Below are 55,688 nucleotides of genomic sequence, written 5' to 3'. Positions count from 1 at the left end.
CGACCACGAGATGACCCTGCCGACGCCGCACTACCGTCCCGAACGGGAATGGCAGGGCCAGCGGTTTGTTTACAACAAGGCAGAAGGCGCCGAATGGATGCCGTTCCGCCTGCCGGGCTACATCTGCCGCGACACGACGATTGCCGAGAACACCAAGGGCGTCGCAGGCGTGCAGGTGGTGCGCCGCGGAGAAGGCGCGCCGCAGTGGGCCGCGCATGACACCGATATCCATTTCACATTTGTCATGAACGGCACGGTCACGCTGGAGGGCGAGGGCCGCGAGCCTTATCAATTGGAACAGGGTGATGCCTTCGTCATTCCGCCGGGCATGAAAACCCGCCTCAGCGCGCCGTCGGATGATGTGGAACTGCTGGAGGTGACGCTTCCGGGTGTGTTCAACACCAGCTTGGCAGAGCCAACGGTCTGACCGCAGATCCTGGGTGGATCATCAGGCAATAGCGGTATTGGCCGGAGGATGTGATATTGTGGTTCAGCTTGGTCGAGGGGGCTTTCGCTCCTTCGGCAAATTCAGCTATCGTCTCAAATTCTGACCAGTTGATCAAAAAAATCAGGGAATCGCCATGAGCCTCAAAGATGCTGCCACCGCCGTTCGTGAAAACGCACACGCGCCTTATTCCAACTTCAAGGTCGGTGCGGCGATCCGGGCAGCATCCGGGACGGTCTATGTTGGCTGCAATGTGGAAAACGTTGCCTACCCAGAAGGCACCTGCGCAGAAGCCGGTGCCATCGCCGCAATGGTTGCCGCAGGCGAGACAAAGCTTGAGGCGGCATATGTGATTGCCGATTGCCCGGCGCCAATCCCGCCCTGCGGCGGCTGCCGTCAGAAGCTGGCGGAGTTTGGCGCGCCCGAGGTGAAGGTGACGCTTGCCACCACAGATGGGCTGGAGCGCGAAACCACGATTGGCGATCTGCTGCCCGGTGCCTTTGGCGCGGACCATATGGAACGGAGCTGAGCCATGGACGCACGCGCGATCATCGCCAGCCTGCGCCGGGGAGAGACACCCGGCGATGAAGACCTGCGCTGGTTTGCCGAAGGATTGGCCAATGGGGCTGTCTCGGATGCGCAGGCGGGTGCGTTTGCCATGGCGGTTTGTCTGCAGGGGCTTGGCGTCGATGCGCGGCGGGCCTTGACGCTGGCAATGCGTGATAGCGGTGACGTGCTGCGCTGGGATCTGGATGGGCCGGTGCTGGACAAACACTCTACCGGTGGGGTCGGCGATTGCGTGTCGCTGCTGCTGGCACCCGCGCTGGCGGAATGCGGTGCCTATGTGCCGATGATCTCCGGTCGGGGTCTGGGCCATACCGGCGGGACGCTCGACAAGATGGAAGCCATTCAGGGTGTCAGCACCCAAGTGTCCGAACAGGGGCTGCGCAGCATGATGCAAAGCGTAGGCTGCGCCATCGTCGGGGCGACCGCAGAGATCGCCCCGGCGGACAAGCGGCTATATGCGATCCGTGATGTCACCGCCACGGTGGATAGTCTGGACCTGATCACCGCCTCAATCCTGTCAAAGAAACTGGCGGCCAGCACCGATGCGCTGGTTCTGGACGTGAAAATCGGCTCCGGTGCCTTTATGAAAACGCTGGAGGAGGCCGAGGCGCTGGCCCGCAGTCTCACTGAGACGGCGAATGCGGCCGGTTGCAGGACCTCGGCGCTGATCACTGATATGAACCAGCCTTTGGCGCCCGCGCTGGGCAACGCGTTGGAGGTGGCGGAGGTGATGCGGGTGCTGACCGGTATCTGCGGTCAGACGGGCGCCTTGGCGGAGCTGACGGCGGAGCTGGGAGGTGTCTTGTTGGCACATGGCGGATTGGCGGCGCAGAGCGATGCCGGGGCGGATATGATCCGCAAAGCCATTGCCAGCGGGGCGGTTGCCGAACGTTTTGCCCGAATGGTCGCCGCGATGGGCGGCCCGACCGATTTCGCGGACCACTGGCAGACAATTCTGCCGACGGCTCCGGTGGTACGCCCCATCACCGCAGATCGGGCGGGCCATGTTCACGCCATCAATGGCGAGGCGCTCGGCCTTGCGGTCGTGCGGCTGGGCGGCGGGCGGATGATCGAAAGCGACGTGGTCGACCCCTCCGTCGGACTGGCGGAGCTGGCGCCGCTTGGACGCACGCTTTCAGTCGGCGACCTGATTGGTGTGATCCATGCCGCTGATGAAGACGCCGCTGATGCAGCCGAGGCCAGCCTGCGCGCAGCCTATCAGCTGTCTGATAGCGCGCCTGAGCGGCTGCCGCTGATCTACAAGAGGGTTTCCTAATGGCGCGTGCGTTTCTGGTGGTGATGGATTCCGTCGGTATCGGTGGTGCGCCAGATGCTGGTCAGTATTTCAATGGCGATCTGCCGGACATTGGCGCCAATACGCTGGCCCATATCGCCCAGGCCTGCGCTGCGGGCCGCGCAGAGGAGGGGCGCAGCGGTCCGCTGCAGGTGCCAAATCTGGACCGCCTCGGATTGGGGGCTGCCGTGGAGCAGGCCTCGGCGGTGCCTTGCCCTGATCTGGGTGGGGCGGAGATTATCGGGCGCTGGGGTGTCGCCCGCGAGATCAGCCGGGGCAAGGATACCCCCTCTGGTCATTGGGAACTGGCGGGCCTGCCGGTGCCTTGGGATTGGTGCTATTTCCCGGATCAGACACCCGCGTTTCCGGATGATCTGGTGGCCCATGTCTGCGCGGCGGCTGGAACCGAGGCTCTACTTGGCAATTGCCATGCCTCGGGTACTGCGATCATTGCCGAACATGGCGCCGCGCATATGCAGTCGGGGCAGCCAATCTGTTATACCTCTGCCGATAGTGTCTTCCAGATTGCCGCCCATGAGGAGAGCTTTGGTCTTGGCCGGTTGTTGGCGCTCTGCGAGGCGGTGGCCCCCTTTCTGCACGCGATGAAGGTGGGGCGGGTGATTGCGCGGCCCTTTGTCGGGACGCCCGAGACCGGATTTCAGCGCACCACAAACCGGCGTGACTACGCCATCATGCCGCCTGAGCCGATCCTGACCAATTGGGTGCAGGATGCCGGTCGACCAGTGCACGCCATCGGCAAAATTGGTGATATTTTCTCTATGCAGGGGATTGATACGCTGAAGAAAGGCGATGACGCGAGGCTGATGCGGCATTTGCAGGCGGCTGTGGCTGAGGCCGAGGACGGCAGCCTGACCTTTGCCAATTTTGTCGAGTTTGACAGCCTCTACGGGCATCGTCGCGATATCTCGGGCTATGCGCGGGCGCTGGAATGGTTTGACCAAGAGATCGGCAAGCTGCTGCCGCATCTGCGGGATGGCGATCTGCTGATCCTGACGGCCGATCATGGCAACGATCCGAGCTGGCCTGGCACCGATCACACCCGTGAACAGGTGCCGGTGCTGATGGCCGGCGCGGGGGCCGGACCGCTGGGCAATCTGGCATTCGCGGACGTGGCAGCGACCGTGTCGGACCATCTGAAAATCCCTGCTCAGGGGCCGGGCCGGTCGGTGCTGACCTGATTGAAGCGGGCGGATGAGATGGCGTCCTCGGCAGCGTCTGCGCGCTGAACGGCGCCCGAATTTGCAGCGGTTGGAGACGATCGCCGACAAATCCGCCTTGCCTGTCCCACAGTGCAGGCACTAAGAGAGATTGAATTTTCCTGAAAGGAGCGCCCAATGTCCGATCATCTGACCGTTGTCGACCACCCGCTGGTGCAGCACAAGCTCACCTTGATGCGCGACAAGGGCACCTCTACCGCCGGGTTCCGCCGCCTGCTGCGCGAGATTACCCAGCTGTTGGCCTATGAGATCACCCGCGAGATGCCGCTGACCACCACCACCATCGACACTCCGATGGAGGAAATGGAGGCACCCATCCTTGCGGGTAAGAAACTGGCGCTGGTGTCGATCCTGCGGGCGGGCAACGGGATGCTGGACGGCGTGCTGGAACTGATCCCCTCGGCACGGGTCGGCTTTGTCGGTCTCTACCGGGATGAGGAAACCCTGCAGCCAGTGCAATATTACTTCAAGGCACCCGAGGGGCTGAAGGACCGGTTGGTCATTGCGGTTGATCCGATGCTGGCAACCGGCAACAGTTCGGCCGCGGCCATCGACCTGCTGAAAGAGGCCGGAGCAAATGACATCCGTTTCCTCTGCCTGCTGGCCTCGCCCGAGGGGGTGGAGCTGATGAAGGAGAAGCATCCGGATGTGCCGATCGTGACGGCCTCGTTGGACCGGCAGCTGAACGAGAAGGGGTATATCCTGCCCGGGCTCGGCGATGCGGGTGATCGGATGTTCGGCACCAAATAAGCCTGCGGCCAGCGTGCAGCTCTTGGGGCGGCATGGACACCAGGCACGGCCACGAAGCCAAGGGCGTCTGGCAACAGGCGCCTTTTCCATGTCCGTCGGCTGACACACCCGGGCGCGGGGAGGGTAACGGCAGCGATGTCTCTGGGCTCTTTCGTGAAATCGGGGAAACCCTGCTTTACTCAGATTCGCTTTTCGGGCATCCTGCGGCCATATGTTGTGGGGCTCTCGGATGACGCTTACTAGAATTATTGCAAGTGCTTTGATCGCGGCGGCCTGCTTCGGCACAGCAGAGGCGCAGTCGATCCGCCCCACGGAACCGCCGGCAGAATTTCCGCCCGCCTCCTTTGCAGGCAAGCAATATGTCGACAGTCGCGGCTGTGTTTTCATTCGGGCGGGGATCGACGGCAATGTCACCTGGGTGCCGAGGGTAACCCGCAGCCGCAAACAGCTCTGCGGCTTCCAGCCCACTGAGCTTGCTGCGGCCCCCAATTCGCCGAGAGCCACTTCAGCTCCGGCGCCGGAGCTGATCACCCTGCCGGAGGGGCAGCGAGCGAATAATCTGGAAGGCGCCGCAACTGCAACTACAGAGCCGGTTGCAGCAGCGCGCGCGCCGCAGACCGTCACCACCACCAAGCCGCAGCGCAGTGCCGTGCGACAGGCAAAGCCGCTTCGGGTTGGCACATCAACGGCGAAGCTGCCGCGCCGGCAGCCACTGGATGATGCCTATCGTCCGCCTGTCAGCACCGTGACAGCGGCCAGTTCGGCGCCGGGCTTTGGCCGCTGTCCCGGCGCGTCTGCCCTGAGCCAGCAATATATCAACCAGACGGGCAATGTGCGATGCGGGCCGCAGGGGGGCAGCAGCCGCCTGTCCTCGGTGCTGGATCCCAACACCCGCGTTGTTCCCAAGCATGTCTATCAGGAGCGCAGCCTGAGCCGAGGGCTGGTAGTGCCGCAGGGGTATCGCCGCGCCTGGGAGGATGACCGTCTTAATCCGCGCCGGGCGGAGATGTCGCTGGGCGGCGTACTCGCGGCGGCCAACGATGGCGTGCCTGCGGGATATGTGCGGGTGATCCATCAGGATCGCTACAATCCGAACCGCGGGCCGCAAACCGGCGCGATCTGGACGCGCACCGTCCCCCGCGAAGGCATTCGCCGTCCGGTCGATCGACCGGTTGTGAAGCTTTCGCAGAGACAGCTTGCAGGAGATGCGAGCACGTCCGTGGGCACCGATGAGGAGACCCTGGTCACCCGTCTGTCGACCCGGTCGGCGCCTTCCGGCGATGCGACATCAGCGCGCGCGGCCTCGGCTTCGATGGCCAAACCTCAGTCATCTCCGGCGACGCGGTATGTGCGCGCGGCGACCCTCGCCGATGTAAGTCAGGCCGACGCCGTGGCTCAACGGTTGCGCCAAAAGGGGTTGCCGGTGCGTCTGGGTCGGGTCAACCGCAATGGTCAGAGCCTGCAGGTCGTTCTGGCAGGGCCTTTTGTCGGGGAGGCGGCGCAAGCGGCCCTGTCGACAGTGCGCGCGGCCGGGTTCTCTGGCGCGCGGCTGAGCAAGTAATCACGACGGTGGGTCCGGTCAGCCACGTTGTTTGGCCAATCTGCGTTCACGCAACGGAGCGGGGGCGGCTTGGCGCGGCGCTATGATTGCGCCAACCGCTTTTAGAACGTCAGAGATATTTGACTTTTTCGTCTCATCATTAACCCAACACGGCCCCGGCCGAACTCCTCCTTCACAACATGGTCGCAGTATCGGCAAATGGCTCGCGGACGTTCTGTATTGTCCTAACAATTGCGCCGCGCCATTGTGCCAATATGCGTCAGCCCACAAAGCAGCAGTTAGATAGACGTGACCGCCGCAACGCCGATCTTCGAGTTCGGGGAAGCTCCCTTGCAAGGATTGCCTGCGAATTGGGAGTGACGGACTCTGCGGTACTTTGGTAGGCAAAAGAATGAGTAGATCGCAAAGATTGAGCAGGCGTTGGCCGACGCTTCGCAAACTACGCCAGAGCAGCTTACCCCTGATCTTTGCGAAGAGAACTAGAGCGGCCATCCATGGGCGACGCAGCGAAAGCGGGCAGTGAGCCCTGAGCCGCGAATGCTGCAGAGCGTACAAATGTCCGATCTGCAGTTCCTGTGAAGAATTGGCAAACTGCTAGAAAGTGGTCGTCTATTCGATGCCAAGAGCAAACGGCGCGCCGTCTGGATCACACAGGATGGGGTTACGGGCTTGAAAAGTTCCCTTCACATCCACAGGCGCCGGACGCGCCCCTTCGGCTTCAGCAACACGGCAGGCATCGGCGACTGAAGCAACCTTGATGCACGGGACCCAAGCTGCATTTGAACCGATTGGCCAGGTCGCGGCATGTTGGAGTGCAACAAGATCGCCCTCAGGCCCGAGGAGTGCAAGACAATCCGTGTCCTGCTCGGGAGAGACCTTCCATCCAAAAAGCTCTGCATAGAACGCCAGTGGGAAGTCAGTCCCGTTGCCGACGTACACGTCAGGGCCGAACTGCCGGTGCGGAACAGGGAAGCTGTGCCGGGACAGCGAAATCCCGACCAGAGCACCGAGCGGATCGCGGACGAGTGCATTGCGACCGACACCCGGCACCTCGAATGCCTCCCGAACGATCTTGCCTCCGAGCGTGGCGACGCGTCTGACCGCCGCGTCCACGTCGGGAACCTCGATGTAGGCGATCCAGCCATTTTCCTGCTCGGCAGGCGTCTCGGCCAACCCCGCACCCGCTTCGTCCCCGGAGAGGGCGAGGATGAAATCCTTCTCGCCGCCTCCCCAGGCAAAATCCGTCGCCCGCTCGACTTCATACGTCCATTTGGCCACGTGCTGGTAAAATGCCATCGAACACGCCCTGTCCGATGTGAAAAGATCGTGCCATACGATTTGACCTACTTTCGACTGCGTCATCGTCTTACCTCCTGACATCTTTGATTTTCTTGACGCCGCGCACCATTTTTCCGAACGCCTTGTCGCGCGACCTGCGTTCCACAAGGCTCGCGGAGTTGAACGCGTCCTACGCCATCAGCTTACGCCATCTGCCAAGCCGACGGGCATCGAGAACGCCATCATCAACAGCCGTCAGAATCGCGCATCCCGGCTCGGTCTCGTGCTGACAGTCGTTGAATCGACACCGCGCGGCCAACTCCTGAATATCGGCAAAGAGATCATTGATTCCGTCCGCCGCATCGGTGAGCTGCAATTCCCGCATGCCCGGCGTGTCCAGGATCAGACAGCCATTGCGCATCGCATGAAGCTCACGCCGCGTCGTCGTATGCCGCCCCTTCGCGTCGTCCTCGCGAATGGTCTGGGTCTCGATGGATTGGCTGTCGAGCAACGCATTGGCCAGCGTCGATTTCCCAACACCGGATGAGCCAAGGAACGCTGCCGTCTTGCCGGGCTTGCACCAGGTCGCAAGGTCTGTCTTCGGGGCAGAACCGCGCGCGTCAAGTGCGACGACGTCGATTATGTCCGACACCGCGCGGGCCGCGTCAATGTAGTCTTGAGGATCCGCCAAGAGGTCGGTTTTCGTGAGGACGATGACGGGCGTGATCCGCGCCTCGAACGCCAGGGAGGCATAGCGTTCAAGCCGGGCCAATTTGAAGTCCTGATTGCAGGACGTGACGATAAAGGCCGTATCAATGTTCGCCGCGATCAGTTGTTTCTGCCGGTCGGTGCCGGGCGCGCGCCGCTTGATAAGGCTGGCACGCTCAAGAGCCCTACTGGACCGCGGGTGCGACTGGTCCAGCAACAGCCAGTCGCCGACAGTCACATCGGCTCTGGGCGGAAGGATGGTATCGATGCCGTCACCAAGGGCGTGCAGCCCGCTGCGATGCACTTCGACAACGCGAACAGGAGGTGTCGCGGCCATGTCTTCCACGCTAACTTGCTGGGTGAAAAACGGTTGCCATCCTAGTGCCTGAAGGGGGCTGAGTTTGGCCTGTGATCCGGTGTCGCGCGCGCGACGCGGAAGGAAGTCTGAGTAATCCCTCGTCATAGGGTGTTCACTTTCATGTCTCTGGCCCAAGTCAATTTTGGGCGTCGATGGAAGGAAACGAGTGAGCACATCAAACCGACCCGTCAGCTACAAAGTGACGGCGATGTTTGCGATTTTGTATGTGCTCCGGGAGGCGCGCTGCCTCCCTTCCTTACCAGGACATGAAATCTCCATTACAGATGACGTGCAGATAGTGGGGAAACATGCACAACACAACCGTTGATGGCTGATTTGGAACTCGTATTCAGGTATCTGTAGCAGCCATTCAGCAGGAAAAAGGGTATGTCAGCTCCGTCGCATTCTGCCGACCCTGGAAACGTTCGCAGTGAAGTTCCGATCGGGATTCCGAATGCTTGACGTTTGCGTCAGTATTGCGTGAAGCAGCCCGGTGACAGGTTGCAGAAATCTCAACGCATCGTGTCAGAGATGCGAGGTGTTCCACACCGGTGCTGGTGGATCAGCCGCAGATGCTTTGTAGCTGCACCCAGTCGCGGTCATTCAGTACCGGCTGCAAGTCACGGCCCGCCATCGGATCGGCCTCGATCAGGCCGAGCACTGTTTCCCCGGTAATGTCCTGAGCGTAGGCATAGGGGCTGGAGGGAACGGCAGCACGGGCAAATTCAGCGAGTGTCGTGGCCTCGTCCGGCGTGGGGCGCGGCGCGCTAATGACGGTTTCCGCATAACGGTCGAGGGTTGCACGGGTCAGTTCACCGGTTGTGAGCATCCTGAAGGTGGCGCGAATGCCGCCCGCGGCCAGAAGCTCGGCCAGGGGGTCTTTTTCCACCGCACGGGCGCGCTCCACCAGTACCGCGCCAGCTGCTACCGCCGGATCTTCGTGATCCTCCACCAGCTCGCGGTTCAGAAGCACGATGCCACCTGGCAGATAGAGGCTGCTGGCCACGCCGCTGCGCAGGATCACCAACTGACGCACATCCAGCCGCTCTGCGAGACGTTCCAGAATGGGCGCGGTCTCCAATGTGCTGCAGGCCTGACCTGACACCCGTTCGATCCGGCCAAGCAGCGCCTGTCCCAGCGCCTTGCGTTTGATGTCCGGCACCACATTCACTGTATGCGAGAGCAGCGCATCGGGCAGCCAGAACACCGCCAGACCGGTCACGACAGCCAGCGCCGACAGCAGCGTCACCGAGCGAAGGCGACCGGGGCGGGCACGAGCGCGGGTGAGGGCGGATTGCAAACGGTCGATTGCGTCCAGCATCGCGGTTTCATCTTCCGCGATCTCCAGCGTTTCGCCCTGATCGCCGTAAGGGTGGAACAACGCGGGGAAACTGCCGGGGTTCTGTCGCTCTAATGCCGCCAGTGACCAATGGGCCAGTGGCCGGTCATTCATATCCGCAATGGTCAGGGTCGCGTCGCCAACCGAGACGATCACATCGCGCCGCTGCGCGTCAGGGGCAGCCCGCCACAGCGCAGCAGCTTCCAGCCGTTGATATTCCCGCAATGCCGTCATGAATGGGGCGCGTCCTCACCGTCGATTGTTCACAGATCAAATAGCACGCAGCCCCCAGCGTCAGCAATTGACTTTGCGGCAGTTCGCGCCTGCTTTGGTCAGGAAACCGGGTCAGAGAGCCTTGGCCTGCTGGCGCAGTTCGAATTTCTGGATCTTTCCGGTCGATGTCTTGGGAAGTTCTTGGAAAATCACCTGTTTTGGCGCTTTGAAACCGGCCAGCGTTTCGCGCGCAAAGCGGATCAGTTCGGCAGGATCAACCTCCGCGCCGGGCTTCAACTCGACAAAAGCACAAGGCACTTCGCCCCATTTTTCGTCAGGTTTGGCAACCACCGCGGCTAGGTTCACATCGGGGTGCCCCATCAGCACGCCCTCAACCTCCACCGAGGAGATATTCTCGCCGCCGGAGATGATGATATCCTTGGCGCGGTCGGCGATCTGGATATAGCCATCGGGATGCTGCACGGCGATATCGCCGGAATGGAAATACCCCCCCTGAAAGGCCTCGGCGGTGGCTTCGGGGTTCTTCAGATATCCCTTCATGACCGAATTGCCGCGCATCACGATCTCACCCTGATCCTGACCGTTCATCGGAATCTGCTGCATATCGTCGGACATGACCGTAATGTGATCCATCATCGGGAAGGCCACGCCCTGACGCGCCTTGATCGCGGCCCGGCCCTGCTGGTCCAGCGTGTCCCAGCTGCCGCCTTTCCACAGGCATTCGGTGACGTGGCCATATGTTTCCGTCAGCCCGTAGACCTGCGTGACATGAAAGCCGATAGCCTCGATCTTTTGCAGGGTGGCCGGGGCGGGCGGGGCGCCGGCGGTGAAGACCTCGACCGTGTGATCAAAGCTGCGCCGGTCCTCTTCGGGTGCGTTCACCAGCATATTGAGCACAATTGGCGCACCGCCGAAATGGGTCACCCCTTCGTCGGCAATCGCATCGTAGATCGCGGGCGCGGTGATATCGCGACAGCACACCAGGGTGCCACCTAGAACCGGCATCATCCAGGTGTGGTTCCAGCCGTTGCAGTGAAACAGTGGTACAATAGCAAGGTATTTCGGCTGCATCACCATGCGCCAGGAAATCACCGTGCCCATGGTCATCAGATAGGCGCCACGGTGATGGTAGACGACGCCTTTCGGGCGGCCCGTGGTGCCGGAGGTGTAGTTGAGCGCAAGGCTTTCCCATTCGTCCTGCGGCATGATCCAGTCGAAATCATGGGAGGCAGCGGCCAGAACATGCTCGTAGACCGGGTGCCGACCGGACGCCGGATAGGCTGCCTGATCATCCGGGACCTCAATGATCAGCGGTCCCGGGCCGTCGCAGGCTGCTTTGGCCTCTTCGGCGAGTGGCAGGAACTGGCTGTCGACCAGCACGACCTTGGCCTCTCCGTGGTCGAAAATATAGGCGACCGTGCTGACGTCGAGACGTGTGTTGATCGTGTTGAGAACGGCACCGCAGGCAGGCACGCCAAAATGCGCTTCGGCCTGGGCCGGCAGGTTGGGGATCAAGGTCGCCACCACGTCGCCGGGGCGGACGCCCATCCCCGCAAGCGCCGAGGCCAGCCGCGTGCAGCGATCATAATAGGCCGCATAGGTCTTGCGATGGCTGCCGTAGATGACGGCAGGGACATCGGCAAACACATGCGCGGCCCGGCGCAGATGTGACAGCGGCGTCAGCGGCACATAGTTGGCGGCGGTTTTCTCCAGTCCCGACTCGTCCGACATCCAACCCATTTCGACCCCTCCAAGATGATTCATGCGACGTGGTTGCAAGATATTGCGCAAAGTTGCCCCCAATGAAAGGCGTAAGACATTTTTGTCTGACAGGGCCGAGGTTTCCATTGGTCTTCAAACCGCTTAGCCTGCCTGTCATGATCCTGTCGCCTGGCCGTTCCTATATCTTCGTGCATATCCCCAAGACCGGGGGCACCGCGCTGTCCCTCGCGCTGGAGGCGCGGGCCATGGCAGATGATCTTATGCTCGGCGACACGCCCAAGGCCAGCAAGCGGCGGCGACGCCTCAGAGACGCTAAAACCCGGGGCCGATTGTGGAAACACTCAACTCTTGCCGATATCGACGGTCTGGTGCCCGAGGCGCAGCTGCGCGGTCTCTTTGCCTTTACGCTGGTACGGAACCCGTTTGATCGGGTGCTGAGCCTCTATCACTGGCTGCGCGAGCAGAGCTTTGATCACCCTTCGGTCGCCCTGGCCAAAGCGTTGGCATTTCCCGATTTTGCCAGCGATCCCCGGATGCTTGCAGCTTTTCGTGCCCATCCGGCGCGGTCATATATGCGGCGCGCGGATGGGGGCGAACAATGCGACTGCTATATCCGCCTGGAACATTTCGCATGCGATGCAGCCCCGCTCTTTGATCACCTGGGTTTTGAGCTGCAGCTGCCACGGGCCAATGTCTCAGACCGTCCCAGAGGCTGGCAGGACGCCTACACCGACGCGGCCCGCGCGGCGGTGGCTGAGGCCTGCGAGGCGGATCTTGCCCAGTTTGAATACTCTTTTAACGATTCACCGATAGACCAGTAGTCGAGAGATGGAATCACATGGGACGACGCTGGGTCCGAAGTCTTCGCCAAAATGGCGCATCTTCGATCCGCGACCATGATCATCTCTCCCGTAGGCGCGCCAGTGGCCGCCTATCGGACGGGTAACGTGACGGGTCATGCAGAACGTATGGCTGCCTTGGTGAAAGGGAAAACCGATGCTGGATTGGCTGCTGAAACGCAAGCTCTCTCCGATGGCCGAGGCTCTGGCAACAGAGTACCCGTTGGTCGCAGCCGGGCAGGGCGGGATCCTGTCGGGCACCCATGTGGCCTCACATCTTGGCTGGCGCCCGATTGAGGCTCTGGCCGTAGGCGATATGGTCCTGACCTTCGACCATGGGATGCAGCCCATAGTCGATATCCACCGCGAAACAATCCTGCTTTCCAGCGGTGGACCCAATCCGCTGACATGCCCGGTTCATATTCCGCAGGATGCGCTGAACAATCGCGCGCCGCTCTGGGTGATGCCGAACCAGGGGATCCTGATCGAGAGCGATCTTGCCTGTGATGGGCAGGGCGATCCGTTTGTTGTCGTACCCGCCTGCGCGTTGGAAGGGTACCGCGGCATTGGCCGGGTCGAGCCTGACACACGGGTCGAGATCGTGGTGCCACGGTTTGCACAGGATGAGGTCATCTATCTGGAGGCGGGTCTGCTGAGCTTTAGCGTGTCACCGCGTGACATTCTGTCGTTCGACACCAGCGCCTATGCCGAGCTTTATCGGGTTCTGGAGCCCGACGCTGCCCGCGAACTGGTGATCGACATGATCACCGAGGAAAGCGTCTGGGCCAATACATTGCCGATGGGTCCTGGTGGGCATGGTGCTGCGGAATACGCAGCGATGGTCTAGCCCGCGCTGTAATCCAACAAGTGAAAACAGAGACAGGACCGTCACCATATCGGAGGCGGTTTTTATTTTTCATAACCACTTAGGCGGCTTTCCTGATGTGAAAAAAGCGGCACCCGGAGGCGCCGCTTTCAGAGCTGTCAGACGTCATCTGACCTCAATCAGGCGGCCTTTTCGGCCTCCGGGCTGAACCGGCCATAGAAAGTCTGGCCTTTCTCAGCCATCTCGCGCAGCAGCGGCGGACAGGTGAAACGTTCGCCATATTTCGCGGTCAGCTGGTCGCAGCGCTCGGCAGCATATGGCGTGCCGATGATGTCCAGCCAGCTCAGCGGGCCACCGGACCAGGGCGCAAAGCCCCAGGCCAGGATCGCGCCAACATCCCCTTCGCGAATGTCCATCAGAACACCTTCTTCCAGCGCGCGCACGGCTTCCAGGACCTGTGCAAACATCAGGCGTTCCTGGACCTCGATCAGGTCCGGCTGTTCATCGGCCAGCGGGTATTTCTCCTGCATGCCCTTCCAGTAACCCTGCCGCTTGCCCTTGTCGTCATAGTCGAAGAAACCAGCGTTGGACTTGCGCCCCAGACGGCCCTGTTCTTCCATCCAGAAGATCAGATCATCCGCAGCACTTTCGGGATAAGCATCGCCCATTGCCGCCTTGGTGGCGCGAGCGATCTTGGCACCGAGGTCAATGGAGGTCTCATCGGTCAGTTGGATCGGACCGACCGGGAAGCCCAACTGGCGTGCGGCATTGTCGATCAACGCAGGGGCAACGCCCTCGGTGATCATCCGCGCGCCTTCGTTCACGTAGGGGATGATGCAACGGTTGCAGTAGAAGAACCGGGCATCATTGACCACGATCGGAGTCTTGCGGATCTGGCGCACGTAGTCCAGCGCCTTGGCCACTGCGCGGTCGCCGGTTTTCTCACCCTTGATGATCTCCACCAGGAACATTTTTTCCACGGGCGAGAAGAAGTGAATGCCGATGAACTGCTCCGGGCGCACCGAGGCTTCGGCCAGACCGGTGATCGGCAGAGTCGAGGTATTGGAGGCAAAGATGCAATCGTCGGGGATGATCGCCTCGACCTTCTTGGTCATCTCCGCCTTGACGCCGGGATCCTCAAAGACCGCTTCGATGATCAGATCGCAGCCCTTGAGATGGTCCAGATCAGGGGTTGCGGTGATGCGTGACAGCATCGCCTCTTTCTTGTCGGCCGTGACTTTGCCGCGCTTGATGCCCTTGTCGAGATAGCTTTCGGTATAGGCCTTGCCCTTGTCGGCGGCGGCTTGATCACGGTCGATCAGAACAACCTCCATCCCGGCCTGAGCGGAGACCAGCGCGATACCGGCCCCCATCATGCCAGCGCCCAGAACGCCGATTTTCTTGACCGACTGATCCTCGATGCCCGCCGGGCGCACAGCGCCTTTTTCCAGCGCTTCCTTGTTGAGGAAGAGCGAGCGGATCATCGCCTCGGACGAAGGGTTCATCAGCACATGGGTGAACCAGCGCGCCTCAATCTTCAGCGCGGTGTCAAAGGGCACGAGCGCGCCTTCATAGACCGCGCTCAGCAGCGCTTTGGCCGCCGGGAAGGCGCCAAATGTTTTGCCATGCACCATGGCTGCTGCACCAAGGAAGGTCATGAAGCCCGCAGGATGATAGGGCGCGCCACCGGGCATCTTGTAACCCTTGGCATCCCAGGGTTTGACGATATCGGCGTCTTTTGCCTCCAGAACCCAGGCGCGTGCGGCGGCCAGCGGATCCTCGACCACTTCGTCGATGATGCCTGCGGCCTTGGCTTTTTTGGGATCGACCAGCTTGCCTTCCAGCAGGAAGGGCGCAGCGTTCATGGCACCCATCTTGCGTACCAGACGGGTGGTGCCGCCTGCACCGGGGAAGATGCCGACCATGATCTCAGGCAGGCCGATTTTGGCCTTGGGGTTGTCAGCGGCAAAGATGCGATGCGTCGACAGCGGCAGTTCCAGACCAATGCCAACAGCTGTGCCGGGCAGGGCTGCTGCCACGGGTTTGCCACCCTTGTTGGTTTTCGGATCCATGCCGGCCCGTTCGATCTTGCGCAGACCGTGGTGCATTTTCATGATGCCTTCGAACAGACCACGGGCGGGTTCGTCACCGGCATCTTCTTTCATCTTGGCCAGCACATTGAGATCCATGCCGCCGGCAAAGTCTTTCTTGCCCGAGGTGATGACGATGCCCTTGACGGCCTCATCTGCCAGCGCGTCGTCAACCAGCCCGTCGAGGTCTAGCATCGCCTGACCGTTCAGAACGTTCATGCTTTTGCCGGGGCAGTCCCAGGTGATGATGGCGACGCCGTCGGCGTCTTTTTTCATTGTGAAATCAGACATATCTTAGTCTCCTGTCGCCTGGGTTACACGCGTTCGATGATGGTGGCCGCGCCCATGCCGGACCCGATGCAGAGTGTCGCAAGACCGGTTTCGCGGTCGCTGCGCTCCAGCTCATCCAGCAGTGCGCCGAGGATCATGGCGCCGGTCGCACCAAGTGGGTGGCCCATGGCAATCGAGCCGCCATTGACGTTCACCTTGTCATGGTCGACGCCAAAGGCCTGCTCGAACCGCATGACGACGCTGGCAAAGGCCTCGTTGACCTCAAAGAGGTCGATGTCACCAATCTCCATGCCATTGTCGCGCAGGATCTTCTCGGTGACGGGCACGGGGCCGGTCAGCATGATGGTGGGGTCGGTGCCGATCTTGGCTGTGGCCTTGATACGGGCGCGCGGTTTCAGGCCCATCGCCTCGCCGAACTCCTTGTTGCCAATCAGTACGGCAGCGGCGCCATCCACGATACCGGAAGAGTTGCCCGCGTGGTGGATGTGATTGATCCGCTCCAGATGCGGGTATTTCAGCATCGCGATCTTGTCGAAGCCGGGCATTTGCTCACCCATCATCTGGAACGAGGGGTTCAGACCGCCGAGCGACTGCATGTCGGTGCCGGGTCGCATGTATTCATCGTGATCGAGAATGGTCAGCCCGTTGATATCGCGCACCGGGACAACGCTGCGCGCAAAACGCTTGTCGTCCCAGGCCGCCTTCGCCCGGCGCTGGGATTCCACCGCCATGGCATCGGCATCCTCACGCGAGAAACCATATTCGGTGGCGATGATATCTGCCGAGATCCCCTGCGGCACAAAGTAGTTCTCGATGGCAATCGCCGGATCAACAGCAATGGCACCGCCGTCCATGCCCATGGGGACACGGCTCATGGATTCCACACCGCCGGCGATGTAGGCATGACCAGCACGTCCCCGCACCTGGTTGGCGGCCATGTTGACGGCTTCCAGACCCGAGGCGCAGAAGCGGTTGATCGACACGCCGGGGATCGATTCATCCAGATCAGAGGCCAGAACAGCGGTCCGCGCCAAGCAGGCGCCCTGTTCGCCAACCTGGGTCACATTGCCCCAGATCACGTCCTCGACTGCGTGGCCTTCAAGATTGTTGCGCTCTTTCAGAGCGTTGAGCGCCACCGCAGAGAGACGCGCGGCCGTTACTTCATGCAAGGATCCATCCTTGCGGCCTTTGCCACGCGGGGTGCGCACGGCGTCGTAAATATAGGCTTCGGTCATATCAGTCTCCTCAGGCTCGGTCCGACGGGTTGCCGGGCATTAGGTCGTAGGGGGCTTTCCAGCCCGGTTGTGCGCTCAGCCGCGAGAGCCAAGCGTCAATATGGGGCCATTCGGCTCGATCAAAGCCGAAGGGTTCGGGGTAATAGAGATAGGAGCAGCAGGTCAGATCGGCATTGGTCAGCCCATCGCCGACAATCCAGCTTCGCCCCTCAAGATGTTTGTCCAGGATCGCGTAGGCGCCTTGCAGACGGCCCTGAAGGAAGGCGATGACCTCCTGCGGGCGTTTGTCTTCCGGCAGGAAATTCATCAGGAACCGGCACAAGCCTGCGTTTGAGGACAATTTGTGATTGTCCCATAGCTGCCAGCGCAGGATCTCGCGCTTTTCCTCGGCAGTGACGCCGCCGAACCGGCCATAAGTGTCCGACAGATACTGCTGGATCACCCCGGATTGGCTGAGTGTCAGATCGCCATCCACCAGCACCGGGCATTCTCCCATGTCGTTGATATCTCGACGGAAGGCATCACCCCGGGTGGTGCCGCTGAAAAAATCCACAAACACCGGCTCCCAGTCGATCCCGGCCAGTTCAAGAGCCAGGGCGGCCTTATAGGAATGGCCGCTTTCACCGAAACAATGCAGTTTGAGTGTCATATGTTGCTCCCTGTGTCTGCTGGCGGAGCGGGGGTTTCACACCCCCGCACCCCCGTGGAGTATTTCTGGAAAGATGACGGAACCTTCACTCCGTATTAAGGTAGATGGCGTCAGCATGGTCCTGCGGAACAGGCTGGAGAGCCGATGACCGTGAAAGGTGACGGCGCGCCGACCCATTAGGCGGAGAGCTCGGGGGGAGGCGCGTCTCATCCTGTCATCTTTCCCCAAATACTCCCGCCGGAGGCTTCCGGCATCTGCGTCTATATGTGCAGCCCGAAGCCTCACAGGGACCTCGCGATCAATTCCTTCATGATCTCATTGGTGCCGCCATAGATGCGCTGAACGCGGGCATCTGCCCACATCTCGGCCACGGCATATTCCTGCATGAACCCGTAGCCGCCATGCAGCTGGACACATTCGTCGAGCACCTCACCTTGGGTATCGGTGATCCAGTATTTGGCCATCGCCGCCTTTTCCACGGTCAGCTTGCCCTGCAGATGTTCGACCATACATTCATCAAGGAAAGCACGGGCAACCTTTGTTTTTGTCTGGCATTCGACCAGTTTGAACCGGGTGTTCTGAAACTGCGTCAGCGGCCCGCCAAAGGCCTCGCGCTCCTTGCAATAGGCGATCGTGCGTTCAACCGCCCCTTCCATGGCACCGACGGCGCCACAGGCGATGATCAGCCGTTCCTGCGGCAGCTGCTGCATCATCTGGTAAAAGCCCTGACCCTCGGCGCCGCCGAGGATGTTTTCCGGCGCAATCTCGACATTGTCGAAGAAGAGTTCCGAGGTATCTGCGGCATGGCAGCCGATCTTGTCTAGGTTGCGGCCGCGGCTGAAACCCTCTGCGCCATCGGTCTCAACCGCCACCAGCGAGATGCCCTTGGATCCTTCGGTGGGGTCGGTCTTGGCCGCCACCAGGATCAGATTGGCGTGCTGGCCATTGGTGATGAAGGTTTTCTGACCGCTCAGCCGGTAGGCGTTGCCATCTTTGACCGCTTTTGTCTTGATCCGCTGCACGTCGGAGCCGGTGGAGGGTTCGGTCATCGCCAGAGCGCCGACCAGCTCGCCGGTGATCATCCTGGGCAGCCAACGCTGTTTCTGCTCTTCGGTCCCATAGGCCAGCACGTAATGGGCGACGATGCCGGAATGGATCCCGTGGCCCCAGCTGGCGAGATTGGCGCGGCTGCCTTCGATCAGGATTGCGGCTTCATGGCCAAAATCACCACCGACGCCGCCGTATTCTTCCGGTACGGAGGGGCAGAGCAGGCCAAGGGCGCCAGCTTCATTCCAGGTGGAGCGATCCATCATGCCCTGCTTGCGCCAGGTCTCGAATTTCGGCGCCCATTCGCGGGTGATGAACTGGGCGGTCATATCCGCCAGCATCTGATGCTCTTCGGTCATCCAGCTGGATTTTTGCTCTGCGCTCATGGGGCTCCCCTTTGGTGGCTGTCTCGTGCCTTGTGGCATCTGTTTTCTGTGGACGGTGTGGGCCGGCCTATTTCTTGCGGTCCTCAAGCTCGGCATTGAAGAGCCGCAGCCGGTGGGTGAGGTTGTCGCGATCTGTGACGCTGTCGAAATTCTCAAACAGGAAGGAGAGAGCTTCGCCTTCGTCGAGGCCGGCCTCCTGCGAAAATCGGCGCAAGCGGCGGTAGCCATCTTCGGTCATGGCAACCGGCAGGCGGCGCGTGAGGCGAAAGCGTTTGGGCATTGTCTCTCCTCCAATTGCGACGCCCTGGTTCTTGCGCCCCGGATGGCCCGGATCGCCTGTTATCCTGCCGCCCCGATGATCAGACGGGGGCGGTGTCGGAGACCCTCACGAAAAGGGGCTCCGAGATGATCAAACTGCGCTTCAGAACTGGTCTGCCGCCAGTGCCATCACCGTGTCGCCGCCGGTCTGGATACGGCTGAGGTGCAGCGCCGTCGCAGGCAGCCTGCGTGCCATGTAATACCGCCCGGTCGCGATTTTTGTCTCGTAGAACGCGGCGTCAGAAGACCCGGCGTCAAGCTCTGCCTGTGCGGCCTTGGCCATCTCCGCCCACATCAGGCCGAGGCAGACGTGACCAAACATGTGCATGAAGTCATAAGACCCAGACAGCGCATTGTTCGGGTTGGTCATGCCGTTTTGCATGAAATACATGCCAGCGGCCTGAAGGTCCTTCGACGCGGCTTTCAGAGGTTCGATGAACTCCTTGCTGTAAGTGTTGGAGATGTCACCGTTTTCTTTGCAGAAATTCTTCACCATCTCGAAGAAGGCCATGACATGTTTGCCGCCATCCTGCGCCAGCTTGCGGCCGACCAGATCCAGCGCCTGAACGCCATTGGCGCCTTCGTAGATCATCGCGATCCGGGCATCGCGGGTGTATTGCGACATGCCCCATTCTTCGATGTAGCCGTGACCGCCGTAGATCTGCTGTGCCTGAACGGTCATGTCATAACCCTGATCAGTCAGGAAGCCTTTGATGACCGGTGTCAGCAGCGAGATCAGCCCGTCGGCATTCTTATCCTCGGCGCGATGCGCCTGGTCGATCATCTTTGCGCCCCAGAGGATGAATGCGCGCGCGCCCTCGGCAAAGCTTTTCTGATCCATCAGGTTGCGGCGGATGTCCGGGTGGACGATCAGCGGGTCCGCCGGGCCTTCCGGGTTCTTGGCTCCGGTCACGTCGCGACCCTGAAGACGGTCCTTGGCATATTCCAAGGCGTTCTGATAGGCGGCGTCGGCCTGAGCCAGACCCTGCATGCCAACGCCGAGGCGGGCTTCGTTCATCATCGTGAACATGGCGCGCATGCCCTTGTGCTCGGTGCCGAGCAGGTAGCCGGTTGCGCTGTCGTAGTTCATCACACAGGTCGAGTTGCCGTGGATGCCCATCTTTTCTTCGATCTTGCCAACGGAGACACCATTGCGTTCGCCGAGCGAGCCGTCCTCGTTCACCATAAACTTCGGCACGATGAAGAGCGACACGCCTTTGATGCCCTCGGGGCCGCCGGGGATCTTGGCCAGCACCAGATGGATGATGTTGTCGGCCATGTCGTGATCACCGGAGGAGATGAAGATCTTCTGGCCGGTGATCTTGTAGCTGCCGTCATCCTGCGGTTCGGCCTTCGTGCGCATCAGACCCAGATCGGTGCCGCAGTGCGGTTCGGTCAGGTTCATCGTGCCGGTCCATTCGCAGGACACCATTTTCGGCAGATAGGTATCTTTCTGGGCGTCGCTACCATGGGCGAGGATCGCCGAGGCGGCGCCATGGGTCAGGCCCTGATACATGGTGAAGGCCTGGTTGGCAGCGGAGAACATCTCGCCCACGGCTGTGCCCATGATATAGGGCATGTTCTGGCCACCGTATTCTTCCGGCATGTCGAGACCGGTCCAGCCGCCTTCCTTGACCTGCTCAAACGCAGCCTTGAACCCGGTCGGTGTGTAGACGACGCCATTTTCAAGGCGGCAGCCTTCGGTATCGCCGACGGTGTTCAGCGGGTGCAGGACTTCGCTGGAGATCTTGCCTGCTTCTTCCAGCACGGCATTGGTGAAATCGGCGTCCAGCTCGTCATAGCCGGGAATGGCGCTTTCAGAGATCTTCAGAACATTGTGAAGAATGAACTGAGTGTCTTTGATCGGGGCGGTGTAACTGGGCATCGCGGTCCTCGCTGTGGTTCTGCGGTGTCTGTCTGGTTGCCTCTCCCATCGTGGGACAGGCAGGCATGGGGGCCGGGATCTATTCCGCGGCTTCTTGTTTGGCGCTCATCGAGGCGATCACACGTTCGCCCCAACGCAGCTGCTCTTTCAGATCGTCAATGGCCTCGTTCAGCTCATCGCGCTGCCGCTCCATATCGGCGAGCCGGTCGCAGGCGATGTCATAGGTGCGGGTCAACTGCGTCAGCTGCTGGTCGCCCATATGATAGAGATTCAGAAGTTGCCGGATTTCCTCGAGGCTGAAGCCAAACCGCTTGCCGCGCAGGATCAGCTTGAGCCGGGCCTGGTCGCGTTTGGTAAAGAGGCGTTTCTGACCCTCGCGGATCGGGAACAGCAACTCCTTGGCTTCGTAAAACCGCAATGTACGCGGCGTAACGCCGAACTCATCGCACATCTGGCGGATGGTCTTGGTTTCATCGGTCATCGTCGTAACTCATAACTGCTGGGTTGTGAGACTAAGGTGAGCAGCTTGCCCGTCGTTTACAACAGCAACTTGACGTTGACGTAAGTTGAACGCTGCGTCACTTTCCGAGGTGACGTAGGATCCACCGAACTGACGCAACGTTACTTCGTTTCGGGTTTGGCTATCAGCCCTTAAAATAGGGCGATCGTGCAAATTACCGACAAAATTATCGGGCTTTTTCGCGTGGATTATGTTCGATTTTTTTGATTGGAACATCCGTCACATGGACGGCAGGTCACGCGCTGACGAGCCCGCAGAACGGCAAACGCCCCACCAGTCGGCGGGGCGTTGAGTGTCAAAAGCGGATCCGACCTGACGCTTGGTCGGCTGGGATCAGGCGTCTTGTTTCAGCAGGTTGAGCGTGGTGGCTCGCAGGTCGTGGAGTTCCTGAAGCGCTTCGTCGAGCTGTTCGCGCTGCTTGCGCAGCTCTTCCATCTGGCGGTCGGCCATTTCGACAAAGGCGCGATTTTGAGCCTCATCGCCCTCGTTTTCATAGATCAGCAGCCACTGGCGGATCTCTTCGAGCTGGAAGCCGAACTTGCGTCCCCGCATAATCAGCTTCATCCGGGCCCGCTCGCGGGCACCGTAAAACCGCGACCGGCCTTCGCGATCGGGTTGCAACAATTCGATGTACTCATAGTAGCGAAGCGTGCGCGGGGTCACGTCGAATTCGCTGCACATCTCCTTGAATGACAATTTCTGTTCGGTCATTCCGTATCTCCCTTACCCGCAAACTAAGCACAACCGGCAAAGGGTTCAACCGCCGGGGTTGCTCTTCGGCCAAGGTCTGGCCGATAAAGAGGAAAACATAGGAACGGGGAAGCCCATGGTCGACAAGACGCAGCTCGCGCGACAGTTCATAGAAGCCATCCCGCATGCGCAGGAACTGGGGATGACCCTCACGGAACTGGGGGATGGCACGGCCGAGATCGTGATGCCCTATGATGAGAAACTGATCGGCGACCCGGAAACCGGGGTGATCCACGGTGGCGCGGTGTCGGCGCTGATGGATACCTGCTGCGGCGCGGCGGTGATGTGCCACCCGTCGGCGCCGGGCGGCACCGCCACGATCGACCTGCGTATCGACTACATGCGTGCAGCCACTCCCGGGCAGCGGATCGTGACCCGCGCGACCTGTCATCACATGACCCGCAACGTCGCCTTCGTCCGTGCGACGGCGATGGACGAGGATGAGGCACACCCCGTCGCTACGGCGGTTGGCGCCTTTACCGTGGAGGCAAAATTTTGAGCCGCCCCCGTCCCGAACCCGTTCAGGTGGTGAAGCAGCGGCGCGACGCTGCCCTCGCCGCGCTTGTGGAATCCGTGCCCTATGCGCGTTTTCTCAACATCACGTTTGATCGTCGCGGCGATGAGCTAACGGCGCAGCTAAATTTCGATCACAAGCTGATCGGTAACCCGTTTCTACCCGCCATCCACGGTGGTGTCACAGCGGCCTTTCTGGAGGTGACAGCCGTGATGACCCTGACCTGGGCCAACCTGTGGGAGCGCATCGAAAGCGGCACGCTCGATGTTGAGGAACTGGCCGCAGGTAAATTGCCACGCCAGCCGAAGACCATTGATTTCACAGTGGACTACCTGCGTTCCGGGCTGCCGAGAGATGCCTATGCACGCGCCACCGTGTCCAGGTCCGGCCGGCGCTATGCCTCGGTCCATGTGGCGGCCTGGCAGGATCACAAGGACAAATTGTTCGCCCAGGCCACGGGCCATTTCCTGATGCCGCAGGAGGCGGCAAAACAGGGGGCTGCCGCGCCGGACTTCGTGGCCGATGCCGCGCCTCGGGACAAGGGCTAGAACGCATGTCCACGGCCAGCGCCGAGGTGCCGGAACCGATCAGCCATGCGCGGGTGCTGAAGATTGCGCTGCCGATTGTACTCTCGAATGCGACGGTGCCTATTCTGGGGGCCGTGGATACCGGAGTTGTCGGCCAGATGGGGCAGGCGGCTCCTATTGGGGCGGTGGGCATCGGTGCGGTCATTCTGGCGACGATCTATTGGATCTTCGGTTTTCTGCGGATGGGCACCACGGGTCTCGCCGCGCAGGCCCGCGGGGCTGGAGACTGGGCAGAAACGGGCGCGCTGCTCACCCGGGGGATCCTGCTGGCCTTTGCTGCGGGCCTTGTGTTCATTGTTGGACAGGTCGCGGTGTTCTGGGGGGCCTTTGCGCTGGCCCCTGCCAGTGCCGAGGTCGAAGGGCTGGCGCGGGATTACCTTCAGATTCGCATCTGGGGTGCCCCTGCGACCATCGCGCTATATGCGGTCACAGGCTGGCTGATCGCGGTTGAACGCACACGCGGTGTTTTTGCCCTGCAAATCTGGATGAACGGTCTCAATATTCTGCTGGATCTCTGGTTCGTGCTGGGGCTGGGCTGGGGAGTCGAAGGGGTCGCGGTCGCAACCCTGATCGCGGAATGGAGCGGTCTTGCGCTGGGGCTGTGGCTGTGCCGCGATGCCTTTGCGGGCAGCCAGTGGCGCAACTGGGCCCGTGTGTTCGATCCTGTGCGGCTGAAACGCATGATGCAGGTCAATGGCGATATCATGATCCGCTCGGTGCTGCTGACCGGATCCTTCACGACCTTTCTGTTCATCGGCGCCGATCTGGGCGATGTGACGCTCGCAGCCAATCAGGTGTTGCTGCAATTCGTTGAGATAACGGCCTTTGCGCTCGACGGTTTTGCCTTTTCTGCCGAGGCGCTGGTGGGCAGCGCGGTCGGTGCAAAGGCGCGGATGCAGCTGCGACGCGCAGCGGTGGTGACCAGCCAATGGGGCGTGGGCGGCGCAATCGCACTGGGGCTGCTGTTCTGGCTGGGCGGTGGTTGGCTCATCGATGTCATGTCCACTTCGCCTGAGGTGCGGGCAGCCGGGCGGGATTACCTGATCTGGGCTGCGATATTACCGCTGCTCAGTGTGGCCAGCTATATGTTCGACGGGATCTACATCGGGGCGACCTGGACGCGGGACATGCGGATCGCGATGCTGCAATCGGTGGCGATCTACGTTGTGGCCCTGTTGGTTTTGGTGCCGCTCCTCGGCAATCACGGGCTTTGGGCGGCATTGATGGTGTTGAACCTAGCGCGAGGTGCGACGCTTGGTCTGCGCTATCCACGGCTCGAAGCGCAGGTCGGCGCATAGATCGGGGCTGGGCTGAAAGAGAGCAGCTGTGTTTCAGATGGCGACTGTTTCAGGCGGCTCCTGTCAGAGAAGTTTTTTCAGCGCTTCGGTAGGACGGCCTATCACGGCTGCTGTTTCCGAAATGGCGATGGGGCGCTCAATCAGGATCGGATGCGCGGCCATCGCCGCGATCAGCGTTGCGTCATCATCCGATGGGCTGAGGTTCTGCTCCCTGAAGGTGGCATCGCCGCTGCGCATCATCTCAATTGCAGTGACACCCAGTTTGGCCTGAACCTCCGCCAGCTCTGCCTCCGAGGGCGCATCTTTCAGATAAAGGCGCAGGGTGACCGCTGTTCCGGCCTCCTCAAGCAGGGCAAGGCCCGCACGGGATTTTGAGCAGCGCGGATTGTGCCAGTAGGTGATCATAGCCAGTCCCCGCGTTTGCTGCCGACGGCATCTGCGACAGTGTCAAAACCGTCGCGGGCCAGCAGCTGGTCCAGCCCGCGCGCGATCTCTCCGGCCAGTGACAGCCCAGCATAGACCATGGCGGTATAAAACTGGACTGCCGATGCGCCGGCGCAGATCTTGGCATAGGCTTGCTCGGCTGTGGAGATGCCGCCCACGCCAATCAGAGGCACCCGACCGTCCAGAAGCTGGGAAAGCTGCGCCAGAACGCGGGTGGATTTCTCAAACAGCGGCGCGCCAGACAGGCCGCCCGTTTCGCCACGATGTGCACTGTTCAGCCCGTCGCGATCAAGCGTTGTATTGGTGGCAATCACCGCATCAATACCGGTTTCAAGCGCCACCTCGGCAATATCCTCGATCCCAGCGCGGTCAAGGTCGGGGGCGATTTTCAGGAACACCGGCACCCGCTGGTCCAGCCCGTCCCGCGTCTCAATCACGCCGCTGAGCAGCGCTGACAGGGCGGCCTTGCCCTGCAGATCGCGCAGTTTCTCGGTGTTGGGCGAGGAGACATTCACCGTCGCAAAATCCAGATGCGCCCCACAATGGGCCAGCACCTTGGCAAAATCGGCAGCGCGGTCGCTGCTGTCCTTGTTGGCCCCAAGGTTGAGGCCGATCACAGCATCGCGCGGGCGGGCCGCAAGACGCTGGCCGATCACGCTCATGCCGTCGTTGTTGAAGCCGAACCTGTTGATAGCCGCCTGATCTTCGGTCAGACGAAACAGGCGCGGCTTGGGGTTGCCGGGTTGCGGGCGCGGCGTCGCGGCCCCCACCTCGATAAAGCCGAACCCGGCCTGAGAGAGCGGGCGCAGTGCTTCGGCGTTCTTGTCAAATCCCGCCGCCAAGCCAACCGGATTTGGCAGGGACAGACCGGCGATCTCGGTCGCAAGACGCTGGGAGGTGACCGGGCCGGGGGCGGGCGTCAGCCCCAGCTTCAGCGCCTTGATCGACAAGCCATGGGCGGTCTCCGGGTCGCAGCGATGCAGCGCACCAAGGGCAAGACGTTCAACGAGGCTCACGCCATATCCTCCGGGAATTGATGGGTGCCGTCGACCAGCGGCAGCGGTCTCGCCCAGACCACATCAGTCATGGTCATCTTGCGGTAGAGATGGGGAAACTCGGCGCCGCCCCGCGACACTTCCCAGCGCAGGTCTAGCCCCAGCCGTTCGGCATCGACCGCAATCAGCCAAAGCCCGTCAACTCCGGCAAAATGCTTGGCTGCGGTCTCCTGGGACTGGTCGGCGGTGGAGAAATGAATGTAACCATCGCTCAGATCGATGGGGGCGCCGAGGGTCTCACCCTCTGCCTGAAGGGTGGTCCATTCGTCGGTGCGGAAGATTTTATAGATGAGCATGGCGCGGTGATGCCCTGCGCGCAGAGGTGAATCAAGGCTGAATATGATCGGTCTTGACGCAAAGACAGCACGGCGATGAATTTTTCCCCTTTGACTGCGCCCGCATTTCCCCTCACCATCCGGCAATAGAAAAATAATAAGGGAGTATGTTTCCATGATGACGCGTTTTCTGACGTCTGTTGCCGCGCTTGGCCTGACGGCGGGCGTAGCCGCAGCCGACTACAAGCTGACCATCCTGCACACCAATGACTTTCATTCGCGGTTTGAGCCGATCAGCAAGTATGATAGCGGCTGCCGCGAAGGGGACAATGCCGAGGGCAAGTGCTTTGGCGGATCTGCACGTCTGGTAACTGCGCTGGCGGATGCGCGCGCGCGCAGCAACAACAGCATTCTTGTTGATGGTGGCGACCAGTTTCAGGGCTCGCTCTACTACACCTACTATAAGGGCAAAGTTGCCGCCGAGATGATGAACAAGCTTGGCTATGACGGCATGACTGTCGGCAACCACGAGTTCGATGATGGCCCCGAGGTCTTGCGCGGGTTCATGGATTCGGTTCAGTTTCCGGTTCTGATGTCCAATGCCGATGTCAGCGCTGAGCCTGCCTTGGCCGATGTGCTGAAGAAATCCACCGTGATCGAACGCGGCGGTGAAAAGATCGGCCTGATCGGCCTCACTCCCGAAGATACGCCCGATCTGGCCAGCCCGGGCAAGAACATCACCTTCACCAACCCGGTTGATGCCGTGCAGGGGGAGGTCGACCGGCTGACCGCCGAGGGCGTCAACAAGATCATCGTGCTGAGCCATTCGGGCTATGCCGTGGATCAGCGCGTTGCGGCGGGCACCACGGGTGTGGACGTCATCGTGGGTGGGCACAGCAACACCTATCTTTCCAACACTTCGGAAGATGCTTCAGGGCCATACCCGACCATGGTCAATGATGTGGCCATCGTGCAGGCCTATGCCTATGGCAAGTTCCTGGGTGAGCTGAACGTGACCTTCGATGATGCAGGCAATGTCGTCGAAGCGGTTGGCGAACCTCTGATTATGGATGGCACCGTCACCGAGGATGCGGATACCGTCGCACGCATCGCCGAGCTGGCCAAACCGCTGGACGAGATCCGCAACAAGGTTGTCGCCGAGAGCGCAGAAGCTGTTGACGGCGACCGCGACAATTGCCGTGTTCAGGAATGCCAGATGGGCAACCTGGTGGCCGATGCGATGCTGGACCGAGTGAAGGATCAGGGTGTCAGCATTGCGATTGCCAACTCGGGCGGTATCCGTGCGAGCCTGGAGCCGGGCGAGGTCACGATGGGAGAGGTCCTGACGGTCCTGCCGTTCCAGAACACGCTCTCGACCTTTGAAATCACTGGCGAGGACGTCATCGCGGCCCTGGAAAACGGGGTGAGCCAGGTTGAAGAGGTCAAGGGCCGCTTCCCGCAGGTCGCTGGTCTGAAATTCACCTGGGATCCGTCGGTTGCACCCAATGAGGGCCGCATTCAGGAGGTCATGGTGAGCGAAGGCGACAGCTTCGTGCCGATTGATCCGACCAAGACCTATGTTGTCGTGACAAACGACTACGTCCGCAATGGCGGTGATGGCTACAAGGTCTTCGCAGGCGACGACAAGAACGCCTATGACTTTGGCCCGGATCTGGCCGATGTCATGGCGGAGTATCTGGTCGAGAACTCCCCCTATAAGCCCTACACCGACGGCCGCATCAGCCAGAAGTGACCGGGCGCAGCTATTGCGCTGCCTCAACAATCCAGACTGGACCGCGCCGTATCTTCGGCGCGGTCTTTGTTTTTCCTGTCAGCTGCGGCATAACACCGTTATGGATCACCCCCTGATTGACCTTATCAACGCGCGTATCCAGAAGGCGGAGGCCGATGGCGCTTTTGACAACCTGTCAGGAGCGGGCAAACCGTTGCCACCGGTTGACGACCCGGGGAATGCGCTGGTCAACCGATTGATCAAGGAGAGCGGCGGTGTGCCGGAGTTCGTCACGCTGTCGCGCACGCTTGCGGTTCTGCGCCAACAGCTTGCCGATACCGGCGACCGTTCAAAACGCCGTGATATCATGAAAGAAATGACAATTCTGGAAGCCCGCATCGACCTCGCGCGCGAGGCCTATGGTCGATAACCAGCGTTGCACGCTATCTGGCTAGGGCATTGACGGTGCTGTTCGGGTCCTGCGTCGGCAGCTTGTTATCCGCTACTCACCATATGGCTGCCGGGCCGTCTCCGCGCGATAGCGGGGTCAGAGTTCCTTCTGCGAGCCTGTTTGCGCGCGGTGCGGAGCGCGGCGCAGCCGGTCGCCGATCTGGGTCGCCTTGGTCAACAATGTGGTGATCTGAACCTGCTCCGCCGGGCTGAGGCCGGTCAGGATTTCGGACTGTAGCGCCTCGACAATCGGCATGGCTTTGTTCAGGAGCGACTGGCCAGCCTCGGTCAGGGTGACAACGCGCGCACGTCTATCAGCTGGAGAAATATCACGCCGGATCAGTCCCTTGGCCTCTAGCCGGTCGATCACTTTTCCAAGCGTTGCGCGGTCATAGGCAATGCGGGCCGCGATTGTTGCCTGATCAACACCGGGTTCGTGGGCCAGGGCGTCAATCGCGGCAAACTGTACCGGTGTCAGGTCGATGTCATTGCGCGCCATATGATCCGCAAACAGGGCAACAGAGATCTGGTGCAACCGCCGGATCAGATGACCGGGGAACTGCAAGGTATCTATCTGTGGCTCTGCCATGTCCTGCCTCCCGCTGGAAAAAGCATCCAGTTCACATCCGGGAACCGGCTGTGATCGGTTTATAGATAGAATTTCAAACGAATCTTTGATCCATAATAAAATGTTTAAGGTATAAAGGGAATGCGACTTTTCCTTGCGCGCGCGGCGCGGTAGATCATCAGACATGGCCCTTCGTTTTACATCGCTATCCGAAATTCTCGATCAAGACTACGATTGTGTCATCGACGTGCGGAGTCCCGCCGAATTTGCTGAGGATCACTGGCCCGGGGCCATAAACCTGCCGGTTCTGGATAATGAAGAACGCGCCGAAGTCGGCACGATCTATGTCCAGCAAAGTCCGTTTCTGGCCCGCAAGGTCGGTGCGGCGAAGGTGTTTCGCAACGCTGCCGACCATATTGAGCAACGGCTGAGCCATCATCCGGGATCCTGGCGCCCGCTGGTCTACTGTTGGCGCGGCGGGCAACGGTCCGGCAGTTTTACCTGGCTGTTGCAGCAGATTGGATGGCGGGCGGATGTGGTCGAGGGCGGCTACCAAAGTTACCGCAGACTGGTCCATGACTATCTCTATAAAGCCGCGTTGCCGCATCGTTTCGTGGCGCTGGATGGCTACACGGGCACTGCAAAAACCGATATCCTCCAGCGTGTTGGACTGCTTGGCGCACAGGTGCTGGACCTCGAGGGGCTGGCACATCATCGTGGCTCGCTGCTTGGCGATCACCCAACCCCGCAGCCCAGCCAGAAGGCGTTTGAATCCGCATTGGCCGGTCAACTGGCACGGATGAACCCGAAACGCCCGGTGCTGGTGGAGGCGGAGTCGAGCAAGATCGGCGCACGTATCATCCCACCGCAGCTCTGGGCGGCCATGAAACAGGCTCCGCGGATCGAAATCCACGCACCTGTGGCGGCGCGTTGTCGATACTTGCTGGCGGGTTATGATGATATTCTGTCAAACACTGAGATGCTGCGCGTGCGTCTCGATGGGTTGCGGGCACATCGCTCCAATGCGGTGGTCGATGGCTGGTTGCAGAGGATTGCCGAAGGCGACAAACCGGCGCTGACGGAGGCGCTCATCACGCAGCATTACGACCCCGCCTATGAGACTGCGCGCCGGGCCATCGGTGCCGATGTGATAACCACCCTGGGGGCAACCGACCTGCGGGAGCCCGATCTTGACCGGCTGGCCGCGGATCTGCGTCTTGAGCTGGACCGGCTATAGCCGCAACTTCAGATCAGCGTGATCGCGCCCGCAGAGCCGGTGATATGGCCGATGATCGCGGCCTCAGCTGCGTATCTGCGGAGTACGGGTAAGAGCGCCTCGGCCTGATCGCGCGGCAGTGCGGCCAGCAGGCCACCGGCAGTCTGCGGATCGAACAGCAGGTCCTGTGGCCCGCCGGTGGTTATCTGCGGCAAAAGCGCGGCATTCTCTTCAAAGAGCGAGGACCTGACCCCGCGTGCTGTCAGTGCGGCGGCACCGGGCAGCGCAGGAATTGCCCCGAGGTCCAGTTCAGCTCCAACAGCGGAGGCTTCGCAAATCCCCAGCAGATGGCCCAGCAGGCCAAATCCGGTCACATCGGTCATCGCATGTGCGGCGTGCAGCAGCTCGGCGGTCTTGTCCTGCGACTGGCTCATCGACGTCAATGCCGCGGCGACCCAGGCACCCTCGGCCTTTCCCACCATTTCCGCCGCCATGATCACCCCGGTGCCCAGCGGTTTTGTCAGGATCAGGGCGTCACCCGGCTGTGCCCCGGCCAGGGTGATGGGCGCCGCGTCGCATAGTCCGGTCACGGTAAACCCTATGGTCAGCTCGTCTCCCACGGAGGTGTGGCCACCAACGATCTCGGCGCCGGCTTTCCTCAGGATGTCACCGGCGGCAGACATGATTTCATCAAGGGTCCGGGCCTGAAGTTCCGCCGACAGTCGGGGCAGGATCAAGTTGGCGGTCGCGGCCTGCGGCTCGGCGCCCATCGCCCAGATATCGCCAAGCGCATGGACCGCCGCGATACGGGCCATCACCACGGGGTCGGCGGTAAAGGCCCGCAGGTGATCTGTACTGATCACCTGCCTTTGCCCGCCCGTTATCAGCAGCGCGGCGTCATCACCGGGAAGCGGGGTGATGTCCGCGCGCTGAGTATGCGGCTGCGATCGGAGCGTCGCCTTGAGCGTGCGCGCGCCAACCTTGGCACCGCAACCTCCGCACATCGGTTTATGGCCAAGCGCCTCTGGCAGATCATGGGTGTGTTCGGGGGGCAGCGCCGGCTGATCCATCTGCGGCAGATCACGGAACTGCGCCATGAAGCCCTGATCGATGTGATCTTTCCAGCGCCAGATCCAACCGCCCGAAAAGGTCTGTCCAAAGCGTTCTCCAACAGCGGTTTTGCCGCCCATCGAGATCAGTTTCAGATAGTCTTTCTGCGGGCGGTAGCGGCGCAGCGGATCCCGCGTCAGGCTGGCGCGCAGATTATGATAGAGGATCGGCGCCTGACGCACCGCATAGACCCCGGCCTTCGGACGCGGGTCGGGGCTGAAATGAGCACAGTCGCCGGTAGCAAAGACGCCTTTGCGACTGGTCTGCAAATAGGCATCAACCGAGAGAAACCCGTCGTGCAGGTTCAGCCCGGTTCCGTTGAGCCAGGGGTAGGGACGTGCACCCGCAGCCCCGGTTGTGAAATCGGACCGGATTGCGCGGCCGTCCGCCAGCAACACATGAGTGGCCTCGATCTGGGCAATCTTCGCGTGTTCTATCACGGTGACGTCAAGACCGCGCAGCGCAGCGCGCAGCCGGGCGCTGGACTTGGTGCCGGTGTCAGTCAGGATTTCGCTGCGATCAATCAACGTGGCTTGCACCGTCCGGCCCCGGGCCCGCAGCGCATGGGCCATGGCGAGGATCAGCTCCACTCCGGCCACACCGCCACCGATCACCGCAACATGGGCGGCGCTGTCGCCGTGCAGATACGCGGCCCAGCTTTCCGCAAAAGGGCCGAGTGGTTTTGCCGGGATCGCATGGTCATCAAATCCCGGCATATCGGGCATGGCAGAGGTGATGCCCAGGTTGATTGCGGCAATGTCATAGGCAATTGGGGGGCGGCCCGAGGCATGGACCTCGCGTCTATCGGTGTCGATGTGATCAGCCGCCCCGAGCACCAATCGCGCCCCGGCAAAGCGTGCCAGCTTCACCAGATCAATATCCAACGCCTCGCGCGCGTAATGCCCGGCGACAAAGCCCGGCAACATGCCGGAGTAGGGGGCGGTCGGACCGGGGTTGATCACGGTCAGCCGCGCTCCGGCGAGGGGCCGCATTCCCCATTTGCGCAGCACCAGCGCATGGGTGTGGCCGCCGCCGATCAATACCACGTCTTTGGTCAGGGGGAGGGGGGCTGCGTGCATCATGTATGTGTCACCGGGCTGGGCTGGCTCACCCGGACAGGCTCCGCCCCGGATGAAAGACCCCCGCCGGACGGGCGGGGGCGCTGGGAGATCAGACCTCTGGGCCGATCACCTCGTTTTCGGGCAGTTTATGCGTCGCCCATATCTTGTCTTTACCCGCGTCTGGCAGGCTGTCTGGCGTGTCGTGTCGGTGGATGTGAACCTTGGCAATGAAATTTGCCGTGATCGGCGCCGTCAGGAACAGAAATAGCGTAATCATCAGCTCATGCACCGACAGGTGGTATTCGTAGACGGCGGCATGGGTCATCGAGGCCAGCAGCACACCGCCAACGCCCAGCGTCGTCGCCTTGGTGGGCGCGTGCAGCCGGGACATGCGGTCGTTGAGCTTCAACAGGCCAAATGATCCCACGATACCGAAGATGCCGCCGATCACGAGAAATCCGGCGATCACGATGTCAAAGAACAGGTCCATGATATCTCCTCACTCGATGATATTGCCGCGCAGGATGAAGCGCGCATAGGCCACTGTGGACACGAAGCCCAGCATGGCGATGATCATTGCCGCCTCAAAGAAGATCTCGGTTCCCAGCGCCAGCCCATAGAGCACCATCAGCGCGATTGCGTTGATGAACATCGTATCCAGCGCCAGGATCCGGTCGGCGACATCCTCGGCGGAGACAACTTTCCACAGGTTCATCAGCAGCGACAGCGCAAAGCAGACAAACGCAAAGATTGCAGCTGTTTCGATCATTCGAAAATCTCCTTCAGGCGGCGTTCGTAGCGGTCCTTGATCTCGTCGCGTACCGCTTCGGGGTCCGGCGCGTCAAGGCAGTGGACCAGCAGCGCATGACCTTCGGCTGAGAGATCGGCAGAGACGGTTCCCGGTGTCATGGTGATGGTCGCTGCCAGCACCGTGATCGCTTCGGGTGTGCGCAGGTCCAGCGGGATCGTCACCCAATTGGGGTGGCGGCTGGCATTGGATTTGAACAGGACGATCTTGGCCACCACCAGATTGGCCACCACGATATCATAGAGTACGATGAGGATGTAGCCGACGATCTTCACCGGGCCTTTCATCTTCAGCTGTTGGGGCCAGTAGGGCTGTGTCAGGAAGGGGATCAAAACCCCGAGCATGAACCCGAACACCAGCGAGTTGAGCGACCAGCCATTCACCAGCAACAGCCAGGTTGCGGTCAGCACCAGTGTCAGGATCGGGTGTGGCAGTACGCGGCGCATCAGCTTCATTTCAAAGCCCCCCCAAGGACGGTTTCGATGTAGGCGGTTGGGGTGAACAGCTGGGCCGCCGTGGCGTCGGCATAGCGGGTCATCGGCCCGGCAAAGACGGTGAGCAGCACAATCGCCCCCATCAGCCCAAAGCAGACAACAAGCGGCAGGACCGGCGCCGCCGCTGGGGCTGGGGTGGCGTTGCCGTCGAGAAGATCCTCGTCACCTGCATCGGATGCGACCGTGCCGTCGGTTGCCTGCAGGCCATGGCTTTTCCAGAAGATCAGCGTGCCTGCACGAGCCAGACCAACGATGGTCACAAGCGAGCCGAGCAGAATGACCGCCCAGATCCACCAGACCAGGTCATGATCGCGCGCGGCGTCCATCACCAGCAGCTTACCGATGAAGCCGGAAACTGGTGGCATACCGGCCAGCGCGATAGCGGCGATAAAGAACATCACCGACAGCAAGCCGCTCTGCGGCATCAGACGAAGGGCGGCAATAGCACCGCCCTGTCGTTCCATGACCTGATCGGCAATCAGGAACATCAGCGCCGTCGCCAGCGTCGAATGGACGATGTAGTAGAGTGCGGCTCCGGTTGCGGCAGGGGTGAACAGGGCAATGGAAATCAGCAGTGTTCCCATCGAGGTGATCGCCCCAAAGGCGACCAGTCGCCCGATCTCGCGCGAGCCGAGGACACCGATGGCGCCGACGACCAGCGTGACCATGGCGGCAGGCAGCAGCCAATCGCCGACCAGCCCTTCGGTGATCGCAACATCCGGGCCAAAGATCAGCGTGTAGACTCGCAGGATTGCATAGGCGCCGACCTTTGTCATGATCGCAAACAGCGCGGCCACCGGCAGCGGGGCATGGCTGTAGGAGGCGGGCAGCCAGAAATGCAGCGGCAGCACCGCAGCCTTGATCGCGAAGACCAGCAGCAGCATGACCGCACCAACGCGCAGCAGGGCGGTTTCCTCGCCCGACATCTCGGCCACGCGCACCGCCAGATCGGCCATGTTCAGCGTGCCGGTGACGGCGTAGATCGTGCCGAGCGCAAACAGGAACAGGGTCGAGCCCAAGAGGTTATAGACCACATATTGCACGCCGGCCTGAAACCGCTTGGCGCCGCCTGCGTGGATCATCAACCCGTAGGAGGCAATCAGCAGCACTTCGAAGAACACGAACAGGTTGAAGGCATCGCCCGTCATGAAGGCGCCGAGAATGCCCATGATCTGGAACTGGAACAGCGCGTGGAAATTGGCGCCGCGAGAATCCCAGCCGGTGCCAATCGCGTAGAGCACGACAGCCAGCGCCAGAACCGATGTCAGGACGATCATCATTGCCGACAGGCGATCCAGCACCAGCACGATGCCAAAAGGCGCAGGCCAGTCACCCAGCTCATAGACCTGCACGGTGCCGTCGGCGGCCTGCGCTGCCAGCGCCAGGGTCAGGCAGAGCACCAGCAGGCTGCTGGCGACCGAGAAGATCCGTTGCAGGTCCAGATGGTAGCGCAGGACCATGATAATAAAGGGCGCGACGATTGCCGGCAGGACAATCGGCGCAATCACGAGGTGGTTCATGCGTCATCTCCTACTTTGGCATCATCATCGCTGAGATTGATCCGGTCATCCTGCGACGACAGATAGGCCCCCAGCGCAATCATCACCACAACGGCCGTCATGCCAAAGGAGATCACGATCGCGGTCAGCACCAGAGCCTGCGGCAGCGGGTCGGTATAGGGGACCTCTTCGTATTTATTGAGGATCGCAGGGGCGTTGGTCATCAAGCGGCCAGTGGCAAACAGGAACACGTTCACCGCATAGGAGATCAGCGACAGCCCGAGGATGACGGGAAAGCTGCGTCGGCGCAGGATCAGGTAGATGCCGGCCGCGGTCAGGACGCCCACGGCCGAAGCGACTAGAATTTCCATAGTCAGCCCTCGTTCTCGGTCATGGCCACGTCATCGCGGGCCGGGTTGATATCCATCGCGTGGGTGCTGTCGGTGCCAGGCTGCCAGGCAAAGCGTGACAGGCTCTCCAGCGCCAGCAGCACAGCGCCAACAACTGCCAGAAACACGCCAAGGTCGAACAGCGCAGCAGTTGCCCATTCAAATTCTTCCAGCGGTTCCCAGTGGATGTACCCAAAGGCGCTGGTCAGGAAGGGCTTGCCGCTGAACCATGATCCGATGCCGGTTGCGGCGGCGATCAGCACACCGGATCCGATGATGCCATGATAGGGGTAGCGCTGCCGCTCGGTCGCCCAGGCAAAGCCCGACGCCATATATTGCATGATGACCGCAATCGCCGCGATCAGCCCGGCGATAAAGCCGCCACCGGGCAGGTTGTGCCCCCGGAAGAAGATATAGGCCGCCACCATCAGCGCCAGCGGCATCATCACGCGGGTCGCCACCACCATCATCATCGGATGCGAGTCACCGGCCTGCGGCAGATCGGGCTTGCGGTTCAGCAGATAGGCCCGCACTCGGGTGCCCAGCACCGCCTCGGTCAGCGCAAAGATCACCAGCGCGGCAATGCCAAGAACGATGATCTCGCCAAAGGTGTCGAAGCCTCGGAAATCCACCAGGATCACATTGACGACATTGGTGCCGCCGCCGCCCTTGTAGGAGTTTTCAAGGTGGAAGCCGGAAATCGTCTCGCCGATGAAATCACGGGTCATCAGTGCATAGATCAGCCCCGCAACCCCAAGGCCTGAGATGCCGGCAATGGAGATGTCGCGCAGGCGGGCGCCGCCAGAGCTTTCGACCGGGGTTTCCTTGGGCATGAAGTTCAGCGCCAGCAGCATCAGAATGATGGTGACCACTTCGACCGAAATCTGCGTCAGAGCGAGATCCGGCGCTGACATGTAGTTAAAGCCCATCGACACCACCAGCCCAACAACGCCGATCAGCACCAGCGCCAGCAGTCGGTTGCGGTGCATGGCAACCAGAAAACCGGTTGCGATCAGCAGGCTGGCCCAGCCAAGGATCGGGATCAGCCCGACATCCTGAAGGCTGCGGGTCGGCGCCGCCAATGTGCCGGATTGATAGGCATAGAAGGACAGTACCGCGGTAAAGGTGATCATGATCCCGGCATAGCGTGGCATCGAGCCGTTGTGCATACCGTCGGTAATGGCACGCGAAAGCCGTGTGAGCGCGCCGATCAGCGCCTCGAAAATCACCTTCGCCTCCGGGCGCGGTGCGGCATCCCACATACGCATCAGCGGTTTGTGCAGCATCAGCAGGAAGACACCCCCGGCAACCGCCGCCATCGACATATAAAGCGCCGGAGTAAATCCGTGCCAGAGTTTCAGCGAATAATAGGGCAGTTTCTCGCCACCAATCACGGCAGAGGCCGCAGTGGCCACCAACGGCCCGACGATCTTGGCCGAGAACAGGCCGATCAGCACGACAAGACCAACCAGAAACGCAGGGGCCAGCCACATGCCGGTGCCGGGATCATGCGGGGTTGCAGGGTAGTCGTCACGCCTTGGCCCGAGGAAGACATGGGCGATGAAGCGGAACGAATAGGCGGCGGAGAACAAGGCCCCCAATAGCGCTAGACCCGGCACCAGATAATGTGAACCCGCCCAGACCGTGTGAACGGTTTCCTCCAGCATCATCTCCTTCGACAGGAAACCGTTGAAGGGCGGAATGCCAGCCATCGACAGGGCCGCGACTGTGGCGATGGCAAAGGTGATCGGCATCAGGTGCCGCAGGCCGCCCAGCCGTTTGATGTCGCGGGTGTGGGCCTCGTGGTCGACAATGCCCGCGCTCATAAACAGAGCCGCCTTGAAGGTGGCATGGTTGATGATGTGGAAAACGGCGGCGACGGCAGCAAATTTGGTGCCGAACCCCAGCAGCATGGTGATCAGGCCCAGGTGGCTGACGGTGGAAAACGCCAGAAGCGCCTTCAGATCATCCTTGAACAGGGCAATGATCGCCCCCAGCACCATCGTGATCAGACCCGTCGTTGCGACGATGTAGAACCATTCCGGCGTACCGGCCAACACAGGCCACATCCGCGCCATCAGGAACAGGCCTGCCTTCACCATGGTTGCGGAGTGGAGATAGGCCGACACCGGCGTCGGTGCGGCCATGGCGTGCGGCAGCCAGAAATGAAACGGGAACTGCGCCGATTTGGTGAAGGCGCCAATCAGGATCAGGATCAGGGCCGGCAGATAGAGCGGCGAGGCCTGAATGACCTCCTTTGCGCCCAGGATCACGGTCAGATCATAAGACCCGACGATATTGCCGAGGATCAGCATGCCACCGATCATGGCAAGGCCACCGGCGCCGGTAACAGTCAGCGCCATTCGCGCGCCCTGACGTCCTTCGGGCAGATGCTTCCAGTAGCCGATCAGCAGGAAGGAACTGAGCGACGTCAGCTCCCAGAAGATCAGCAGCAGCAGAATGTTGTCCGAGGTGACAATCCCCACCATCGCGCCCTGAAACAGCAGCAGATAGGTGTAGAAATTACCCATCGGATCCTCGCGCGACAGGTAGAACCGGGCATAGAGGATGATCAGCAGGCCAATTCCAAGGATCAGCCCGGCAAAGAGAAAGCCCAGGCCGTCGAGGAAGAAATTGGCATTCAGCCCAAGCGCCGGCAGCCAGTCGAATTGCGCCTGAATAACTTCGCCGCGCATCACCGCCGGGGCGTGCAGCATCAGTCCGACAAACGCGAGCAATGTTGTCAGGCCTGCCGCCGATGCCGAGGCATTGCGCCCGGCACGGATCAATAGCGCGGGGAATACCGCGCCGAGAAAGGGCAGGGCTGCAATCAGGAACAGGGACACGTGCGGTTCTCCTCCATGCACAAGGCCAGATCGTTTGGTGCCTAAGCAATTTTTCGCAACTGTGCCAGCCCCGACCGCGCCTGCAAACCCTGCAAAGGCAGCGATCCGGTGAGTTTTTTGCCCGCCGCAGCAATTTGGCGCGGCCCGGTGTCAGGTTGACAACAACTTGATCACCATGCGGGATGTCTCAGGCTGAACACTTTGCAGGAACCTGCTAGGTCTTGGGTCATGTAGGACGGCGCCGGCAGCGCGGGGAGAGGCCAGATGTCGCATTCTCAATCAAAACGGTCAGATAACTCCGGCCCTCAGACTGATGGCGCGGACAGTGACCCGGCAGCTGAGGCGGAGGCGGGTGATCCGTTGCTCTCGCGGCGTCGATTGCTGCAGGCCGGTGTGGCCTTCGCCGGGATCGCCATTGCGGGGGGCGGTGGATATACATGGTGGCGCAGGCAACCCCCGGCCCATGACCGTCCCCGCCTGTCGGTTGAGGACGCATTTGCCAGGGCCAAGGCGGGGGAGCTGATCCTGGTAGATATCCGCACACCGCGTGAGTGGCGGGCCAGCGGTGTGCCAGTGGGCAGCCATCAGATCGACATGCGGCGTGAGGATTTTCTGGCCGCGCTTGATCACGTCACCGGTGGTGATCGCAGCGCGCCGCTGGCCCTGATCTGCGCGCGCGGTGTGCGCTCCGCCCGGGTGACGCTGGCGCTGGACGCGGCCGGTTATACAAATGTGATCGACGTGCCGGAGGGGATGCTCGGCTCCGCCGCCGGGCCGGGATGGCTGCGCAGCAATCTGCCGGTCGCGCGCTGGACGGGGCAGGGCTGATGAAACGGGTGATAGCAGGTATGGGGCGCCTCTGGCCGGGCGTAAGCGTTGCTCTGTCGGGCCTGCTTTTCGGCTCGGCGCTACAGGCTGGATGCGGGCCCCTCGCCGATGCCTGCCAGATTGACGGGGGTGACTATCACATCGTGTTGCCGGATACCGGCGATGAAAAAGCGCTGCCGGCGGTGATGTTCCTGCACGGCTACGGCGGGTCGGGTGAGGCTGCACTGCGCAATCGCGCGATGGTCGATGGGTTGAACGATCGGGGCTACGCGGTGATCGCCCCCACGGCGCTGCCGCGCAATCCCGGTGCCCCTCGCTCTTGGGCGTTCTTGCCGGATTTCGGTGGTCGCGACGAATCCGCGTTTTTTGAGGCGGTGCTGGCAGATGCTGAACATAGGTTTAATATCGACCGGAAATCCGTTGTTTTATCAGGATTTTCCGCAGGTGCCTTCATGGTCAGCTATCTGGCCTGTGCAACCCCCGATCAATTTGCCGCTTACGCAACGATTGCGGGCAGTTTCTGGCGGCCGCAGCCTGAGAGCTGCACCGGTCCGGTGCGTTTGATGCACACTCATGGTTGGCGCGATGAGGTGGTGCCGCTGGAAGGCCGATACCTTGGCAATCGTCGTTTTCAGCAGGGAGATATCTTTGCCGGGCTTGAGCTGTGGCGCGATACCAACGGCTGCACGACACACGCGCCAAGCCACAGCGGATCTGAAGGTGGCACCCTGAGGCGCCGATGGGCCTGCGGTACAGGCGCGGATATCGACGTGGTGCTTTTCGACGGCGGGCACCGGGTGCCGGAGGGCTGGGCCGCATGGCTTGCCGATTGGTTCGAGGATCGCCCGCTGTCGCAGTAGTGCAACATATGGCGTCGATGAGGCGGCTGTGAATTCTCAATAAAAAATTCCGGAGAAACCTGATGGTTCCTGCCGGAATTTTCAATTTGATGCAAATTGTGGATATTTTCGCCTGAACTGTCTTTTTTACTCAGCGGCTGTGGGATGGGCGGGGGATCGCTCCAATGCCAGGCGCAACCTGTCCCGTCTGGCACGGGCGATGCGGGTGATGCGGGGCTCGTTATGGACCTCACGGGTGGCCAGAAGGGCTTTGGTAAAGCGCTGCAACGGTACGCCCGACAGGGCCGACAGGGGCACCGCAAGGATCAGCGATACGGCGATTGGCAATAGCCAGACGGATACCACGCCGGCGAGAATCCCCGTCCACAGCGCGATGCCGCTGACGGTTTCCAGCGCGTGGCAGGTGAACAGCGTGCGCCAGGAGTAGCTGCCACCGTCGCGTGCCTGCGGCGCCCATCCCTTTTGGAGGCCAAAGGCGGTGCGCAGCACCGCGATCATCTGCTGAACCATCAGGATCGGCGCATAAAGGATCGCGAGCAGGATTTCCGTCAACAGTGACAGGGCAAAGGCGCCCGCGCCGCCATAGTCGGAGAAGCGGCTCCCGGTCATCGGCAGCGCCGCCACGGCCAGAAGCTTTGGGGCGAGCAGCATGGCATAGATGAGCAGGATCACCAGCACATGGCGCGGCTCTGACATGTCCGGCCAGGAGGGCATCAGCGGATTGGTTTCACTGAAATAGGTCAGGACCGAAGCTTCCTCGCCACGTCCGATCAGCGCCCAGATCACCAGCAGGGCGAACCAGACTGGCGCCATCAGGTAGCCGATGGCCCCATGCAGCAGATGAAAGCGTGACAAGGCGCGAAACCCCTTGGCGTTGAGCAGGTTCAGGTGCTGTAGATTGCCCTGACACCAGCGCCGATCCCGCAGCACATGGTCAATCAGCGTCTGCGGAGTTTCTTCGTAAGACCCACGAATGCGGGGCAGGAACTGCACGCTCCAACCGGCGCGACGCAGCAGCCCGGCCTCCACGAAATCATGACTCATGATCAGCTTTTCACCACCAAAGACAGAGCGCAGCGGCGGCAGCCCCGCACAGGCGGCAAAGGCACGGGTGCGGATGATCGCATTATGCCCCCAGTAATTGCCTTCATGCCCTGCCCAGCGGGCCAGACCTTCGGCCAGAGCCAGGCCGTAGACGCCATTGGCAAACTGCTGCATCCGGCCAAAGACGGAATGCGCACCTATCAGCTGCGGATAGCTCTGGATCAGACCTGCGCCGGGATCACGGGCCAGCGCGTCGGCCAGATGGGCAATGGCGCGCCCGGTCATCAGGCTGTCGGCATCGAGCACCAGCATGGCGTCCCAGCCGGCGCCCCACCGGCGCACCCAGTCGGCGATATTGCCGACCTTGCGTCCTGCATTGTCATCGCGGCGCCGATAATAGAGCTGGGCCCCTGCGGGGAGCATACTGCGCAGGGCCTCGACACTGGCACGTTCCTCTGCGGCGATGGCATCGTCGCGGGTGTCGGACAGGATGAACATTGCATAGTCATGGACACCGCCACGGGCGTGCAGCTCTTCCAGCATGGATTGGGCATTGCCAAGTACATACCAGGGGACCTCGTTGTAGATCGGCATCAGGAGCGCGACCTTCATCCGCTGCGGGCGGCCTCGTCCCAGCGCGCGGGGGCGCTGGGACAGGCCCCAGAGACCCAGAAGGACGGTAGAGACCGAAAAGCAGATCCAGAAGAAATTGAACGCGATCAACACCAGAAGTGCGACCTCCAGCATGGAAAACCCGTCTGCCGCGAACCAGTCCTTCATACCCCAGGTCAACAGCCCCGTAGCGGCCATCGCCGGAGAGAAGGCCAGAACACGCCATAGCGCCACCTGACGCTGGCTTGACTCGCTGGGCTGTCCGCCGGTTGCCGCGCTGTCACCGGGTAAGGGGCAGGCGTGATCCTGAAAATGGGCACCGAAATTCTGCTCTGGCATAGCCAGCGGTTGTTCCGGTGGGGTCAGGGAGAAATTGGTCATTTGGTCCACCGGTAAAGCCAGACTTCGGAGGCGGGCTGATCATCCTTGCGCAGTTCAGCGCGCAATTCGACGTGGTCGCGTTCGCCAGGGTCAAAGGCAAAGGCCAACCGCACCCCGCCAGTTTCCGGGTTTTGCTGCAAGACGCCTTCGGTTGGGGTTACATGAGGTGACGTGATATGCGCCTTTAGATCGTCAACGCCACCGGCAAACAGCGGATGGGCTGCGAAATCGATGGTGATGATCCGACCCGGATCACCAAAGATGCGCGCGCCCGCGGCGGTGTTGATCACCTGTGGCACCGGCAGATCCGGGCCGTTGCCCCAGGTCAGCCGATAGTCAATGGCAATCTCTGAGCCTGGGGCGTAGCTGTCGCGTGGGCGCCAATAGGCCACGATATTGTCGTAGATTTCCTTGTCCGCCGGGATTTCAACCAGCGTGACGGCGCCTTTGCCCCAATCACCCTTCGGCTCAACCCAGAGCGCCGGGCGCTGGTGATAATGCGCTTCCAGATCCTCATAATCAGACAGCAGCCGCGGGCGCTGCATCAGGCCAAAGCCACGCGGGTTTTCATCGACAAAGGACGACAGCTGCAGCGTCTTGGGGTTGGCCAGTGGGCGCCACAGGGTCTCGCCGTTGCCATTGACCACCAGCAGACCGTCGCTGTCGTGAACCGCAGGGCGGAAATCGTCAAACCGGTTGCGATTGGTCTGATCAAACAGGAACATCGAGGTGAGTGGTCCAAGCCCGATATTGTCCAGTTCCGCACGTGCAAACAGGCGCGCCTCGACATCCATCACCGTGTCTTGCCCCGGCAGTATGTCAAACCGGTAGGCCCCGGTGACAGACGGCGAATCCATCAGCGCATGGACGATCATGTTCTTTTGGCCGGGAACTGGAGCTTCGAGCCAGAAGGCAATGAATTCAGGGAATTCTTCGCCCTTGGAGGTAGCGGTATTCACCGCCAGGCCGCGCGCCGACAACCCATAGGTATGTGCAGCCCCGATGGCCCGGAAATAACTCGCGCCCTGGAATACGCAGAATTCCGTTTTCTTGCCGGGTTCCTTTAGATCGGTCCGCAGCCGGAAACCGGAGTAGCCGAGGCTGTCGTCGACGCTCAGGTCGGGGGCTTTGTCGGTTTTGTCAAACAGCGACAGGTCAAAGGCCACCGGCTGGGCGAGGCCGTTTTCCACGGTGTAGATCTCGACCGGGCGCGGGAAATAAAGGCCGGGCAGAAAGAAATCGACATTGTAGCTGCGCGGGGTCTTCGACCAGAGCGCATCGCGGCTGCGGAACCAGCGGGTCTGGTATTCCTCATAGGTCTGCTCCTGCCAGTCCTGCGGCACGCTGGGCCGGGGCGCATAAGGGGCGGCCGCCAACTCGCGCGCCAGCGCCACAACCGTTTCGCGCGAGAATGCAGGGCCTCCGGTCGCACGCGCAGGCGAGGTCAGCGCGGCAAGCGCAAGCGGGGCCGTGCTGGCCAGGGCGGTTGCCAGAAAGGTGCGTCGCGAGAATTCTTTCATCTCTTGGTTTTCCATGGATGTGATTTGAACCAGGCAGCGATATAGGCGCAGCCGATGATCAGGCCAAACCCGGTGAGGTTAAAAAATGCAGTGGTCATGATCGACCTGTCAGTGAGATCCATGGCAAAGCCCAGCAACCGAGCCAGCGCCATGGAAAACACAAAGACCGCAAGCGATTGCTGACCGACTTTGGTGATCAGCGACAGCAGCACGGCCCAGATCCGGGCGGGTGTGGATTGCCCGGAGGCGATCAGACGGCGACCGCCTTCGCCCGCAACCACCCAGCCGAGGTAGGCCAGCGACAGGAAATGGCCATAGCGCAAAAGGCCAAAGTCGGTTTTTTCCCGCCATTCGGCTGTCAGCTGCCAGGTCGGTCGGATCAGCTCCGCCAGACCGGTGTTCCAGGCTTCAACCCAGAGGAAGACTTTCCAGGAGCCGAAGGGCGCTAGCAGGAGCAGATAGGCGGTGGCTATGATCATCAGTCCGCGTGAGACCGGCGGGGCGGGCAGCCAGCCTTTCATGAAGGCAAAGCCGGTGAAGAACAGCAGCTGCCAGCCAAAGGGGTTGAAAAACCATTCGCGGCTCGACCAGGGTTCGGCGGAGAGCGACAGCCCATTCGGCCCGAGGCCGATCATATACGGGTTGGCCAGCAGCCAGATCGCGATCGAGGTGGCCGCCACTGCCCAGACGCCGACGCGTTCCAGCCCCATCATCAGCGGCATCAGCCCCAACACGACGAGATACATCGGCAGAATGTCAAAGTAGTTTGGCACGTAGCTGAGCGTCATCAGCCCAACCAGCTGCGGCACCGGGTTTTCAAAGAACGGCAACAGGTTCAGCGAGGCAATATAGCTCTTGTCAAAAGCCCCGTAGAGATCCAGCGCCGCCATGGTGGTGGCGAGAAAGACAAACAGGCCGATATGGGCCCAGTAGACTTGCCAGCAGCGAAACACCACGCGCGCGCTGCCAATCAGCCAGCCGCGGCGGGCAAAGGTGCCGCCAAAGGCGATGGCCGAGGCCATGCCCGAACAGAAGACAAAGATCTCCGTCGCGTCGGAGAAGCCAAACCGGGCCGGAATCCAGCCGGTCCAGCGGTTCCCGGGAATATGAGCGCACAGGATGATGAACATCGCAATGCCGCGGTAGAAATCCAGCCGGGGATCGCGAAGCGCGCGGGTCTGCGCGTCCGATTGCGGGGCAACCGGGCGATTGGCCACTGGAGTGGTCTCGGTGCCCTTGGCACCGGGAAAGGGCGAGATGGTCGCCATAGGCTGTTGTGTCCTTACTTTTGTTATTCTGCCGGGACGCTTTGCGCGCAGGGCGCGCCACGTCCGGCAGCGATCAGTGCACGGCGTGCCTGTGCATAGCTGTCCTCGGCGCCGCCCCGCTGGGCGCGCCGTTCGTTGAGGATGGCCTCCACCGCGTCCAGACGCCCCGCGCGGATGCCCGCATCAATGGTCACGCGTTCGAAAACGTCCCGCTGGGCATGGCTGCCCCCTGCCAGTTGCAGGGAGCTGCGTCCGCTGGCGAGATAGCCGAAGGCTTCGCTGTAGTTACCTTCGCCAAAGGCCTCGAGCCCCAGCGCAAGGCCGCAGCCTGGCGTTGCCATGCGGCCATCGCTCTCGCTGGCGCCGCGACGCGCATCAGCGTGGATCCGCTGCACCAGCTGGCCAGCCTCAACCTTGCGATCATCGCCCACCAGGGCAAGAAGATAGTGAAGATCAGCAAAGATCAGGCAGCCGTCTTCGGTCCGGTTGGCACAGAGTTCTGCGAGTTCTTCCCAGCGGTCACCGATTGCAACGCCCTCCAGCTCCAGCCGCATCAGCAGTGAGGTGGCGTTGGAAATGTCACGGTAATCATCGGTTTTGTCTTTGCGGATCTCGTGATCGTATAGCGCCAGCACCTGTTCGGTCTGCCCCTGATCCAGATGCATCAGCGCCTTGTGCCACCAGACGTGGTAGCGAAAGTTGTTGCAATGTGCCCAGGCCTCTTCGCGACCGGTCAGCCAGTCAAGCCCGGCACGGGAGTTGCCCGTCATATCATGGACATGGGCCACCGCATGCAGGCCCCAGGCATCATCCGGTGCCATCCAGAGCGCCTGACGCCCGGTTGCTTCGGCCAGGTCATAAGCGCCGGTTTCCTCAAGCGAAAAGGCGTGGCATCCAAGCAGGTAACCGCGTCCGGCGTGATCCGGCGCATAGGCGGGCAGGACCCGCTCGATCGACCGGCGCATACCGGCGCTGTCGCCCAGGATGAAGCGGATCGCGTGGCTCAGCTTCATCGCCAGCGCGTCCTCGGGGTGGCTGCGCAGCACGGTCTCCATCTCTGCAATCGCCAGCGATGGACGGCCGTCCAGCCAAGCACCGAGCGCAGCGATATAGTGGCGTTCGCGTGGCAATGCACCATCCTCGGCGGCCTTGGCCGCAGCATAGGCGTCGCGTGCGGCCTGCATCAGTTCTGCCCGGCCCAACAGCAGCACAAACATGCCCTTGGCCGCCTGGGCCATGGCAAACTCCGGTGCAGCCTCCAGCAGGGCGCCCAGATGTTGCGGCGCGGCAGCGCCGTGAGACAACACCCCCATCTGAACGCAGTTCCAGTTCTCGAGCGCCGCGGCGTTTGTCAGGCTGGTGTCCTGGCCAAAAATATCTTGCATCATCGTTTGTCCGATCCGTGTCAAAAACGAAAGCAGAGGTGCTTTGTCGTCGAGCCTAAAGCACGGCCGCGCGTCTCGCGATGCCCGCTCGCGGTTTGGTGAAGCGGCGTGTGCAATCTCGCCGGATTAATGGGCCAACCATATTGATTGACAGCGATTTCCCGCATTTTTTGTAATCTGGCAAGCCCGTGCAGCGCGACTTTGGCCGAACACCGCCAGTTTCTGTAACACTCGGCCAGATCCTGCCGGTTGCAAGCCCGAGAAACAGGCGTTTTCTGCGGTGTCTTAAGGGGATAGCAGAGATATTGAGCAGGCAGCCGCCCCCGGGTGACGGGGCGTCTGCCTGTTCTCGGTCGGCGCTGCGCCGCTGTCTTAGTTGTCGTCTTCCGAAAACGGGTCCGCGGTCCTGGCAAGGAGGTCGCTGTCTGCACCGCAGATTGGAGGCGCGTGACGGTAGGTCACCGGCGTCCGGGAGAATTTGAGCGGATTGCCAAGCAACCGCACCGGCCCCGCCGCCGAGGACATTTCAATTGTCATATCCCGCGCCGCCACCTGATCAGAGGCAAAAACCTGATCGAGCGTCTGCACCGGTCCTGCTGGCACCTTGCGGGCCTCCATCGCGGCGATCACCTCATCGGTGCGGTATTGGCGCAGCGCCGGTACCAGGATATCGGCGAGCGCGTCTCGGTGCTGCAAGCGGGCCGGGTTGGTTGCAAAGCGCGGGTCCCGCGCCAGCCCGTCCAGTCCGAGAAAAGATAGGAAGCGGCCAAACTGCGCGTCATTGCCGACCGCGAGGATCACATGGCCATCTGAGGTCTCATATAACCCATATGGCACGATGCTGGGATGCTCATTACCGCGCCGTTTGGGGGCGCTGCCAGTGTTGAGTGTTGCCACACCTTCGTTGATCAGCCATGCGATCTGCGCATCCACCAGCGCGATATCGACCTGCTGGCCTTCGCCGGTCTGTTCCTTGTGGCGCAGCGCTGCGAGGATGCCGACACAGGCATACATGCCGCACATTACGTCGGCGATGCCGACGCCAACCTTCATCGGTCGGCCCTCAGGCTCACCGGTGAGCGACATGATCCCGCCATAGCCCTGTGCCATCAGGTCATAGCCGGGTTTATGGGCATTGGGTCCAGTCTGGCCGTAGCCGGAGATCGAACCATAGACCAGATGCGGGAACTCTGTGTGCAGGCTCTCGTAGTCGAGGCCGTATTTGGCAAGCCCGCCGGGTTTGAAGTTTTCCAGCAGAATATCGGCTTCAGCGGCGAGACGACGTATGATCTGCTGGCCCTCGGTCGTGGCGATGTCCACCTCAACCGAGCGCTTATTGCGGTTTGCGGCCATGAAATAGGCCGACAGATCCGACTGGTGACCGTCTTCATCCACCACATAGGGCGGCCCCCACTGCCGGGTGTCATCGCCCCCGGTTCGCGGGTTTTCGACCTTGAGCACACTGGCCCCCAGATCTCCCAGCATCTGGGTGCAGGTCGGCCCTGCCAGAATGCGGGACAGGTCCAGCACCTTGACGCCAGTCAGCGGGCCATGGGACAGCTTGGCTTCGGATGTCCGGTCAGATGAGCCCATCATAGGCCTCCCGCTCGAATTCTGCGGCAATGACGGTGAAACGCTCGGCCTGCTGTGCCTCTTGCAAGGCAGCGCGCAGGCCTGCGCGGTCGCGGACCCTGACGCCATGGCCGCCAAAGGCCCGGCCCATCGCGGCAAAGTCGTGCTGGCCGAAGTCGACGCCAGCGTTATCCAGCCGTCGCTGTCGCTGCTTCAGATCGATCAATGCGAGGCTGGCATCGACGAAGACGACAAAGATCGGCGCAACGCCAAGCTCGGCGGCGGTGGACAACTCGCCCGCCACCATCAGGAAACCCGCATCACCGGAGAAGCTGACAACCGTGCGCTGCGGCTCTGCCAGTTTGCGGCCAATGGCCATCGGCACCGCGCAGCCCATGGTGCAGAGGCCCGAGGATTGGATCAGGGCGCGAGGCTCATGGCAGCTCCACATCTGCGAGAGCAAGATCCGATGGGCGCCGCTGTCTGCCGTCGCCAGCGTATCGCCGGGCAGGGTGGCCTGACATTCGGCAACGATCGCAGCGGGTCCCCAGTCCGCCTGCGGGGTGAAGGCGGAGCGAAGGGCTGCCCGGGCCACCTCAGGCTGACCTTCGGGCCAGCGCTGCGGGGACGGCTGCGTGTCATCGGCGAGCTGCGCCCCAACCGTCAGCGCGCGCAGACTGGGCGCAAGACCGGCAACCAGCGTCAGAGTGGCCGCGTGCATGTAGTGGGTGTTGTCCTCGGCGCAGATATCAATCACCCGCTGGCGGGAACAATCCCAGGCGTTGCGCCAGCCCGGGCGCATCTCGATTGGATCGTACCCCAGCGCAAGAACCAGATCGGCCTCGCGCACCAGCGGCAGCAGGTGACGATCGGCGAGCGGCGACAGCCCGGCGCCGCCAAGGCAAAGCGGGTGCTTCTCAGGCAGGATGCCCTTGGCCTTGTAGCTGGTTACAAAAGGGATCTGGTAGTGTTCGAGAAAGGCCAGAAGCGGCGCGGATGCGGCCTCGGCAACAGCGTCAAGACCGATCACCGCCAGCGGGCGCTCGGCCTCGGTAAGCCACGCGCGCGCCTGCGCCAGGTCAGCGGGCTGCGGTTGCGTTGCTCTGGCAGGCGCGAGGCAAGGACGGTGGGGGCCGGCAGGGGAATCGGCGACGGAGATCGGCACATCGATATGCACCGGCCCATTGCGCGGCGCTGTTGCGATCCGCACCGCCTTGTCGGTGATCACACCGGCAGCCTCGGCGTCGAGGCGATAGCTGGCCTTGGTGATCGGGGCAAAAACCGCCTGGTGGTCCAGTACCTGATGGGTATAGGTGGCCGCTTCCGCCGCATCCACACATCCTGTCAGCACCAGCATCGGCACCCGGTCCTGATGCGCATTGGCGACAACGTTCACCCCATTGAGCGCCCCCGGGCCCAGCGTGGCCACCAGGATAACCGGTGCGCCATCGCTGTGGTGCACGCCTTCGCCCATGAAACCGGCGCTGTTCTCGTGTTTGGCAAGGTGAAAGCGGATGCCCGCCTTGGTCAGCGCATCGACAAGCGTCAGCACTTCGCCACCGGGCATGCCGAAGGCATGGCGGCATCCGGCGGCATATAGTCGCCGGGCCAGCACATCCGCCGCGCGCAATGGTTCTGTGGCCGTCGCAGCCGCGGTGTCGGTCTGTGTCATGAAATCCACCCTTCGTGAACAAGTGCCGCCAAATTGCCGGAACCGGGCAAGGTTGCAAGCCTCCTCACGCGGGTGTGAGCGTCAAGGCGCCGAGCGCGCCGCATTTTGCGCAATGGCATCAAGATGTTGGTCCAGCTCTGCCGCGATATCGGCGAGATCAGCCCCGCCTTCATCGAGATAGGGGGCAAAGACATGGGTTGCGGTTTTATAAGAAAGCGTCGCCAAGCCATCTTCGCCTTCGGTCACATAAAGGCGGATCGGGGCTTCAATCATTGCGGCGGTGGAATGGCTGAGGACCCGCACCGCATAGTCATTGTTGAAAACACCGATCACCCGGTTGCCGGGTATGGTAATGCCACGGGCCGCAGCGGCCTTGGTCGGCCCGGCCTGCGTCACCACGACAAGACCCTGCGCCTTCGTCGCCGCAATCACATCTTCGACCAGCTGCGGGTAGGGCTTGCGGGTCTGGTGAACGGCCCAGCCCTGGCGCTCGGCCAGCGGTGCGGCGGTCGCAACCATCGTATGTGACCCTGTTGCGGCAAGCAGCACGAAGGCCAGTGCCGCAGCGAACAGATGGCTGCGGCGGAGGGCCATCGAACCCATCACGTTTTGAAACATGGCGGTGATCTCCTGTCGTTGCTTACGAAGTTAATGCCTCGGCGGCTGCATCGCAGTCACATTGTCGTGCAGCCGGTGCGAGCCGCGCGGCAGGGCAGTCAGGCGGGCAGTCAGGTGGTGCAGTCAGGCGGCGCGGCGAAAACCGGTGATCAGCTGGCGCAGCCCAACAGCGGCCCCGGCAAAGATCGACAGAAAGGTCACCGGGGCAGAAATCGACAACAGCGAAAAGGCGCTCAGCCCCTGGCCGACCGTGCAGCCCATTGCAAGGACCGCGCCGCCCCCCATGATCGCGGCCCCGATGATCTGGCGGCGCAACTCGCGCGGGTCGTCGCAGGCCTCCCAGCGGAAATGCCCCTTGATCAGCGAACCGATAAAGGCACCGAGCCAGACGCCGCTGACCGAGCCGACGGCAAAGCTGATCGGCCGCAGGCTGCCGGTCATTGTCCACATGATGGTTTCGCCAAGCGGCGCGGAGAAGGAATGCGAGACCAGAGGTATCGCGTCAAACCCCGTCCGCGCGATATGGCTGCTGCCTGCCCAGCCGCTGATGATGGCAAACGCCACCAGCGCAGCCCAGCCAATAGCGGCCGGAGACTCGCGCACCTCGCGCCCGAGGATGGATATCAGCAGGATCGCACCGCCGATGGCAAGGCCGATAGCGCTGACCGACGCTCCAAGATAGTTGGCCAGATGATGGGCGATGCCGGCGGGCAGATCATCGGTGATGCTCTGTTGCCGGAAAAACAGGTTGCGCAGCGGGGCGAGAGGGCCTGTCAGCACGACAAAGGTCGATACGCCCATCACCAGCACGATGACAAAGCTGCGCAGATCGCCGCCGCCGAGCCGGGCTATGGCGCCATAGCCGCACATCCCGCTCAGGGCCATGCCATAGCCAAATAACAGGCCGCCGCCGATAGAGGCCAGCGGCATCCAGCGAATGGCAAGATATTGCGACTGCGCCGGGTCCAGCCAGCCTAGAGCCATGAGGCCAAAACTTCCCAGGATTGCCATGCCGATTGCCATGCCCCACATCCGCAGACGCAGGGACGAGCCGCCATAGAGCAGATCCTCGATGGCGCCCAGCGTGCAGAACCGCCCCAGCCGCGCCGCCAATCCCAGCAGGACGCCGCCAAACACCCCCAGCAGGGCGGTCAGTTGCGTATCGCTCAGGAGGTCGGACAGGGGGGTGGGCATCTTGTGCGGGTTCCGCCGGTGAAAGAGCTGCGGGGCTGGCGGCTGAAGGTTCCGCTGCCAGTGTGGCCGGGCCGACCGGTCGTCGGTCAGTCCTCCTTGCAGAACAGCTCGTAGACCACTTCCAGGATCCGGCGCGGACGATCATCTGCCAGCCGGTAATAGATCGCCTTGCCCTCACGGCGTGGAATGACCAGACCTTCCAGACGCAGGCGCGACAGCTGTTGGGAAACCGCCGCCTGACGTGCGGAGAGCAGCTCTTCCAGCTCGGTCACCGATTTTTCACCCGACACCAGATGGCACAGGATCATCAGGCGTCCCTCGTGGCTGATCGCCTTCAGAAAATTCGAGGCGCGGGTGGCATTGTCCACCATCGTATCGAGATCTTCGGGGGCCATATCGGCGGAAAACTGTGGCAGGGCCATATCGGTGTTCTCTCCTGGTTCAACCATTGGTGGCCATCGGGGCGGGCTGCTGGTCGGGGGCGTGTCCCGCGTCTGGTTGCTCGGCAGCGGGCGGGACAAAGCCTGCGTGCGCCTGCAGCAGACCGGAAATCAGCGGCCAGAAGAAATCCTCTCCCGGATAGCCTTCCAGTCTCGCCATCTCATGGCCGCCCTCAACGATCAAGAAGGTTGGCGTGAATGTGACCCGCCGTGACAGCGTCAGATCTTTCGGCATGTCGCGCAAATCTGCCCGGCGCAGCGGGGCAAAGGTGCCTTCGGCGGTCTTTGGATAGATCGGCGCAATCTCCGCGTCCCAGCGTTCGCACCAGGCGCAGCCCGGCTGCTCGACCATCACCAGCTCTGCGGCATCGCTGGCCGATGCGATCAGCGGCAATGCCGCCATGACAGCGACCTTTGCCAGCGCCGAGGCAGCGGCGCGGCAGCTGCGATAGGGCAGGGAGGTCAGCGAAGAAAAGGCCATGATGCGATTTGTCTCGATGATCTGTGTGGGGGCCGTGAAGTACGATGTCTGAGCCACGGCCGGTGATTGACGGGTCGGCATGAAGGGTGTCTATATGTACTACGTAATTTGAATATGTGAATAGTACAAGTTTCTACCGGGGTGACCGGCGGCCCGCGCATCTTGTTGGAGCTGTGCCTGATTTGGGCAATCGCGGCTTGCACACGGAGATCGACCGCCAGCAGCCGACAGAAGATACTTCTCGGCGCGATGTGGATCGGCAACTGTGGTCTTGTCTGGTTCGAACGCAGAAGATGGCAAGGGGCCTTGATACATGCTGGAAATCTCTTTGTTCGGAGCGCTTGTTGCGGGGCTATTGTCATTCTTCACGCCCTGCGTGCTGCCCATGGTACCGTTTTACCTCTCCTATATGGGGGGGCTTTCCATCGCGGAGCTGCGCAGCGACGGCGAGATCGCTTTGGGCGCGCGGCGGCGCCTTGTGCTGGCGTCGATCTGCTTTTCCGTAGGGGTGACCACTGTCTTCGTGCTGATGGGAATGGGAGCCACCGCACTGGGGCAGGTGTTTGGCCAATATCTGGATGTGCTGGCCTATGGCGCTGCGGTATTGCTGCTGGTCTTTGGGCTGCATTTTCTGGGGGTCCTGTGGATTCCACTGCTTTATCGCGAGGCCCGGATCGAAAGCACCGCGCCGCCCGCGACCTTGGCTGGCGCCTATTTGATGGGATTGGCCTTTGGCTTTGGCTGGACACCCTGCGTGGGGCCGGCCCTGGCCTCGATCCTGATGATTGCCTCTGGCCTTGGCGATATCTGGCGCGGCGGGCTGCTGTTGCTGGTCTACGGCGCGGCGATGACCGCGCCCTTTGTGGTAGCGGCGCTGTTTGCCGGGCCTTTTCTTAGGTTTGTGGCCCGCCACCGGTCTGCCTTTGCCTGGGTGGAAAAGGGGATGGGCGTCATGCTCATCATCTTTGCGGTTCTGATCGCCACGGGCAGCGTGCGTTATATTGCCGAGGCTATGATCCGGTGGTTCCCGGGTTTTGCAAGTATCGGCTGAGCGGCCCAGAATGGCGGCCGTATTGGGAGGGTAAGAGATGAAACGACTAATGATCGGACTGTTGTGGCTGCTGTGTGTCGGCTCTGTGGGGGCGGTGGAGCTCGGCGATGATGGCCTGCACAAGACCCCCTGGATGCGCGAGACCTTCAAGGATCTGCGCGAGGATCTGGACGAGGCCAATGCCGAGGGCAAGCGGCTGGTGCTGTTCTTTGAACAAAGGGGCTGTGTCTATTGTACCAAGATGCACGAGGAGGTGTTCCCGACACCCGAGGTCGGGACCTACATCGGCGACAATTTCTTTGTGGTGCAGCTCAATCTATATGGCGATGTCGAAGTGACGGATTTTGACGGTGAAACCCTGTCGGAGAAGGACATGGCCCGAAAATGGGGCGTTCTGTTTACCCCGACAATGATGTTCCTGCCGCAGGAGGTGCCCGAGATTCCGGCGCCGCAGGCCGCGGTGGCGATCATGCCCGGTGCTTTTGGGATCGGCACTACGCTCGATATGTTCACATGGGTGAACGAAGAGCGCTATTTGCTTGATAACGGAGAAGATTTTCAACGTTACCATGCCCGCCGCATCCAGGAACGGAACAACGGCTCCACCGATTGATACCGGTGGTTTGATCGTCTTTGCAGCAAAGATGGCCTTGCCTGCGTGCCGTCGGGCAGACGAGGTCGGATAGGTTGAACGGTCGAAACGACATAATGAAATTCAAATTACTGAATTTGATGTTGCGTTAGCCGGGTGAGGTCGCCTAGGGTAAACGCCAGCGAAGCACGCCAAAGCGCGTGGGAGCCAATGGGAGGAAACATGAAGCAAATATCTCTGACACTGGCAGCCTGTCTGGCCGGGACAGTTGCGTTTGCCGCTGAGATCGCGCCGAAAGAGGTCGCCTATGACGACGACGGCGCTGTTGCCGTATCGCTCAGCGGAGCTGCCGGGGATGCCGCCAGCGGCGCATTGCTGGTTGGCGACAAATCCAAGGGCAATTGCGTGGCCTGCCATCAGGTGTCCGCGCTGTCGGATGTGCCGTTTCACGGTGAAATCGGCCCTGCACTGGATGGTGCCGGCAGCCGCTGGAGCGAGGCGGAGCTGCGCGGTCTGGTGGCCAATGCCAAGATGACATTCGACGGCACGATGATGCCCGCCTTTTACAAGGTCGATGGCTTCATCCGGCCGGGCGATGCCTACACGGGCGAGGCGGGGGCCGAGCCGCTGCCGCCGATCCTGACCGCCCAGGAAATCGAAGATGTGGTCGCATTCCTTGCGACCCTGAAAGAAGACTGACGCAAAGGACCGGGATCTTTTGCGCCATCAACGTCAAAGGAGACATACGATGGAGTTCTCACGTCGCGACACACTTGGCCTTGGCCTTGGGGCCGCTGCCCTGACCATGCTGCCCCTGCGTGTCGTTGCTGCAGCCGAGGATCGGATTGCAGAGTTCACGGGTGGCGCTGATATGGCTGACACCGGCCTGACACTGACCGCGCCCGAAATCGCCGAAAACGGCAATACCGTACCGATCGAGGTCGATGCGCCCGGTGCTTCGGCCATCATCATCCTGGCGACCGGCAACCCGACCCCGGGCGTCGCGACCTTTACCTTTGGTCCGTTGGCTGCCAGCCAGTCAGCCGCCACACGGATTCGCCTCGCAGGCACGCAAGACATTGTGGCGGTTGCCAAAATGGCCGACGGTAGCTTTGCCAAGGCAAGCGCGACCGTCAAGGTGACCATCGGCGGCTGCGGCGGCTAAGCGCGACCTGTCCGTCAGGTTCGCCCCATAGATATCAGGAGTTAACGACATGGCATCCGGTGTAAAACCCCGCGTCAAAGTCCCGAAGAAAGCAGCCGCAGGCGAAGCGGTGACCATCAAGACGCTGATCAGCCACAACATGGAAAGCGGTCAGCGCAAGGACAAGGAAGGCAACGTCATTCCGCGGTCGATCATCAATCGCTTTACCTGCGAGTTTAACGGTCAGTCCGTTGTTGATGTGGCCATGGAACCCGCCATTTCCACCAACCCTTACTTCCAGTTCGACGCCACCGTCCCCGAGGCGGGTGAATTCGTCTTCACCTGGTACG

General features: G+C 61.6%; 53 protein-coding genes and 1 pseudogene (2 of these 54 running past the window's edge). 21 read left to right on the top strand and 33 right to left on the bottom strand.

The features are described 5' to 3' along the window. The 6 genes from VWZ81_RS07495 to VWZ81_RS07470 all read left to right on the top strand — a co-directional run. Positions 1–427 carry the 3' portion of a cupin domain-containing protein gene (locus tag VWZ81_RS07495; protein ID WP_416536257.1) on the top strand. 671 nt of this gene lie to the left of the window's left edge, so the window shows 427 of its 1,098 coding nt (coding positions 672–1,098); its start codon lies beyond the left edge, outside the window; it ends in the stop codon at positions 425–427. Between the two features lie 154 nt (positions 428–581). Beyond that, complete coding sequence (locus VWZ81_RS07490) at positions 582–974, top strand: cytidine deaminase (protein ID WP_340545259.1); 393 nt, start codon at positions 582–584, stop codon at positions 972–974. A gap of 3 nt (positions 975–977) precedes the next feature. Then, positions 978–2,288: a thymidine phosphorylase gene (locus tag VWZ81_RS07485; RefSeq protein WP_416537369.1), complete on the top strand. Its 1,311-nt coding sequence runs from the start codon at positions 978–980 to the stop codon at positions 2,286–2,288. Beyond that, positions 2,288–3,505 (top strand): phosphopentomutase, encoded by a 1,218-nt coding sequence (locus tag VWZ81_RS07480; RefSeq protein WP_416542434.1) that lies wholly within the window; start codon positions 2,288–2,290, stop codon positions 3,503–3,505. Before VWZ81_RS07485 ends, VWZ81_RS07480 begins: the two co-directional genes overlap by 1 nt. Positions 3,506–3,661: 156 nt before the next feature. Then, a complete protein-coding gene (gene upp, locus VWZ81_RS07475; RefSeq protein WP_014874324.1) occupies positions 3,662–4,294 on the top strand; it encodes a uracil phosphoribosyltransferase in 633 nt (210 codons plus the stop codon). A gap of 229 nt (positions 4,295–4,523) precedes the next feature. After that, positions 4,524–5,855, top strand: coding sequence for an SPOR domain-containing protein (locus VWZ81_RS07470; protein WP_416542433.1), 1,332 nt, complete (start codon positions 4,524–4,526; stop codon positions 5,853–5,855). Between the two features lie 609 nt (positions 5,856–6,464). Here VWZ81_RS07470 and VWZ81_RS07465 read toward each other — a convergent pair. From VWZ81_RS07465 to VWZ81_RS07450, 4 genes and pseudogenes are all read right to left on the bottom strand, one after another. Further along, the gene (locus VWZ81_RS07465; RefSeq protein WP_416542432.1) at positions 6,465–7,217 is read right to left on the bottom strand and encodes a VOC family protein; all 753 of its coding nucleotides are present in this window, start codon (positions 7,215–7,217) and stop codon (positions 6,465–6,467) included. Positions 7,218–7,221: 4 nt separating this feature from the next. Further along, positions 7,222–8,304 (bottom strand): annotated as a pseudogene (rsgA, locus tag VWZ81_RS07460) (ribosome small subunit-dependent GTPase A). A 457-nt stretch (positions 8,305–8,761) separates the two neighbouring features. Then, positions 8,762–9,772: a hypothetical protein gene (locus VWZ81_RS07455; RefSeq protein ID WP_340545265.1), complete on the bottom strand. Its 1,011-nt coding sequence runs from the start codon at positions 9,770–9,772 to the stop codon at positions 8,762–8,764. A 111-nt stretch (positions 9,773–9,883) separates the two neighbouring features. Continuing rightward, complete coding sequence (locus tag VWZ81_RS07450) at positions 9,884–11,512, bottom strand: AMP-binding protein (protein WP_416536245.1); 1,629 nt, start codon at positions 11,510–11,512, stop codon at positions 9,884–9,886. A 137-nt stretch (positions 11,513–11,649) separates the two neighbouring features. Between VWZ81_RS07450 and VWZ81_RS07445 the strand changes: the two genes are divergently transcribed. Next, positions 11,650–12,315: a sulfotransferase family 2 domain-containing protein gene (locus tag VWZ81_RS07445; RefSeq protein WP_416542467.1), complete on the top strand. Its 666-nt coding sequence runs from the start codon at positions 11,650–11,652 to the stop codon at positions 12,313–12,315. A 175-nt stretch (positions 12,316–12,490) separates the two neighbouring features. Next, positions 12,491–13,180 carry a Hint domain-containing protein gene (locus VWZ81_RS07440; protein ID WP_416537375.1) on the top strand — a complete coding sequence of 230 codons (690 nt, stop codon included), beginning with the start codon at positions 12,491–12,493 and terminating at the stop codon, positions 13,178–13,180. Positions 13,181–13,338: 158 nt separating this feature from the next. Here the strand turns inward: VWZ81_RS07440 and VWZ81_RS07435 are convergent, their stop codons facing one another. The 8 genes from VWZ81_RS07435 to VWZ81_RS07400 form a co-directional block, all read right to left on the bottom strand. After that, positions 13,339–15,540 carry a 3-hydroxyacyl-CoA dehydrogenase NAD-binding domain-containing protein gene (locus VWZ81_RS07435; protein ID WP_416542431.1) on the bottom strand — a complete coding sequence of 734 codons (2,202 nt, stop codon included), beginning with the start codon at positions 15,538–15,540 and terminating at the stop codon, positions 13,339–13,341. A gap of 23 nt (positions 15,541–15,563) precedes the next feature. Beyond that, the gene (locus tag VWZ81_RS07430; protein ID WP_416542430.1) at positions 15,564–16,775 is read right to left on the bottom strand and encodes an acetyl-CoA C-acetyltransferase; all 1,212 of its coding nucleotides are present in this window, start codon (positions 16,773–16,775) and stop codon (positions 15,564–15,566) included. 10 nt (positions 16,776–16,785) lie between these two features. Continuing rightward, positions 16,786–17,424 carry a glutathione S-transferase family protein gene (locus VWZ81_RS07425; RefSeq protein ID WP_416542429.1) on the bottom strand — a complete coding sequence of 213 codons (639 nt, stop codon included), beginning with the start codon at positions 17,422–17,424 and terminating at the stop codon, positions 16,786–16,788. A gap of 281 nt (positions 17,425–17,705) precedes the next feature. Further along, positions 17,706–18,857, bottom strand: coding sequence for an acyl-CoA dehydrogenase family protein (locus VWZ81_RS07420; RefSeq protein WP_416536233.1), 1,152 nt, complete (start codon positions 18,855–18,857; stop codon positions 17,706–17,708). A 67-nt stretch (positions 18,858–18,924) separates the two neighbouring features. Next, positions 18,925–19,137 (bottom strand): hypothetical protein, encoded by a 213-nt coding sequence (locus tag VWZ81_RS07415; protein WP_340545272.1) that lies wholly within the window; start codon positions 19,135–19,137, stop codon positions 18,925–18,927. A 141-nt stretch (positions 19,138–19,278) separates the two neighbouring features. Then, positions 19,279–21,060 carry an acyl-CoA dehydrogenase C-terminal domain-containing protein gene (locus tag VWZ81_RS07410; protein WP_416542428.1) on the bottom strand — a complete coding sequence of 594 codons (1,782 nt, stop codon included), beginning with the start codon at positions 21,058–21,060 and terminating at the stop codon, positions 19,279–19,281. Between the two features lie 79 nt (positions 21,061–21,139). Beyond that, complete coding sequence (locus tag VWZ81_RS07405; RefSeq protein ID WP_340545274.1) at positions 21,140–21,541, bottom strand: MerR family transcriptional regulator; 402 nt, start codon at positions 21,539–21,541, stop codon at positions 21,140–21,142. A 372-nt stretch (positions 21,542–21,913) separates the two neighbouring features. Beyond that, on the bottom strand, positions 21,914–22,291 hold the full coding sequence (locus VWZ81_RS07400; RefSeq protein WP_340545275.1) for a MerR family transcriptional regulator: 378 nt from the start codon (positions 22,289–22,291) through the stop codon (positions 21,914–21,916). A gap of 115 nt (positions 22,292–22,406) precedes the next feature. On the opposite strand from VWZ81_RS07400, the gene VWZ81_RS07395 reads away from it, so the two are divergent. From VWZ81_RS07395 to VWZ81_RS07385, 3 genes are read left to right on the top strand one after another with little or no spacing between them, the layout of a single operon-like run. Next, positions 22,407–22,829 (top strand): PaaI family thioesterase, encoded by a 423-nt coding sequence (locus VWZ81_RS07395; RefSeq protein ID WP_340545276.1) that lies wholly within the window; start codon positions 22,407–22,409, stop codon positions 22,827–22,829. Beyond that, positions 22,826–23,392: a PaaI family thioesterase gene (locus VWZ81_RS07390; RefSeq protein ID WP_416538614.1), complete on the top strand. Its 567-nt coding sequence runs from the start codon at positions 22,826–22,828 to the stop codon at positions 23,390–23,392. Before VWZ81_RS07395 ends, VWZ81_RS07390 begins: the two co-directional genes overlap by 4 nt. 5 nt (positions 23,393–23,397) lie before the next feature. Then, complete coding sequence (locus tag VWZ81_RS07385) at positions 23,398–24,729, top strand: MATE family efflux transporter (protein ID WP_416540322.1); 1,332 nt, start codon at positions 23,398–23,400, stop codon at positions 24,727–24,729. A gap of 63 nt (positions 24,730–24,792) precedes the next feature. Here the strand turns inward: VWZ81_RS07385 and arsC are convergent, their stop codons facing one another. Genes arsC through VWZ81_RS07370 form a run of 3 tightly spaced genes read right to left on the bottom strand, consistent with a single transcriptional unit; the run spans position 24,793 to position 26,524 of the window. Beyond that, the gene (gene arsC / locus VWZ81_RS07380; protein WP_340545279.1) at positions 24,793–25,134 is read right to left on the bottom strand and encodes an arsenate reductase (glutaredoxin); all 342 of its coding nucleotides are present in this window, start codon (positions 25,132–25,134) and stop codon (positions 24,793–24,795) included. Further along, on the bottom strand, positions 25,131–26,189 hold the full coding sequence (locus VWZ81_RS07375; RefSeq protein ID WP_416542427.1) for a quinone-dependent dihydroorotate dehydrogenase: 1,059 nt from the start codon (positions 26,187–26,189) through the stop codon (positions 25,131–25,133). The genes arsC and VWZ81_RS07375 overlap by 4 nt, the downstream gene beginning before the upstream one ends. Continuing rightward, positions 26,186–26,524 carry a DUF952 domain-containing protein gene (locus VWZ81_RS07370; RefSeq protein ID WP_416538616.1) on the bottom strand — a complete coding sequence of 113 codons (339 nt, stop codon included), beginning with the start codon at positions 26,522–26,524 and terminating at the stop codon, positions 26,186–26,188. The genes VWZ81_RS07375 and VWZ81_RS07370 overlap by 4 nt, the downstream gene beginning before the upstream one ends. A gap of 154 nt (positions 26,525–26,678) precedes the next feature. Here VWZ81_RS07370 and VWZ81_RS07365 point away from each other — a divergent pair, with 154 nt between their 5' ends. Both VWZ81_RS07365 and VWZ81_RS07360 read left to right on the top strand, forming a co-directional pair. Further along, entirely contained in the window at positions 26,679–28,256 is a 1,578-nt protein-coding gene (locus VWZ81_RS07365) for a bifunctional metallophosphatase/5'-nucleotidase (RefSeq protein WP_416542426.1), read from the top strand. A gap of 100 nt (positions 28,257–28,356) precedes the next feature. After that, positions 28,357–28,665 (top strand): DUF1992 domain-containing protein, encoded by a 309-nt coding sequence (locus VWZ81_RS07360; protein ID WP_416542425.1) that lies wholly within the window; start codon positions 28,357–28,359, stop codon positions 28,663–28,665. A 117-nt stretch (positions 28,666–28,782) separates the two neighbouring features. Here the strand turns inward: VWZ81_RS07360 and VWZ81_RS07355 are convergent, their stop codons facing one another. Next, positions 28,783–29,274: a MarR family winged helix-turn-helix transcriptional regulator gene (locus VWZ81_RS07355; protein ID WP_416542424.1), complete on the bottom strand. Its 492-nt coding sequence runs from the start codon at positions 29,272–29,274 to the stop codon at positions 28,783–28,785. A gap of 163 nt (positions 29,275–29,437) precedes the next feature. On the opposite strand from VWZ81_RS07355, the gene mnmH reads away from it, so the two are divergent. Next, a complete protein-coding gene (gene mnmH / locus VWZ81_RS07350; protein WP_416542423.1) occupies positions 29,438–30,490 on the top strand; it encodes a tRNA 2-selenouridine(34) synthase MnmH in 1,053 nt (350 codons plus the stop codon). A gap of 8 nt (positions 30,491–30,498) precedes the next feature. Here mnmH and selD read toward each other — a convergent pair whose 3' ends face one another. The 7 genes from selD to VWZ81_RS07315 all read right to left on the bottom strand — a co-directional run bounded on the left by selD (position 30,499) and on the right by VWZ81_RS07315 (position 38,676). Next, positions 30,499–32,658, bottom strand: a complete 2,160-nt coding sequence (gene selD, locus VWZ81_RS07345; RefSeq protein WP_416542466.1) for a selenide, water dikinase SelD — start codon at positions 32,656–32,658, stop codon at positions 30,499–30,501. Positions 32,659–32,749: 91 nt separating this feature from the next. After that, positions 32,750–33,130 carry a Na+/H+ antiporter subunit G gene (locus VWZ81_RS07340; RefSeq protein ID WP_340545286.1) on the bottom strand — a complete coding sequence of 127 codons (381 nt, stop codon included), beginning with the start codon at positions 33,128–33,130 and terminating at the stop codon, positions 32,750–32,752. A gap of 9 nt (positions 33,131–33,139) precedes the next feature. Further along, positions 33,140–33,409, bottom strand: a complete 270-nt coding sequence (locus VWZ81_RS07335; protein WP_014874349.1) for a K+/H+ antiporter subunit F — start codon at positions 33,407–33,409, stop codon at positions 33,140–33,142. Further along, on the bottom strand, positions 33,406–33,903 hold the full coding sequence (locus VWZ81_RS07330; RefSeq protein WP_340545287.1) for a Na+/H+ antiporter subunit E: 498 nt from the start codon (positions 33,901–33,903) through the stop codon (positions 33,406–33,408). Before VWZ81_RS07330 ends, VWZ81_RS07335 begins: the two co-directional genes overlap by 4 nt. Beyond that, the gene (locus tag VWZ81_RS07325) at positions 33,900–35,462 is read right to left on the bottom strand and encodes a monovalent cation/H+ antiporter subunit D (RefSeq protein WP_416542422.1); all 1,563 of its coding nucleotides are present in this window, start codon (positions 35,460–35,462) and stop codon (positions 33,900–33,902) included. The genes VWZ81_RS07330 and VWZ81_RS07325 overlap by 4 nt, the downstream gene beginning before the upstream one ends. Further along, positions 35,459–35,812: a Na+/H+ antiporter subunit C gene (locus tag VWZ81_RS07320; protein WP_340545289.1), complete on the bottom strand. Its 354-nt coding sequence runs from the start codon at positions 35,810–35,812 to the stop codon at positions 35,459–35,461. The genes VWZ81_RS07325 and VWZ81_RS07320 overlap by 4 nt, the downstream gene beginning before the upstream one ends. A gap of 2 nt (positions 35,813–35,814) precedes the next feature. Continuing rightward, positions 35,815–38,676, bottom strand: coding sequence for a monovalent cation/H+ antiporter subunit A (locus VWZ81_RS07315; protein WP_416542421.1), 2,862 nt, complete (start codon positions 38,674–38,676; stop codon positions 35,815–35,817). A 264-nt stretch (positions 38,677–38,940) separates the two neighbouring features. On the opposite strand from VWZ81_RS07315, the gene VWZ81_RS07310 reads away from it, so the two are divergent. Both VWZ81_RS07310 and VWZ81_RS07305 read left to right on the top strand, forming a co-directional pair. Then, positions 38,941–39,504 carry a rhodanese-like domain-containing protein gene (locus tag VWZ81_RS07310; protein WP_416542420.1) on the top strand — a complete coding sequence of 188 codons (564 nt, stop codon included), beginning with the start codon at positions 38,941–38,943 and terminating at the stop codon, positions 39,502–39,504. Then, positions 39,504–40,364: an alpha/beta hydrolase family esterase gene (locus tag VWZ81_RS07305; RefSeq protein WP_416542419.1), complete on the top strand. Its 861-nt coding sequence runs from the start codon at positions 39,504–39,506 to the stop codon at positions 40,362–40,364. The genes VWZ81_RS07310 and VWZ81_RS07305 overlap by 1 nt, the downstream gene beginning before the upstream one ends. Positions 40,365–40,490: 126 nt before the next feature. Here VWZ81_RS07305 and mdoH read toward each other — a convergent pair whose 3' ends face one another. The 10 genes from mdoH to VWZ81_RS07255 all read right to left on the bottom strand — a co-directional run bounded on the left by mdoH (position 40,491) and on the right by VWZ81_RS07255 (position 52,551). After that, positions 40,491–42,401, bottom strand: a complete 1,911-nt coding sequence (gene mdoH / locus VWZ81_RS07300; protein WP_416542418.1) for a glucans biosynthesis glucosyltransferase MdoH — start codon at positions 42,399–42,401, stop codon at positions 40,491–40,493. After that, positions 42,398–43,921, bottom strand: coding sequence for a glucan biosynthesis protein (locus tag VWZ81_RS07295; RefSeq protein WP_416542417.1), 1,524 nt, complete (start codon positions 43,919–43,921; stop codon positions 42,398–42,400). The genes mdoH and VWZ81_RS07295 overlap by 4 nt, the downstream gene beginning before the upstream one ends. Further along, entirely contained in the window at positions 43,918–45,189 is a 1,272-nt protein-coding gene (locus tag VWZ81_RS07290; protein WP_416542416.1) for an OpgC family protein, read from the bottom strand. The genes VWZ81_RS07295 and VWZ81_RS07290 overlap by 4 nt, the downstream gene beginning before the upstream one ends. A 23-nt stretch (positions 45,190–45,212) precedes the next feature. Further along, a complete protein-coding gene (locus VWZ81_RS07285; protein WP_416542414.1) occupies positions 45,213–46,577 on the bottom strand; it encodes a tetratricopeptide repeat protein in 1,365 nt (454 codons plus the stop codon). Positions 46,578–46,946: 369 nt separating this feature from the next. After that, positions 46,947–48,167: a CaiB/BaiF CoA transferase family protein gene (locus tag VWZ81_RS07280; RefSeq protein ID WP_416542465.1), complete on the bottom strand. Its 1,221-nt coding sequence runs from the start codon at positions 48,165–48,167 to the stop codon at positions 46,947–46,949. Then, positions 48,154–49,818, bottom strand: coding sequence for a thiamine pyrophosphate-binding protein (locus VWZ81_RS07275; protein ID WP_416542413.1), 1,665 nt, complete (start codon positions 49,816–49,818; stop codon positions 48,154–48,156). The genes VWZ81_RS07280 and VWZ81_RS07275 overlap by 14 nt, the downstream gene beginning before the upstream one ends. An 81-nt stretch (positions 49,819–49,899) precedes the next feature. Then, complete coding sequence (locus VWZ81_RS07270) at positions 49,900–50,337, bottom strand: DUF302 domain-containing protein (RefSeq protein ID WP_416536309.1); 438 nt, start codon at positions 50,335–50,337, stop codon at positions 49,900–49,902. Between the two features lie 222 nt (positions 50,338–50,559). Then, entirely contained in the window at positions 50,560–51,630 is a 1,071-nt protein-coding gene (locus VWZ81_RS07265) for a YeeE/YedE family protein (RefSeq protein WP_340545299.1), read from the bottom strand. An 86-nt stretch (positions 51,631–51,716) separates the two neighbouring features. Next, the gene (locus VWZ81_RS07260) at positions 51,717–52,052 is read right to left on the bottom strand and encodes an ArsR/SmtB family transcription factor (RefSeq protein ID WP_340546305.1); all 336 of its coding nucleotides are present in this window, start codon (positions 52,050–52,052) and stop codon (positions 51,717–51,719) included. Between the two features lie 19 nt (positions 52,053–52,071). Further along, complete coding sequence (locus VWZ81_RS07255; protein WP_340546306.1) at positions 52,072–52,551, bottom strand: hypothetical protein; 480 nt, start codon at positions 52,549–52,551, stop codon at positions 52,072–52,074. Positions 52,552–52,864: 313 nt separating this feature from the next. On the opposite strand from VWZ81_RS07255, the gene VWZ81_RS07250 reads away from it, so the two are divergent. The 5 genes from VWZ81_RS07250 to soxZ form a co-directional block, all read left to right on the top strand. After that, positions 52,865–53,602, top strand: a complete 738-nt coding sequence (locus tag VWZ81_RS07250; RefSeq protein ID WP_416542412.1) for a cytochrome c biogenesis CcdA family protein — start codon at positions 52,865–52,867, stop codon at positions 53,600–53,602. A gap of 37 nt (positions 53,603–53,639) precedes the next feature. Further along, positions 53,640–54,215 (top strand): thioredoxin family protein, encoded by a 576-nt coding sequence (locus tag VWZ81_RS07245; RefSeq protein WP_416542411.1) that lies wholly within the window; start codon positions 53,640–53,642, stop codon positions 54,213–54,215. A 201-nt stretch (positions 54,216–54,416) separates the two neighbouring features. Further along, positions 54,417–54,893 carry a sulfur oxidation c-type cytochrome SoxX gene (gene soxX, locus VWZ81_RS07240; protein WP_416542410.1) on the top strand — a complete coding sequence of 159 codons (477 nt, stop codon included), beginning with the start codon at positions 54,417–54,419 and terminating at the stop codon, positions 54,891–54,893. A gap of 49 nt (positions 54,894–54,942) precedes the next feature. Then, positions 54,943–55,359 (top strand): thiosulfate oxidation carrier protein SoxY, encoded by a 417-nt coding sequence (gene soxY, locus VWZ81_RS07235; protein ID WP_416542409.1) that lies wholly within the window; start codon positions 54,943–54,945, stop codon positions 55,357–55,359. A gap of 49 nt (positions 55,360–55,408) precedes the next feature. Continuing rightward, a protein-coding gene (gene soxZ / locus VWZ81_RS07230; RefSeq protein ID WP_340545304.1) for a thiosulfate oxidation carrier complex protein SoxZ crosses the window boundary here: on the top strand, positions 55,409–55,688 show its 5' portion. It continues 50 nt past the right edge of the window; 280 of the gene's 330 nt are visible here — the first part of the coding sequence; the start codon lies at positions 55,409–55,411; the stop codon falls past the right edge of the window.

The organism is Phaeobacter sp. JH20_34, assembly GCF_048056095.1.
Lineage (GTDB): Bacteria > Pseudomonadota > Alphaproteobacteria > Rhodobacterales > Rhodobacteraceae > Phaeobacter > Phaeobacter bryozoorum.
The sequence above is the reverse complement of the archived record's forward strand: the minus strand, read 5'-3'. Positions and strand labels throughout refer to the sequence as shown.

What these genes read in the sequence shown, in the direction of transcription:
- VWZ81_RS07490 (WP_340545259.1), top strand. Translation starts at nt 582, where the DNA reads ATGAGCCTCAAAGATGCTGCCACCGCCGTTCGTGAAAACGCACACGCG.
- VWZ81_RS07485 (WP_416537369.1), top strand. Translation starts at nt 978, where the DNA reads ATGGACGCACGCGCGATCATCGCCAGCCTGCGCCGGGGAGAGACACCC.
- VWZ81_RS07480 (WP_416542434.1), top strand. Translation starts at nt 2,288, where the DNA reads ATGGCGCGTGCGTTTCTGGTGGTGATGGATTCCGTCGGTATCGGTGGT.
- upp (WP_014874324.1), top strand. Translation starts at nt 3,662, where the DNA reads ATGTCCGATCATCTGACCGTTGTCGACCACCCGCTGGTGCAGCACAAG.
- VWZ81_RS07470 (WP_416542433.1), top strand. Translation starts at nt 4,524, where the DNA reads ATGACGCTTACTAGAATTATTGCAAGTGCTTTGATCGCGGCGGCCTGC.
- VWZ81_RS07465 (WP_416542432.1), bottom strand. Translation starts at nt 7,217, where the DNA reads ATGACGCAGTCGAAAGTAGGTCAAATCGTATGGCACGATCTTTTCACA.
- VWZ81_RS07455 (WP_340545265.1), bottom strand. Translation starts at nt 9,772, where the DNA reads ATGACGGCATTGCGGGAATATCAACGGCTGGAAGCTGCTGCGCTGTGG.
- VWZ81_RS07450 (WP_416536245.1), bottom strand. Translation starts at nt 11,512, where the DNA reads ATGGGTTGGATGTCGGACGAGTCGGGACTGGAGAAAACCGCCGCCAAC.
- VWZ81_RS07445 (WP_416542467.1), top strand. Translation starts at nt 11,650, where the DNA reads ATGATCCTGTCGCCTGGCCGTTCCTATATCTTCGTGCATATCCCCAAG.
- VWZ81_RS07440 (WP_416537375.1), top strand. Translation starts at nt 12,491, where the DNA reads ATGCTGGATTGGCTGCTGAAACGCAAGCTCTCTCCGATGGCCGAGGCT.
- VWZ81_RS07435 (WP_416542431.1), bottom strand. Translation starts at nt 15,540, where the DNA reads ATGTCTGATTTCACAATGAAAAAAGACGCCGACGGCGTCGCCATCATC.
- VWZ81_RS07430 (WP_416542430.1), bottom strand. Translation starts at nt 16,775, where the DNA reads ATGACCGAAGCCTATATTTACGACGCCGTGCGCACCCCGCGTGGCAAA.
- VWZ81_RS07425 (WP_416542429.1), bottom strand. Translation starts at nt 17,424, where the DNA reads ATGACACTCAAACTGCATTGTTTCGGTGAAAGCGGCCATTCCTATAAG.
- VWZ81_RS07420 (WP_416536233.1), bottom strand. Translation starts at nt 18,857, where the DNA reads ATGAGCGCAGAGCAAAAATCCAGCTGGATGACCGAAGAGCATCAGATG.
- VWZ81_RS07415 (WP_340545272.1), bottom strand. Translation starts at nt 19,137, where the DNA reads ATGCCCAAACGCTTTCGCCTCACGCGCCGCCTGCCGGTTGCCATGACC.
- VWZ81_RS07410 (WP_416542428.1), bottom strand. Translation starts at nt 21,060, where the DNA reads ATGCCCAGTTACACCGCCCCGATCAAAGACACTCAGTTCATTCTTCAC.
- VWZ81_RS07405 (WP_340545274.1), bottom strand. Translation starts at nt 21,541, where the DNA reads ATGACCGATGAAACCAAGACCATCCGCCAGATGTGCGATGAGTTCGGC.
- VWZ81_RS07400 (WP_340545275.1), bottom strand. Translation starts at nt 22,291, where the DNA reads ATGACCGAACAGAAATTGTCATTCAAGGAGATGTGCAGCGAATTCGAC.
- VWZ81_RS07395 (WP_340545276.1), top strand. Translation starts at nt 22,407, where the DNA reads ATGGTCGACAAGACGCAGCTCGCGCGACAGTTCATAGAAGCCATCCCG.
- VWZ81_RS07385 (WP_416540322.1), top strand. Translation starts at nt 23,398, where the DNA reads ATGTCCACGGCCAGCGCCGAGGTGCCGGAACCGATCAGCCATGCGCGG.
- arsC (WP_340545279.1), bottom strand. Translation starts at nt 25,134, where the DNA reads ATGATCACCTACTGGCACAATCCGCGCTGCTCAAAATCCCGTGCGGGC.
- VWZ81_RS07370 (WP_416538616.1), bottom strand. Translation starts at nt 26,524, where the DNA reads ATGCTCATCTATAAAATCTTCCGCACCGACGAATGGACCACCCTTCAG.
- VWZ81_RS07365 (WP_416542426.1), top strand. Translation starts at nt 26,679, where the DNA reads ATGATGACGCGTTTTCTGACGTCTGTTGCCGCGCTTGGCCTGACGGCG.
- VWZ81_RS07360 (WP_416542425.1), top strand. Translation starts at nt 28,357, where the DNA reads ATGGATCACCCCCTGATTGACCTTATCAACGCGCGTATCCAGAAGGCG.
- VWZ81_RS07355 (WP_416542424.1), bottom strand. Translation starts at nt 29,274, where the DNA reads ATGGCAGAGCCACAGATAGATACCTTGCAGTTCCCCGGTCATCTGATC.
- mnmH (WP_416542423.1), top strand. Translation starts at nt 29,438, where the DNA reads ATGGCCCTTCGTTTTACATCGCTATCCGAAATTCTCGATCAAGACTAC.
- selD (WP_416542466.1), bottom strand. Translation starts at nt 32,658, where the DNA reads ATGCACGCAGCCCCCCTCCCCCTGACCAAAGACGTGGTATTGATCGGC.
- VWZ81_RS07340 (WP_340545286.1), bottom strand. Translation starts at nt 33,130, where the DNA reads ATGGACCTGTTCTTTGACATCGTGATCGCCGGATTTCTCGTGATCGGC.
- VWZ81_RS07335 (WP_014874349.1), bottom strand. Translation starts at nt 33,409, where the DNA reads ATGATCGAAACAGCTGCAATCTTTGCGTTTGTCTGCTTTGCGCTGTCG.
- VWZ81_RS07330 (WP_340545287.1), bottom strand. Translation starts at nt 33,903, where the DNA reads ATGAAGCTGATGCGCCGCGTACTGCCACACCCGATCCTGACACTGGTG.
- VWZ81_RS07325 (WP_416542422.1), bottom strand. Translation starts at nt 35,462, where the DNA reads ATGAACCACCTCGTGATTGCGCCGATTGTCCTGCCGGCAATCGTCGCG.
- VWZ81_RS07320 (WP_340545289.1), bottom strand. Translation starts at nt 35,812, where the DNA reads ATGGAAATTCTAGTCGCTTCGGCCGTGGGCGTCCTGACCGCGGCCGGC.
- VWZ81_RS07310 (WP_416542420.1), top strand. Translation starts at nt 38,941, where the DNA reads ATGTCGCATTCTCAATCAAAACGGTCAGATAACTCCGGCCCTCAGACT.
- VWZ81_RS07305 (WP_416542419.1), top strand. Translation starts at nt 39,504, where the DNA reads ATGAAACGGGTGATAGCAGGTATGGGGCGCCTCTGGCCGGGCGTAAGC.
- mdoH (WP_416542418.1), bottom strand. Translation starts at nt 42,401, where the DNA reads ATGACCAATTTCTCCCTGACCCCACCGGAACAACCGCTGGCTATGCCA.
- VWZ81_RS07295 (WP_416542417.1), bottom strand. Translation starts at nt 43,921, where the DNA reads ATGAAAGAATTCTCGCGACGCACCTTTCTGGCAACCGCCCTGGCCAGC.
- VWZ81_RS07290 (WP_416542416.1), bottom strand. Translation starts at nt 45,189, where the DNA reads ATGGCGACCATCTCGCCCTTTCCCGGTGCCAAGGGCACCGAGACCACT.
- VWZ81_RS07285 (WP_416542414.1), bottom strand. Translation starts at nt 46,577, where the DNA reads ATGATGCAAGATATTTTTGGCCAGGACACCAGCCTGACAAACGCCGCG.
- VWZ81_RS07280 (WP_416542465.1), bottom strand. Translation starts at nt 48,167, where the DNA reads ATGGGCTCATCTGACCGGACATCCGAAGCCAAGCTGTCCCATGGCCCG.
- VWZ81_RS07275 (WP_416542413.1), bottom strand. Translation starts at nt 49,818, where the DNA reads ATGACACAGACCGACACCGCGGCTGCGACGGCCACAGAACCATTGCGC.
- VWZ81_RS07270 (WP_416536309.1), bottom strand. Translation starts at nt 50,337, where the DNA reads ATGGTTGCGACCGCCGCACCGCTGGCCGAGCGCCAGGGCTGGGCCGTT.
- VWZ81_RS07265 (WP_340545299.1), bottom strand. Translation starts at nt 51,630, where the DNA reads ATGCCCACCCCCCTGTCCGACCTCCTGAGCGATACGCAACTGACCGCC.
- VWZ81_RS07260 (WP_340546305.1), bottom strand. Translation starts at nt 52,052, where the DNA reads ATGGCCCTGCCACAGTTTTCCGCCGATATGGCCCCCGAAGATCTCGAT.
- VWZ81_RS07255 (WP_340546306.1), bottom strand. Translation starts at nt 52,551, where the DNA reads ATGGCCTTTTCTTCGCTGACCTCCCTGCCCTATCGCAGCTGCCGCGCC.
- VWZ81_RS07250 (WP_416542412.1), top strand. Translation starts at nt 52,865, where the DNA reads ATGCTGGAAATCTCTTTGTTCGGAGCGCTTGTTGCGGGGCTATTGTCA.
- VWZ81_RS07245 (WP_416542411.1), top strand. Translation starts at nt 53,640, where the DNA reads ATGAAACGACTAATGATCGGACTGTTGTGGCTGCTGTGTGTCGGCTCT.
- soxX (WP_416542410.1), top strand. Translation starts at nt 54,417, where the DNA reads ATGAAGCAAATATCTCTGACACTGGCAGCCTGTCTGGCCGGGACAGTT.
- soxY (WP_416542409.1), top strand. Translation starts at nt 54,943, where the DNA reads ATGGAGTTCTCACGTCGCGACACACTTGGCCTTGGCCTTGGGGCCGCT.